Origin of the sequence: Bradyrhizobium sp. WYCCWR 12699 (genome assembly GCF_032144035.1) — a bacterium.
GTDB lineage: Bacteria > Pseudomonadota > Alphaproteobacteria > Rhizobiales > Xanthobacteraceae > Bradyrhizobium.
Genome location: NZ_JAVTJN010000035.1, coordinates 34445 through 84859, shown reverse-complemented (window position 1 = coordinate 84859; position 50415 = coordinate 34445). Strand labels below are relative to the sequence as shown.

The 50415-nt window shown below is 59.6% G+C and carries 43 protein-coding genes and 6 pseudogenes; 12 read left to right on the top strand and 37 right to left on the bottom strand.

The window, feature by feature from the left end; all coding sequences use genetic code 11:
- The first annotated feature begins 169 nt into the window (after positions 1 to 169).
- Positions 170 to 358, top strand: a complete 189-nt coding sequence (locus RPS27_RS24735; protein ID WP_128929956.1) for a type II toxin-antitoxin system HicA family toxin — start codon at positions 170 to 172, stop codon at positions 356 to 358.
- Positions 359 to 363: 5 nt separating this feature from the next.
- The gene (locus RPS27_RS24730; RefSeq protein ID WP_128929955.1) at positions 364 to 762 is read left to right on the top strand and encodes a type II toxin-antitoxin system HicB family antitoxin; all 399 of its coding nucleotides are present in this window, start codon (positions 364 to 366) and stop codon (positions 760 to 762) included.
- Positions 763 to 1258: 496 nt separating this feature from the next.
- On the opposite strand, the gene RPS27_RS24725 is transcribed toward RPS27_RS24730, so the two are convergent.
- Both RPS27_RS24725 and RPS27_RS24720 read right to left on the bottom strand, forming a co-directional pair.
- The gene (locus tag RPS27_RS24725) at positions 1259 to 2215 is read right to left on the bottom strand and encodes a Fic family protein (RefSeq protein WP_232995664.1); all 957 of its coding nucleotides are present in this window, start codon (positions 2213 to 2215) and stop codon (positions 1259 to 1261) included.
- Positions 2216 to 2303: 88 nt separating this feature from the next.
- Positions 2304 to 2612, bottom strand: a pseudogene (locus tag RPS27_RS24720) (Fic/DOC family N-terminal domain-containing protein); the annotation flags it as partial.
- Positions 2613 to 3149: 537 nt separating this feature from the next.
- On the opposite strand from RPS27_RS24720, the gene RPS27_RS24715 reads away from it, so the two are divergent.
- Both RPS27_RS24715 and RPS27_RS24710 read left to right on the top strand, forming a co-directional pair.
- On the top strand, positions 3150 to 3668 hold the full coding sequence (locus RPS27_RS24715) for a helix-turn-helix transcriptional regulator (RefSeq protein ID WP_249798546.1): 519 nt from the start codon (positions 3150 to 3152) through the stop codon (positions 3666 to 3668).
- Positions 3661 to 4884: a type II toxin-antitoxin system HipA family toxin gene (locus RPS27_RS24710; protein WP_128929953.1), complete on the top strand. Its 1224-nt coding sequence runs from the start codon at positions 3661 to 3663 to the stop codon at positions 4882 to 4884. The genes RPS27_RS24715 and RPS27_RS24710 overlap by 8 nt, the downstream gene beginning before the upstream one ends.
- A gap of 278 nt (positions 4885 to 5162) precedes the next feature.
- On the opposite strand, the gene RPS27_RS24705 is transcribed toward RPS27_RS24710, so the two are convergent.
- From RPS27_RS24705 to RPS27_RS24670, 7 genes and pseudogenes are all read right to left on the bottom strand, one after another.
- Entirely contained in the window at positions 5163 to 5483 is a 321-nt protein-coding gene (locus tag RPS27_RS24705; RefSeq protein WP_128929952.1) for a ferredoxin family protein, read from the bottom strand.
- Positions 5480 to 7095: pseudogene (locus RPS27_RS24695) on the bottom strand (FAD-dependent oxidoreductase). The gene RPS27_RS24705 and the pseudogene RPS27_RS24695 overlap by 4 nt, the downstream one beginning before the upstream one ends.
- Before the next feature lie 40 nt (positions 7096 to 7135).
- A complete protein-coding gene (locus RPS27_RS24690) occupies positions 7136 to 8011 on the bottom strand; it encodes an ABC transporter permease (RefSeq protein WP_128929951.1) in 876 nt (291 codons plus the stop codon).
- The gene (locus RPS27_RS24685; RefSeq protein WP_206733218.1) at positions 8004 to 8879 is read right to left on the bottom strand and encodes an ABC transporter ATP-binding protein; all 876 of its coding nucleotides are present in this window, start codon (positions 8877 to 8879) and stop codon (positions 8004 to 8006) included. The genes RPS27_RS24690 and RPS27_RS24685 overlap by 8 nt, the downstream gene beginning before the upstream one ends.
- Positions 8876 to 9931 carry an ABC transporter substrate-binding protein gene (locus tag RPS27_RS24680; protein WP_128929950.1) on the bottom strand — a complete coding sequence of 352 codons (1056 nt, stop codon included), beginning with the start codon at positions 9929 to 9931 and terminating at the stop codon, positions 8876 to 8878. Before RPS27_RS24680 ends, RPS27_RS24685 begins: the two co-directional genes overlap by 4 nt.
- A gap of 27 nt (positions 9932 to 9958) precedes the next feature.
- Complete coding sequence (locus tag RPS27_RS24675; RefSeq protein WP_128929949.1) at positions 9959 to 10888, bottom strand: TauD/TfdA dioxygenase family protein; 930 nt, start codon at positions 10886 to 10888, stop codon at positions 9959 to 9961.
- A gap of 114 nt (positions 10889 to 11002) precedes the next feature.
- Positions 11003 to 11275 (bottom strand): hypothetical protein, encoded by a 273-nt coding sequence (locus RPS27_RS24670; RefSeq protein WP_128929948.1) that lies wholly within the window; start codon positions 11273 to 11275, stop codon positions 11003 to 11005.
- Positions 11276 to 11528: 253 nt separating this feature from the next.
- On the opposite strand from RPS27_RS24670, the gene RPS27_RS24665 reads away from it, so the two are divergent.
- From RPS27_RS24665 to RPS27_RS24640, 6 genes are all read left to right on the top strand, one after another.
- Complete coding sequence (locus RPS27_RS24665) at positions 11529 to 12872, top strand: LLM class flavin-dependent oxidoreductase (RefSeq protein WP_128929947.1); 1344 nt, start codon at positions 11529 to 11531, stop codon at positions 12870 to 12872.
- A 1200-nt stretch (positions 12873 to 14072) separates the two neighbouring features.
- Positions 14073 to 14945 (top strand): S1/P1 nuclease, encoded by an 873-nt coding sequence (locus tag RPS27_RS24660; RefSeq protein ID WP_164934264.1) that lies wholly within the window; start codon positions 14073 to 14075, stop codon positions 14943 to 14945.
- A 641-nt stretch (positions 14946 to 15586) separates the two neighbouring features.
- The gene (locus tag RPS27_RS24655) at positions 15587 to 15787 is read left to right on the top strand and encodes a hypothetical protein (protein WP_128929944.1); all 201 of its coding nucleotides are present in this window, start codon (positions 15587 to 15589) and stop codon (positions 15785 to 15787) included.
- 178 nt (positions 15788 to 15965) lie between these two features.
- The gene (locus RPS27_RS24650; RefSeq protein WP_128929943.1) at positions 15966 to 17078 is read left to right on the top strand and encodes a Fic family protein; all 1113 of its coding nucleotides are present in this window, start codon (positions 15966 to 15968) and stop codon (positions 17076 to 17078) included.
- Positions 17079 to 17466: 388 nt separating this feature from the next.
- Positions 17467 to 18519, top strand: a complete 1053-nt coding sequence (locus tag RPS27_RS24645; protein WP_128929942.1) for a DNA-processing protein DprA — start codon at positions 17467 to 17469, stop codon at positions 18517 to 18519.
- An 8-nt stretch (positions 18520 to 18527) separates the two neighbouring features.
- On the top strand, positions 18528 to 19628 hold the full coding sequence (locus tag RPS27_RS24640; protein WP_128929941.1) for an HAD-IA family hydrolase: 1101 nt from the start codon (positions 18528 to 18530) through the stop codon (positions 19626 to 19628).
- A 392-nt stretch (positions 19629 to 20020) separates the two neighbouring features.
- Here RPS27_RS24640 and RPS27_RS24635 read toward each other — a convergent pair whose 3' ends face one another.
- Complete coding sequence (locus tag RPS27_RS24635) at positions 20021 to 20188, bottom strand: DUF2934 domain-containing protein (protein WP_128929940.1); 168 nt, start codon at positions 20186 to 20188, stop codon at positions 20021 to 20023.
- 1492 nt (positions 20189 to 21680) lie between these two features.
- Here RPS27_RS24635 and RPS27_RS24630 point away from each other — a divergent pair.
- Entirely contained in the window at positions 21681 to 21839 is a 159-nt protein-coding gene (locus RPS27_RS24630; RefSeq protein ID WP_164939081.1) for a hypothetical protein, read from the top strand.
- Between the two features lie 72 nt (positions 21840 to 21911).
- Here the strand turns inward: RPS27_RS24630 and panC are convergent, their stop codons facing one another.
- The 13 genes and pseudogenes from panC to nifB all read right to left on the bottom strand — a co-directional run bounded on the left by panC (position 21912) and on the right by nifB (position 35318).
- Complete coding sequence (gene panC / locus RPS27_RS24625) at positions 21912 to 22775, bottom strand: pantoate--beta-alanine ligase (protein WP_164934262.1); 864 nt, start codon at positions 22773 to 22775, stop codon at positions 21912 to 21914.
- Between the two features lie 4 nt (positions 22776 to 22779).
- Positions 22780 to 23658 (bottom strand): 3-methyl-2-oxobutanoate hydroxymethyltransferase, encoded by an 879-nt coding sequence (gene panB / locus RPS27_RS24620; RefSeq protein ID WP_128929937.1) that lies wholly within the window; start codon positions 23656 to 23658, stop codon positions 22780 to 22782.
- A gap of 529 nt (positions 23659 to 24187) precedes the next feature.
- Positions 24188 to 24421, bottom strand: a complete 234-nt coding sequence (locus RPS27_RS24615) for a hypothetical protein (RefSeq protein ID WP_128929936.1) — start codon at positions 24419 to 24421, stop codon at positions 24188 to 24190.
- Between the two features lie 200 nt (positions 24422 to 24621).
- Positions 24622 to 24918, bottom strand: coding sequence for a ferredoxin family protein (locus tag RPS27_RS24610; protein ID WP_128929935.1), 297 nt, complete (start codon positions 24916 to 24918; stop codon positions 24622 to 24624).
- 31 nt (positions 24919 to 24949) lie between these two features.
- Positions 24950 to 26299 (bottom strand): FAD-dependent oxidoreductase, encoded by a 1350-nt coding sequence (locus tag RPS27_RS24605; protein WP_283810024.1) that lies wholly within the window; start codon positions 26297 to 26299, stop codon positions 24950 to 24952.
- A complete protein-coding gene (locus tag RPS27_RS24600) occupies positions 26274 to 27380 on the bottom strand; it encodes an electron transfer flavoprotein subunit alpha/FixB family protein (protein ID WP_128929933.1) in 1107 nt (368 codons plus the stop codon). Before RPS27_RS24600 ends, RPS27_RS24605 begins: the two co-directional genes overlap by 26 nt.
- A gap of 18 nt (positions 27381 to 27398) precedes the next feature.
- Positions 27399 to 28241, bottom strand: coding sequence for an electron transfer flavoprotein subunit beta/FixA family protein (locus RPS27_RS24595; RefSeq protein WP_128955188.1), 843 nt, complete (start codon positions 28239 to 28241; stop codon positions 27399 to 27401).
- Between the two features lie 180 nt (positions 28242 to 28421).
- Positions 28422 to 28733, bottom strand: a pseudogene (nifW, locus tag RPS27_RS24590) (nitrogenase stabilizing/protective protein NifW); the annotation flags it as partial.
- A gap of 485 nt (positions 28734 to 29218) precedes the next feature.
- Positions 29219 to 29869: a nitrogen fixation protein NifQ gene (locus RPS27_RS24585; protein ID WP_128929931.1), complete on the bottom strand. Its 651-nt coding sequence runs from the start codon at positions 29867 to 29869 to the stop codon at positions 29219 to 29221.
- Between the two features lie 95 nt (positions 29870 to 29964).
- A complete protein-coding gene (nifH, locus tag RPS27_RS24580; RefSeq protein WP_128929930.1) occupies positions 29965 to 30849 on the bottom strand; it encodes a nitrogenase iron protein in 885 nt (294 codons plus the stop codon).
- Positions 30850 to 32253: 1404 nt separating this feature from the next.
- Positions 32254 to 32568: a nitrogen fixation protein NifZ gene (locus tag RPS27_RS24575; RefSeq protein ID WP_128929929.1), complete on the bottom strand. Its 315-nt coding sequence runs from the start codon at positions 32566 to 32568 to the stop codon at positions 32254 to 32256.
- 943 nt (positions 32569 to 33511) lie between these two features.
- On the bottom strand, positions 33512 to 33751 hold the full coding sequence (locus RPS27_RS24570) for a 4Fe-4S binding protein (RefSeq protein ID WP_128929928.1): 240 nt from the start codon (positions 33749 to 33751) through the stop codon (positions 33512 to 33514).
- Positions 33752 to 33761: 10 nt separating this feature from the next.
- Complete coding sequence (gene nifB, locus RPS27_RS24565) at positions 33762 to 35318, bottom strand: nitrogenase cofactor biosynthesis protein NifB (RefSeq protein ID WP_128929927.1); 1557 nt, start codon at positions 35316 to 35318, stop codon at positions 33762 to 33764.
- Positions 35319 to 35872: 554 nt separating this feature from the next.
- Here nifB and RPS27_RS24560 point away from each other — a divergent pair.
- Positions 35873 to 36568: pseudogene (locus RPS27_RS24560) on the top strand (transposase); the annotation flags it as partial.
- A gap of 122 nt (positions 36569 to 36690) precedes the next feature.
- On the opposite strand, the gene RPS27_RS24555 reads toward RPS27_RS24560, so the two are convergent.
- From RPS27_RS24555 to RPS27_RS24490, 14 genes and pseudogenes are all read right to left on the bottom strand, one after another.
- Entirely contained in the window at positions 36691 to 36888 is a 198-nt protein-coding gene (locus tag RPS27_RS24555; RefSeq protein WP_164934261.1) for a hypothetical protein, read from the bottom strand.
- A gap of 515 nt (positions 36889 to 37403) precedes the next feature.
- Positions 37404 to 37619, bottom strand: a complete 216-nt coding sequence (gene nifT / locus RPS27_RS24550; protein ID WP_128929926.1) for a putative nitrogen fixation protein NifT — start codon at positions 37617 to 37619, stop codon at positions 37404 to 37406.
- A 113-nt stretch (positions 37620 to 37732) separates the two neighbouring features.
- A complete protein-coding gene (locus RPS27_RS24545; protein ID WP_128929925.1) occupies positions 37733 to 38035 on the bottom strand; it encodes a HesB/IscA family protein in 303 nt (100 codons plus the stop codon).
- Positions 38036 to 38881: 846 nt separating this feature from the next.
- Positions 38882 to 39214, bottom strand: a complete 333-nt coding sequence (gene fdxB, locus RPS27_RS24540; protein WP_128929924.1) for a ferredoxin III, nif-specific — start codon at positions 39212 to 39214, stop codon at positions 38882 to 38884.
- Positions 39120 to 39353, bottom strand: a complete 234-nt coding sequence (locus tag RPS27_RS24535) for a CCE_0567 family metalloprotein (RefSeq protein ID WP_128930194.1) — start codon at positions 39351 to 39353, stop codon at positions 39120 to 39122. The genes fdxB and RPS27_RS24535 overlap by 95 nt, the downstream gene beginning before the upstream one ends.
- An 11-nt stretch (positions 39354 to 39364) precedes the next feature.
- On the bottom strand, positions 39365 to 39514 hold the full coding sequence (locus RPS27_RS24530) for a DUF269 domain-containing protein (protein ID WP_232995640.1): 150 nt from the start codon (positions 39512 to 39514) through the stop codon (positions 39365 to 39367).
- 100 nt (positions 39515 to 39614) lie between these two features.
- Positions 39615 to 40025, bottom strand: coding sequence for a nitrogen fixation protein NifX (nifX, locus tag RPS27_RS24525; RefSeq protein WP_128929923.1), 411 nt, complete (start codon positions 40023 to 40025; stop codon positions 39615 to 39617).
- A 20-nt stretch (positions 40026 to 40045) separates the two neighbouring features.
- On the bottom strand, positions 40046 to 41428 hold the full coding sequence (gene nifN, locus RPS27_RS24520) for a nitrogenase iron-molybdenum cofactor biosynthesis protein NifN (protein ID WP_128929922.1): 1383 nt from the start codon (positions 41426 to 41428) through the stop codon (positions 40046 to 40048).
- 11 nt (positions 41429 to 41439) lie between these two features.
- Complete coding sequence (gene nifE, locus RPS27_RS24515; protein WP_128929921.1) at positions 41440 to 43002, bottom strand: nitrogenase iron-molybdenum cofactor biosynthesis protein NifE; 1563 nt, start codon at positions 43000 to 43002, stop codon at positions 41440 to 41442.
- 117 nt (positions 43003 to 43119) lie between these two features.
- Positions 43120 to 44664 (bottom strand): nitrogenase molybdenum-iron protein subunit beta, encoded by a 1545-nt coding sequence (gene nifK / locus RPS27_RS24510; protein WP_128929920.1) that lies wholly within the window; start codon positions 44662 to 44664, stop codon positions 43120 to 43122.
- 85 nt (positions 44665 to 44749) lie between these two features.
- A complete protein-coding gene (gene nifD / locus RPS27_RS24505; protein WP_128929919.1) occupies positions 44750 to 46252 on the bottom strand; it encodes a nitrogenase molybdenum-iron protein alpha chain in 1503 nt (500 codons plus the stop codon).
- Between the two features lie 587 nt (positions 46253 to 46839).
- Positions 46840 to 47670 (bottom strand): SDR family NAD(P)-dependent oxidoreductase, encoded by an 831-nt coding sequence (locus RPS27_RS24500; protein ID WP_232995639.1) that lies wholly within the window; start codon positions 47668 to 47670, stop codon positions 46840 to 46842.
- A gap of 1596 nt (positions 47671 to 49266) precedes the next feature.
- A pseudogene (locus RPS27_RS24495) lies at positions 49267 to 50151 on the bottom strand (IS3 family transposase); the annotation flags it as partial.
- Between the two features lie 9 nt (positions 50152 to 50160).
- A pseudogene (locus RPS27_RS24490) lies at positions 50161 to 50415 on the bottom strand (hypothetical protein); the annotation flags it as partial.

Sequence of the window (50415 nt, the reverse complement as noted above, 5' to 3'; positions counted from 1 at the left end):
GGAATTCCTGCGCAACGCCCATGCCGACATTCCGGACGTCGTCGAGGCCATGCGTCAGTACTGGATGCCGACCCGCTACGCTCGCACAGGCTGATCACTGCAGACGTGGGAGCTCATACCGGTTACCATTGGGTTGACAGTCTACACATAGTGTGTATAAATACACACTATGAAAAGCCGGGAAATTATCTCGATCCTTCAAGGGGATGGATGGTTTGAGGTGGGCCGGAAAGGCAGCCATGTGCAGTTCAAACATCCATTCAAGAAGGGTCGCGTAATTGTTCCGCACCCCGAACGGGATGTCCCACTCGGGACACTGAAGAGTATTGAAAAGCAGTCAGGTCTCAAACTGAGGTAAGCGCCATGCGTAACTATATTGGTCTTATCCATAAGGATGCCGACAGCGATTTCGGCGTCTCATTTCCAGACTTCCCCGGAGTGATCACGGCAGGCAAAAGCCTTGATGACGCTCGTGCTATGGCAGAGGAAGCCCTCACCCTTCATATCGAGGGTCTTGCTGAAGATGGAGAAGCCATTCCGGAGCCCTCTACTCTAGAGGATGTTATGGCAGATCCTGATCATCGAACTGGGGTAGCTATTTTGGTGTCGGTCAAACCCGAACAACCAAAGGCTATACGTGTGAATGTCACCCTTCCTGAGGACGTTCTGAATCAGATCGACAAATATGCTGAAGCGCACGGCTTTACGAGATCGGGCCTCCTAACTCAGGCCGCGAAGAGACTCATAGGAGAAGCAGCCTAAATCAAGGCTCTGAGTTCATTCGAAAAAGACCGCAATACGATCAGACGGACGCATTGCGGAATGGGCACCGCTATGTGGGCCGATGCGATGTTGACGCTGTTCAAAGCGACATGCCGAGACGCAGGTTGAATTCTGCCGATCGGCACGAGCGTGGTCCCCGGCACTGTTACGTTGCACCCCCGGACTCCTCGGCACTCCGAGCCTGCGCGCCTTGATCTGCGTCGACAGCACCGTGAGCCACGTTCGATGGAACGAGGCGTGGGATTGCAGTTTGATGGCGAAAGCATTTGGACGAGGTGAATTCCGGCTCCGGCAGCAATTCGGTTGCGGGGGCCGATTTCGTTGTCAGACGGCCAGCCGTAGGCTCAACGGATAGCCAATACCGAATAAAGGCCGGCGGCGTGGACAGTGGTCGGCCAGTTGCGACGGATGCGAAGAAGGCCGCGGTTGAACATGACGCGAGCATCCATGGCCGTGGACCACCTGGACGATCCGCTTAGCTCTCGCGGCATAGTTTGCCTGCCCATAGTTCCAAATTTGCCAGTTCTAAATTTTTCATCCGCCAATACCGGCATAAGAGAACGGATTTATTTCGATGAAGCAGCCGGAGCGCCTCTTCGATTCTGAGCCGCAGCCATCTTCCGGAATTCGCTCTATGGCCCCTTGGGGCCGACCGAGATCTTGTCAGGACCGACCTCGGGACTGACGTTTGCGAGAACCGGCTCTTCGCCGAACGGGCGGTTGATGATGGCAAGCGCCTCCGAGGCGGCGTACGCGGTTGCGCGCGTAGCCGGTCCGCTCCCGTAGGATGCCCACCTCTTCCAGCTGCGCGATGCCCTGGTTGATCTGGGCGGTAGAGATGTCGAGAAGTTCGCGGAGCCGTTTCGCCGTCACGACCGGATAGTTGTGAAGCTCGTCCAGCGCCCGAAGAGCCGCAGAAACCCTTACGGAATTTCCGGCGACCCCTCCAGCGTTCGGACAACTCCGACAGCGCCTGCCGGGTGCGGATGAGCTCTTCAACGGTGGCGGTCACGGCGTCGGCCATGAACGTGATGATCGGCTCCCAGTCGAGCCGCTGCTGGGCGTTCTTGAGGGATGCGTAGTACGTGCCCTTCTTGCTTTCGATGTAGGGAGAAAGGTACAGCGGTACACGCTTCTCCGCCGCCATCATGAGCGGGAGGAGGAGACGACCCACGCGACCGTTGCCGGCGCGAAAGGGGTGTACCGCTTCGAAATGGGCGTGCGCAATGGCCATGCGCGTGATGAACCCTTGAGTCATCTGCTGCATGCCCTCGTTCCGGAGGTAGTCGACCGCCTGAGCGAGGCAATCTGGCACGTCGGGTGGGGGTGGAGGATTTATACTTGAATATGCGATGTCTTTGTTCCCGCCGATCCAGACTACGCGCGTTCGGAAGTCGCCGGGATCGTCCTGATAATCCGGGTCGTCCTTCATCACGCGCGATGGAGATCCTTGATCGATCAATAGTGAAGACGCCGTAGCCAAGCTCGGTGGCCCGCGGGACAAACCTATCGAGGGCGACGGCGTAGCTGCAGACCTGGCGTGCCTCGTTGCGGGCGCCGTCATCGCCCGTCTCTTCGACGGAAAGCAGTTCGTCGAGAGTGCTCTGGGTGCCTTCGATCGACGAGGAACTGACCGCCTCGCGCCTGGTAAGGATGGCGTTGACCGTCCCGAATGCCGCTTGTGCCGCTTCCAGGGCTTTCGCTGCACCGGGGGCGAATACGCCGTCCTCTGGAGGTGCCGGTGGAACGATCCCGTAGTGGGAATCGTAGGGTGGCGGAAGCCGTTTTAGGGTTTCCCGGATGGTGCGGCTGAGATCGCTACGCTTCATGGAACCCAAACTAAGAGGCTAATTTTGCTAGTTATATTTTGGGTTGTTGCAAAAAACCATAACACACCGCGATCGCTGAGGCTTTATTTTGGTTCGCAAGGAAGCAATTCCCTCGTGTTTATGAGTTCCGGCCTTTGCAAAGCGGGTTGATGGATCTGAGGCTCTCAAAGTCTCTTTCGTTATCGGTCCACGATGGATCCGTTCGCCTCTCGGCTATGGCAGCGATGATCGTCTAGGCAGCTAGGTTTTTCGCAGTTTCTTGCGCGGGCGGGAACGCCGCAGGGCCTGGGCCGGGCGGCCTAGTCAAGAGCCGGCCCGGCGAAGGCCGCGCGCAAGCGAAATTCGTCCGCGCTTCATCGATAATTTTACTTATCATGATGGCTGCTTGATAACAATACTGATCGGTCAGCTTGAGACATGTCGGCGTTTCGATATATAATACAGATCGAATGACTTATTTGATCAGGATAATATATTGTGACTTACCAAAGTGAAGAGCTCATCAAAGCCGCCTCCGCTCAGCGCGCAAAGGCGGGCATGAGCCAACGCGCGCTGGCGGCCCGCGCGGGTATGACCCAGGCGCACATCTCGCAAATCGAGACCAGTCGCCTCGAACCGGGCCTGTCGAGCTTCATGCAGATGGCGCGGGCGCTCGACCTGGAGCTCGTCCTTGTGCCGAAGAAACTTCTTCCCGCGATAGAGGGCTTACTGCGATCAAACGCTGCCGAATTCTCGTCCGAACAAGGATCGTCGGATGTCTTCAGCAAGGCCGAACGCATCGTCTCTGGTCAAAGGAAACGCTATGGCAGTTCAGCCACCCTCGACCGCATCGCCGAATATTTTCGCTTTCTGAAACAGGTCCATCTTTCAAAAACCGACCTGGCACTTGTCTCAGATATCGTCGAGAGCCTGCGTCCCTATAGCGTCGAACCTATACCCAGGGCTCTGCTGGAAGATTCTGCAGGCGCGTTACAGGGTGTACGCAACAGGGTCGCTCATCCCGAAGAAGCCCCTCGCCCCGCCTACGCTCTCGACGATGAGGACGACGATGCCTGACGTATCCGTTCTAAATGTCCACCTGCACGATACCCCGATCGCGACTCTCACACTCGTGCAGGGCGATCGTTCGCTGCTCGCCTTCAATCAGACCTACATCGATGACGCCCACCGTTCCACCTTGAGCCTGTCTTTCAAGGACTCGTTCGGGAATCTGCTCACCTCGTTCAAACCGTATCAACAAGTTCTCGCGCCATTCTTCTCCAATCTTCTGCCGGAAGGGCCGCTTCGTCGCTATCTTGCGGAACGGGCGGGCGTGAAGGAACGGCGCGAGTTCTTCCTCCTGTGGATGCTGGGCCGAGACCTTCCGGGTGCCCTGTCGGTCCACCCGGCCGATGGAGACGCGCTGCCCCCCCAGGTCGAGGAGAATCTTACGCCCGATAAACGGCAGAACATGATGCGCTTCTCGCTTGCGGGCGTGCAGCTGAAGTTCTCCGCGCTCAAGAATGATCCCAAGAAGGGCGGACTCACTATTCCGGTCGAAGGTGTCGGCGGTTCATGGATCGTCAAGCTACCGTCACATCAGTATATCGGCGTGCCTGAGAACGAATACTCCATGATGACCCTGGCGAAGGACATCGGCATGGATGTGCCCGAGCTTCAACTGATCGACGTCGAGGCAATCAAAGGTCTTCCGGACGGAATCGGCGAACTCGAGGGGCGGGCGTTTGCCGTGAAGCGGTTCGACCGCACGGCTGATGCTCCGGTCCACATGGAGGATTTCGCTCAGGTATTCGGCGTCTTTCCGGATGAAAAATACGACAAGGCGAATTACCGAAGCATCGCGCGTGTCCTCGGCATTGAGACTGGTGAGGCCGACCTCGCCGAGTTCGTCCGACGACTCGTATTCAGCACACTGATCGGCAACGCCGACATGCACCTGAAGAACTGGTCATTGATCTACCCTGATGGGCGGACACCCGTCCTGTCGCCCGCCTACGATCTGCTCTCGACTATTGCGTACATCCCGGACGACAAGATGGCGTTGAACTATTCGCGCACGAAGAAGATGGCCGAATTCTCAAAGGACGAGCTGGCGCATCTGGCTGCCAAGGCGAAGATGTCGGAGACGCTTGCGCTCGAAACGGCTGCGGAAACGGTGCAGCGCTTCAAGAAACTTTGGAAGGAGCGCAAGACAGAACTCCCGCTGCAACGACAAGTCATCGAAGTCATCGATGCACATACCGAGACGATCCCGATCTACAAGGAGCTCTAAGGCTTGAATAGCCGGGGTTTCTGACAGAATAGAGTGAGAGACGCTTCCTTCCCACTGGTTATTTGAATTCGATGAAGTCCCTGCGCGCGGACTGTGGGGTCAGGCGAGCCTCGCCCGGCGCTGGATATGAAATTCTTGAGTTGCGAGTAGACCGTCATTGACGGTTTCTATCAGATCTATGCGTCGATCCCAGCGAAGTTGCCTCCATCGCGTTACGCACCTACGCCGCAACGTTAGTCGCATTGATGGCGGAGCGGGAGCGAATGCATGCACTGTCCTCAATGCACAAAGAGGAGGTAGCTGCGATCAGCGTTGCGCCGATTGCTCGTCTCGTCGGTCCAGCCGACGGCACGGCGATAGCTGCCCATCACCCCGGCCTCCTTGACGGTGACAAGATCGACCCGCTCTGTCTCATCGGCAAAAGGGGAGACGTAGAGCGCGTCCTCAGGACAATAGAGCTCGCAGAGGAAGCAGGTCTGGCAATCGCTCTGCCGCGCGATCACCGGAAGCCCGTCCGTTTTGTCGAATACGTTGGTCGGACATACCGCGACACAAATGTCGCAAGAGGTGCAGCGCTCGCTATCGATGACCTCGATCATTCCGCAGCCTCCGCGTAAGCCGCCTCGGCATGGGGCCGGACGGCGGTCCAGACTTCGTCAAGGCCGCCCGATGTCAGGTAGTGGCGCTGCCGATGGTCCTGCTCGGGGAAATCGTCACGACGATGCATGCCGCGGCTTTCCTGACGCGCCAGTGCGCTGCGGTACATCCATCGCGCTGTGGCCAGCATCGCCGCGCTTTCACGCGTGCGGAGCAATTCGGCCGCGCCGGCAGCGCCTGCTTCCGAGACATCGCGCCAGGCGGCATCGAGGCGCGCCAGCGCACCACCGAGCCGTGAGGCCTCGCGGAAATAATTCAGCTCATAGGGGAAGACCTCGTCCTGGACGGCTCGCGCCAGCGCGGCCGGCTCGAATGCGCGCCGCGACCGGCTCCGGAGGCCGACCGTTCCAGCCGAGGACAGCTCTCGACCGTCAGCGGCTTGCCGCGCGTAGTCCGCGGCGCCCTGCCCGGCCAGCGTCCCCGACGTCATCGCCCAGGCGGCGTTGTGGCTGCCGCCGCCGGTGAAGCCACCGCAGATCAATTCGCGCGTCGCCGCATCTCCGGCGGCATAGAGCCCGGGGACGGTGGTTGCGCAGGTCTCGTCGACGATGCGAAGGCCGCCGGTGCCACGCACGGTGCCTTCCAGTCGCAGCGTAACCGGAAAACGATCCTTGAACGGATCGATTCCGGTGCGGTCGAAGGGCAGGAAGAAATTCGGTTGCGAGGCCCGCATGTGCAGCTGGACGTCCGCGTCGGCCTTGTCGAGCCGCGCATAGACCGGCCCCCCGAAGCAGGGCTCGGGCAATCGCGGAACGACCGCCTTTGGATGCAGCACCAGCTGCCGTCTTCATAGGTGAAGTTGGCCCAGCCATAGAACAGCGTCTTGGTGACCGAGCCGAACGCCGGCGAGATCGCGTAGGGATTGGAAAACTCCATGCTGCTGAATTCGGCGCCGGCTTCGGCGGCCATGAGATAGCCGTCACCGGTGAGCACGTTCGAACCTAGCGTCTTGCTCAGAAACGCACAGCCGCCGGTCGCAATCACCACCGCTTTGGCGCGCACGGTCCAGCGATCCTGCTTCTGGCGACGCAGGCCGCTCGCGCCCGCAACCGCCCCGGCCTCGTCGAGCAATAATTCCAGCGCCGGGCTGTGATCGAGGACGGTGACGCCGGCCTGCTTGGTCCGCTTGCGCATCAAGCGCATATATTCGGGGCCTTGCAGCGAGTTGCGCTGCGACTTGCCGTGGTCATCCACGGGATAGGGATAGCCCCATTCGGCGAGGCGATTGCTCTGCTGAAAAGTGAGATCGAGCGTGCGGACCATCCAGCGGCGGTCCTGAAGATATCCGCCGAGCTTCTCGCGGCTCGCCATCGACGCCTCGCGGTCAGTCGGCGTGGGATCGACGTACCAGACGCCGGTTCCCGCCGCCGCGGTCGAGCCCGAGGTGCCGCAAAAGCCCTTATCGGCGAGAACAACACGCGCGCCGCGTTCGGCCGCGCTTACCGCTGCCCAGGTGCCCGCGGGCCCGCCACCCAGCACCAGCACGTCTGCATCATATTCGACCGATCCTGAAGGTGCGGACCTACGCTCGGCGCGATGGATTTGGTTGGTCATTGAACACGTCCCCAAGTTCGAACCATTACAATTGGCGCGCTCACGCCGAAACCGGCGCCTTCCAGCGCATGAAGCGCCGCTCGATCACCTCGAGCACAGCGTTGAACGCCAGCCCGATCACAGTGATGCCCAGGATGCCGAAATACATCTGCGGGATCAGGAAGCTGTACTGGCTGTTGATGATGAGATAGCCGAGCCCCGCCTTCGCCCCGACCATCTCGGAGGCGACCAGCACCAGCATGGCAGAGGCGCTGGCGAGGCGAATGCCGACGAAGATGGTCGGAAGCGCTGCCGGAAGAATGACCTTGCGGAACAATTGCTGCGGGCTCGCGCCCATGGTGCGCGCCGACTTGATCAGGAGCGGATCGACCTGCTTGACGGCGGCGATCGTGTTGAGCAGCAGCGGCCAGGCGCAACTGTAGATTACCATCGTGATCTTCGACATCTCGCCGATGCCGAGCAGCAGGATGAAGACCGGCAGCAGCGCCAGCGGCGCGGTGTTACGGCAGATTTCGATGAACTGGTTCAGGAGATTGCCGAGCCGCGCGTACCAGCCGACGAGAAGGCCAAGCGGAACGATCAAGGCAACCGAGATCAGAAACCCGCTCAAGGCACGCAGCAGGCTTGCTGACACGTCGTCATAGAGCTCGCCGCTCTGTGCGAGCTGCCAGCCGGCGGCAATCACCTCGGAGAACGGCGGCAGGAATACCGGATCGACCACCCCAAGTCGCGGGGCAACCTCCCACACCGACAGCAGCACGATGAGCAGCAGCGAGCGATGCCCCAATGCGCCGAGCGCGCGCAGGGCAGCATGAAGCCGGCCGGCGATCCGTGGGGATGCGCGATCTCCGCCTGACAACGCGTTCGGACGCCCATGCGCGAGCTCCAGCAGCGTCAGCGTTTCAAGGCTAGACATGCGCGATCTCCTTCACGTCACTGTTGCCGCGACGGACATCGGCGGGGCGGCTCGATTGTCCCTGCTGCGCCTTCTGCACCTCTTCCCGGAGCAGGCTCCATATCTCGTGCCTGACCTGACCGAACTCCGGCAGCGAACGCACGTCCTCATCTTCGCTGCGCAGCGAGGCCGGAATGTCGAAGATTTGCTTGATCCGGCCCGGGCGCGAGGTCATCACGGCCACGCGTTGGCCAAGCGCTACGGCCTCGTCTATGCCATGGGTGATAAAGACGATGGTCTTGCCGGTGGCGCGCCAGATCCGCAGCAGCTCGGTCTGGAGCGTCTCGCGCGTCTGGGCATCCAACGCGGCAAACGGCTCGTCCATCAGCAGCACCTCGGGATCGTAAGCAAGACTGCGGGCAATCGCGACGCGCTGCTTCATGCCGCCGGAGAGCTCGTGCGGATAGCGGCTGGCAAATCCGGACAGGCCAACGAGGTCGAGGAAATGCCGCGCGATCTCGCGTCGCTGCGCGGCCTTCAGCCCGGCGATGTCGAGCCCGAACTCGACATTCTCCAGGGCGGTGCGCCAGGGAAACAGCGCGTATTGCTGGAACACGATGCCGCGGTCGCGGCCGGGCCCTTTGATCTGCCGCCCGTCGAGCAGGATGCGGCCGCTGGTCGGCGTCGTCAGCCCACCCAACAGATCGAGCAGGGTCGATTTCCCGCAGCCGCTGGGACCGACCAGGGCCAGGAACTCACCAGTGCGAACATCGAGCGTGATGTCCTCGAGGGCGGTGAAACGGCCCAACGGGCCGCCTCCCTCGCCGCGCGTCACGAATTCCTTGCGGACGTGTTCGAAGCTGATTTTGATCGGGCTCGCTTGGGTCACTGGGCCTCCGCCGTCTTGCCGGGACGGAAATAGTTGAAGGCGTTGGTGTAGGTCTCGGAGGCCTTGACCTGGCCCGGCTTGAACAGACCGTCCTTCTCCAGCCAGTCGATCCACACCTGGATCTCGGCATCCGAGATCACCCCGCCTTTGCTCGCGACGCCCGTGCTCTTCCAGTATTTGATCGGCGTCGCGTCCTCATTACGTTTGCGCTCCGCGATGATGCGCCCGAAGCGCGCGCGCACCTCCTCGGGCGGCGTCGACTGCGCCCAAGCGATGGCGCGCGAAATGCCCTCGATCAGCTTGCGTGAGGCCTCCGGATTGTCCTTGATGAACTTGTCGCGCAGGACGTAGGAGCCGCCGGTGAAATTGCCGAACAGACCGGTGTCGTTGAACAGCGAGTGGATGCCGCCACGCTCCAGTGCCTTGTCGCGCAGCACGCCGCTAAGGGTGCTCACTTCGACCTGGCCCTGGCGTAAGGCCTGTTCACCGCTGACCGGCGGGATCGCGACCAGCGTCACCTGCTTGGCTTCCGCTGATGTCAAGCCGTTGCGGGCGAGATATTCGCGGAGCACAAATTCCAGATGGGCACCGAGCGTATTGACGGCGACCTTCTTGCCGATCAGGTCGCGCGCGGTCTTGATTGGGCTGTCGTCCCTGACGAAGTAGCCGTTATAGGTGTTGGCGTCCGAGCCGTAATAGCCGACCACGGCCTTGATGGGCGCCTTTGCCGCGATCAGCTTGAGGATCGCGCCGTAGAAAGCCCCGCCGATGTCGATATCCCCGGTCACCACGGTCTGGATGTCCTGTGGGCCGCTGATGGTGTTGCCGACCCATTTCAGCTTCAGGGGCGCCAGATAGCCGAGGTCGTCGGCGAGCTCGATGAAGGTCACCTGCCCCGCCCAGCCCTGATACCGGATCTCGCTCTTGTCGAGCGGCGGCTCGGCGAAGGCGGGAGCGGCAAGGCCCAATGCCAGCGCGCTGACAAGCAGCCGCCGTGCGGCGCTCCGTGCAGCACGATGCCGCGCTTGAAAAAATTGAAACAGAGAGTTCATGTGTCAAACCCGGTCAAGTGTTGGAGATCAAGCGGCCTTGGGCGCCTGCGCCTTCGGCGCCTTGACGCGCGTCACGCTGTGACGACCGTCGACGCTGACAGGCACTTCCCCATCGATGGTGGCGCGGCGGACGACGCGGTGCTGATCGCCATAATCGTTGACGGCGTAGTGCTGGGTTGCCCGGTTGTCCCAGATCGCGAGGTCACCGGCCTGCCAGGTCCAGCGTACGGTGTTCTCGGGCGCGGTGATGTGGGACTGGAAAAGCTCGAACAGCTTCTGGCCATCATATTTCGGCAAGCCGACGAAGCGCTGCACGAAGTTGCCGAGCACCAGGGTGCGTTCGCCGGTTTCGGGATGAACCCGCACGACCGGATGCTCCGTCTCATAGATCGTGCCGGTAAAAACCTCGTCGAAATGCTTGCGATCCGCTTCGCTCGCGGGCGTCTTCACCGCGTAGTCGTAAGCGTTGCTGTGGACCGCCCAGAGCTCGTCGGCAAGCTTGCGCAGCGGCGCCGGCAGGTCGAGATAGGCCGCCGCCGTGTTCGACCACACGGTATCGCCGCCGTATGGCGGGATCACAACGCCACGCAGCACCGAGATTTTCGGATAGGCATCGACGAAGGTGACGTCCGTGTGCCACTGGTCTGCACGACCGCCGCCACGACCTGAATCGAGCTCCAGGATCGATGAAGTGCCCTTGGTCGCACCGACCGTCGGATGCGGCACGAGCTTACCGAGCCTGATAGCAAAGCGCTCCTGCTCGGCATCGTCGAGATGCCCCTGGTTGCGGAAGAAGGTGACCTTGTGCTCCAGCAGCACATGATTGATGGCGCGAATGACGTCGTCGGACAAATCGCCTGATAATTTGACGTTCCGGATTTCGGCACCGAGCCGGGCCGCACGTTTGACGATATCGGCGCGCGGAATGACGTTGTCGATGGTGATCGGGTTGCTCATGATCGTATCTCTCATTGAATTCGTGGACAAAGCTCCGCCATACGCCGGTCATGCCGGCGGCGGCGGACAGTGACGGGTGGTTTCCTGGTTGGCCCTAGGGGATCACGTCGGCGGCTAGACAGTCGGCAGCAGGCGGATCCCGGCGGTACAGCTCTCCGCCATCGCCGCAGTGCGAAGCGATGCGCACAGCACCATTAGCCGGGCCACATTGCGAACGATGTTTGGATCGGATTGCCGCATGGTGAACGACCTCGCTTGGACGTTGCCGATGGTAAAAGCGATGGCGCTCCAGTCAATGAAACGAAACCAGCGTTGTTTTCGGCGCCGCGCAATGATCGCTTCGTTGGGACGGCGAGCACGGAAAGATTTGCGATCATGACGGCCCATGCGAGCGCCTCACATGCGCGAAGACGAGCAAAATCGAGCCAACGGACGCACGAAACGACGCGGTTCATTTGCCTTGATCACCAGCACGAACGCACTCATCTCCCGCTAGCGACGCGCTCGTATCGTTCATGCTCGCTTCGCCGACAACAACGCAAATTCATTACATCGACAGCTTTGCGAGCATCGACATAGAGTCAACTGCAACGCGCGCGGTGACGCCGCGATCCGGAGATAACCAACCATTGCGAGCCAGATGATGAGCAAACGCCAGCTTTCCCTCAACTTCTTCATCTATCCGGACGGTCATCACGAGGCCGCGTGGCGGCACAAGGCCTCGACGACGGACCGCATTCTCGACGTCACCTACTATCAGGAACTGGCGCAACGCGCCGAAGCGCACAAGTTCGACGCGGTCTTCTTCGCCGACGGGCCGGTGCTCTCGGATAACGTCCGCTACGCGCAGCGCTTCCGGCTCGAGCCGATCACGCTTCTCGCCGCGATCGCGTCGGCTACCACGCACATCGGCCTGATCGCGACCGCTTCAACCACCTACACCGAACCCTACAATCTCGCTCGGCTGTTCGCGTCGCTCGATCACCTCAGCCGCGGGCGTGCAGGATGGAACATCGTGACGACAAGCTCGCCACAGGCAGCGCAGAACTTCGGCCTGCCTGAGCATCCTCCGCATCACGAGCGGTACGAGCGGGCGCGCGAATATCTCGATGTCGTCACCGCGCTATGGGACAGCTGGGAGGACGATGCGCTCGTCAATGACCCCGTCTCCGGCATTTTCGCTGATACCAGCAAGATCCACGCGATCGACCATATAGGGAAATACTTCCGCGTGCGCGGCCCGCTCAACGTCTCACGGACGCCGCAGGGCCGGCCCGTCTATGTCCAGGCCGGCTCTTCCGAGGACGGACGCGCCTTCGCAGCGCGCTTTGCCGAGGCCATCTTCACGGCGCACCAGACGTTGGCGAGCGCGCAGGAGTTCTATGCCGACATCAAACGGCAGGCGCGTGCGTTCGATCGCAGCCCTGACCAGATCAAGATCCTGCCCGGCATCTCGCCGTTCATCGCCAGCACACAAGCGGAGGCCGACCGGCTTCAGGACGAGTTCAACGCGCTGATCCAGCCGGAGTTCTCGCTCGCCCAGCTCCGCCAGATGACCGGGCTCGACCTCGCCGGCTTTGATCTCGATGGCCCCTTCCCACGTCACCTGATCGATACCGACGGTGCGCATGGCGTTGCCAGCCGCTTCAAGCTGATCGTCGACATCATCGATCGCGAAAAGCCCACGATCCGCCAGCTGGTGCAGCGCCTCGCCGGTGCGCGCGGGCATTGGGTCATCGCCGGCCCCCCGGAAAAGATCGCCGACAACATCCAGACCTGGTTCGAGAACGGCGCAGCCGACGGTTTCAACGTCATGCCTCCGTGGCTGCCGGGCGGGTTCGACCTGTTCGCCGAACAGGTCGTGCCGATCTTGCGCAAGCGCGGCCTCTTCCGCCGTGATTATGCGGGCAGCAGTCTGCGCGATCACTACGGTTTGAGCCGCCCGGCCAGCCTGTTCTCGGGCGCCGTGCGGGCCATTGCGTGAGGGTGGAAAACCAGTCGGGCCGTGCGCACGTCGTCTCTTCAGCAAGGTGCGTTGCCGGTTTTGAACAGAATGTCCGCCTCAGAACCGTCCAGCCTGACCAATTCGCAGCGCCGAAACGCCAAGCCAGTCGTTGAAAGCAGCAAGAAAAAATGCCGTGATCGCAGCACGTCTGGCGATCCGTCGATAAGAACGCGGGCGCCAGTTTCGGACGCCTCGATTAGTATACAGTTGCGCCACCATCGCCCGTCCGCTGCCAGGAGGGTCATCCGATGTTCATGTTCAAAACGGACGAATCGGGTTCCTCTCTTGGTCGGGAGCATCAAGACTCCGCCTGACGGCGCCTTCAAACAAAATCATTGCAATTAGAAGTCGAAGAGCAGAAGGCCAGCGCACGTCTCTGCCCAGACCGAAACATCAAAGTAACTGTGGCTTGATCCGCGCCGGCTCCGATCTAGCGGTTCTCTATAAAAAGGTGAATGCAAACAGGCTTGCGCACAGGAGGACAAATCCCGCTCCAGTCAGGCCCAGGAAGCTTCCTGAGATGAGATCATGTTCGCGCATGAGTGCCTCAGCTGTCTCTGCCAGCTTCGAATCAGAGCAGGTTTGGAGCGGCTGTTGTTAGCCCGCTTGCTCGCACTTTTTCGGCTATTGCGCGTTGAAAATGCATTTTTTGGACACTGCTCGAGACGACTGAGGCGTGTTGCAGCAGCAGGCCTCGTTTAAGGCTTGGCATACGACTTAAGCTGCTTGGACGTTGGCCGTACAAGATGGTCCAGAACCTCCGTCCAGGTAGATGTGAGCGGCTTCATAATTGCGATAAGAGTTCGGGAGTATCCTTTCGACATGCGTGGGTCTCTGATTGTCCTTGCCATCTTTGCAATTATCTTGGCCGTGCGCGGACACCAGCGTGAGAGTGTCGCGTTGCGTCCGACGGAAGCCATGCCGCCTGTCAACGTACCTTAAGGCTTGGCGGGAGCAAGGAATGCGTTGGCAAGATGCTGATCATTTGGGGCGTTTATCTCGTCAGTCAGATTCGAAGAACTATCCGCCGGCGCCGGTCGAGGGCAGAGCGCGGTGAGCAGCGCTATCGGAAGCGTTGAGACAGCCCAATCCGCGGAAACGTTCCGCCGTGCCCGCGAGATGCGGCGAGAGCCGACACAACCATCTGTTTGACATGCGATGCGTTTTTTGGAGGTTGCCGTGACAAAGCTTAGAGTTCTACTTCCCGCCTGCATTACCATCCTGGCGGGCAGCACGTCGACTGCGCTCGCGTGGGGACAGCTCGGGCATTCCGTGATTGCTGAGCTCGCGCAGCGACATCTCACCCCGGCTGCCACGACCAAGCTCAAGGACCTGATCGGAGAGACCTCGTTGGCGTCGATCTCGAACTGGGCTGACGACTACAAGTTCACGGCAGAAGGGAAGAACACGTATCGCTGGCACTTCGTCGACATCGATGTCGCCCGCGCCACTTATGATTCCGCGCTGGACTGCAATGAGGCAAACAATCAGGGCACTTGCATCGTGCGGGGCCTGCCTGAGGCGATTGCGGTGTTAAAGGACACTTCGCGCAGTAAGGACGACAGGCTGCGTGCGCTCAAGCTGGTGGTTCATCTTGCGGGTGATCTTGAGCAACCGCTTCACGCAAGTGAACGGGATGGCGACCAGGGTGGTAACAAGTTGCACGTCATATTGCGTGCCAAACGCTCGGATGGAACGTCATACACGCGCGCATCGACGTTTCACAGCATGTGGGATGATTCTCTGATCGACCTTCAGGCCTATTCGTGGGGAAGCTATGCGGACGCAATCGACGGTGCATCGTTGCCGGCGGTTGAGCCCGCTCCCTATGATGAGGCACGCATCGCTGCTTGGGCCAATGACACCCATGCGCTCGGGATAAGGGCCTATCAGCTTCTGCCTCAAGGTGCGCCGGAGCAGAACGACGCTGGTCATCCCATTGAGCTCGGAGCGGAGTATGCCGCTGCCGTCAAATCAGATCTTGATGGCGAGCTGGCAAAGGGAGCTGCGCGATTGAAAGCCATCCTTGAGGATGCACTTGGAGATTCGTGATGTGAGGCGAGCGTTGACCAACAGACGCGTCCGATCACAACTTTGTTCATCTCTCGAAGGCAACGCGAAACGCCGCCGTTGATTTGATATTTCTGCGCCCTTATTTGCGTCCTAGAGGTGGCGTCGGCTGCTACAGCACCGCCAGCTCGTTTGATGAAACCAAGGCTGGAAATGCAGTCGACGACGAAGCATTTGGACGAGATGAGAGGACCGTCGGCTCCAGCTCTCGGGGACGGTTTCGTTGTTGCGCTATTTGGACGGCGGCCACAGCGGGCTATCCGCCCACTTCCGCGCAGCTGGATCGTGCAGGGGATCGCCTCCGCAGGCGAGGCAGACGTAGCCCGGCCGGCCGGGCGCCTCGTCGTCAGGCACGGCCGTCATCGGCTTGCCGCAGGTCGGGCACAGGGTTTCGGCTTGCGTAGAGCCTTGTGATCGGATTTCCCCCCGTGTCGCGCGGCGATCAGGATGGAAGGCGCTTCCTACCCAGATTGCCGCGCTACACCTCCGCTGTGAGCTTAGTTTCTCTGGCGCCGTGAGCTCAAGCAGATCCTTTAAATCCGTCCGACGCATCAGCAGGCCCTTGACGGAACGCGCATCCGGCAATGATATTCGGGTTATCAGTGATGTTGCGGGGGGGCGTCGTGGAAGAGTTCTATAGTGGCTTTGCGCAGCGGGCGCGCGATCTAGCAGAGAAAGCCGACCCATTCACCAAGCGGCGGCTTCTCGACCTCGCCCAGCGTTACGATCTGAAGAGCAGACCGGGATCGCCAGGCGTTCGGTCCCTCCCGCCGCCCCGCGCAACGCCGCCGACGGTGCTCTTCTCCGGCGCTGGCGAAGTGTGATCCAACCCTTCGAAGCGATTACCGCCCGCCCGAGACGGTTATCTTCTCCGGACTCTCATTACGCAGGTCCCCGAATTCTCTTGCTGAGATTATGGCAATTTTCTCATCATTTGTTGCAGAGAATAGCTTGTCAGCGCAATGATTAGCTTGCATAATCTCTGCAAGAGATGATGAGATTATGGCCTACATTCATGAACTGCCTGCTTGGCCCACATTCACTTGGGATATGCAGCGGATTGCAGACCGATTGGCGGCGGTCCGTCATAAGCAGGGCCGCCTGCTCGGCCGGATGGAGCGGCTCGGATTCCCCCTCAAAACTGAGGCTACTCTTCAGACCCTCACTGAAGAAGTGGTGAAGTCGAGTGAGATCGAGGGTGAGATCCTCGATCATGCGCAGGTTCGGTCCTCCATCGCTCGTCATCTTGGTATGGACATTGGGGGCCTTATCCCTGCCGACCGGTACGTCGAAGGCGTGGTCGAGATGATCCTCGACGCCACCGAACACTATGCCGAGGAGCTAACTGCCGAACGCCTCTTCGGCTGGCATGCCGCGCTCTTCCCCACTGGGCGCAGCGGTATGACCAAGATAGTCGTCGGCGCGTGGCGGACGGTCGAGACTGGACCCATGCAAGTTGTCTCGGGCCCGATGGGTCGCGAGCGCGTACACTATGAAGCTCCATCGGCCGAGCGTCTCGATGCGCAGATGCAGACCTTCTTGGAGTGGTTTAACCGTAATATCGTTAGCATCGATCCCGTGTTGAAGGCCGCTCTCGCTCATCTTTGGTTCGTGACCATCCATCCATTTGAAGACGGCAACGGTCGTATTGCGCGTGCGATCGCTGACCTTGCGCTGGCAAGATCAGAGCGGAGCCCGCAAAGGTTTTACAGTATGTCCGCGCAGATTCGGCGCGAGCGGAACGACTACTACTCAATTCTCGAGCGGATCCAGAAAGGAAACCTCGACATCACCGATTGGATGGCGTGGTTCCTGGATTGCTTAGATCGCGCCTTTGACAACGCGGATGCCATTCTCGGGAGAATTCTCCAGAAAGCGGACTTCTGGGATCGTCATGCGGCTCGCCAGCTCAATGAACGTCAACGAACTGTGCTTAATTGCCTGTTCGATGGATTTGAGGGCAAGCTAACGTCCTCAAAGTGGGCAAAGCTAACGAAGGTCTCCCAGGCGACGGCGGCAAGGGACATTGAGGAATTGATCGAACATGGCATCCTTAAGAAAGATGCCGCCGGGGGCAGAAGCACCAGCTACTCGCTCGTTGACACACACAGCTGATGGCGGAACGGGAAGGATGAGGAGGAAGAAGCATTTGAGAAGATCCTCTCAACGCAACTTAACCGCAACATCGACGTCGTTAATTCGTCGAGACAAGAACTCTCGTTGCTGAGGCTTCCTCAACACGGGTGATCGGCTCTATCAACCTGCTGATCGAGTAGGCCGGCTTGCCTGCTTACGCTGTGATGACCTATTGTGCAGATGTCCATCGATGTGCGGATGCCAAGCGCAAGTTCGTGTTCACGGCAATCTTGATCCTTCGCCGCCGCCGATCTCCTAGGGTGCTCGCCATTTACTGCGTTAACCTCGGACTCGTTCATCCTCGTCCTTAAGAGAGACTGTCGTTCTAGAACGCCGAAGTAGGGCAATTTGAAAGGCGTTGAATGCGATGATTGGCACCGAGACACGAACTGCAGCCGGCATTCTCACACTCACCGCTTTGCGCGGTATCGGCCCTGCTACGGCCGAGCGTCTCGCTGAACGATTCTCGCTTCTTGAAGCGATTTTGGGCGCCGAGCCTGCGAAGCTTCGATCGGTCGTTTCGGCCGCGGTGGCTGAATGCCTTCAGGAGCCCGCCGCCATTGTTAAAGCCAGCGAGAAGGCACAGCGAGTGCTCGACGAGGCGGATCGGCGTGGGGTGCGTGTTCTGTCGATCTTCGATACGGATTATCCAGTGGCTCTGCGCTCTCTTGCCGATCGCCCGCCCATCCTGTTTGTGAAGGGCCAGCTTCCGCCGCGCCGCAGCGTCGCTTGCATCGGCACGCGCGAGCCGTCCGAATTCGGCGAAATCGTCAGCGATAGGATCGTGGAGACACTGGTCGGCGCCAATTGGGCGATCGTGAGTGGCCTTGCGATCGGCGTCGATACGTTGAGCCACCAAAGCGCATTGCATCACGGCGGGCGGACCGTCGCTGTGATGGCGGGTGGTCTTGAGGGCATTTACCCGAAGCAGAATAGCAAGCTCGCCGAAGAGATTCTGGAAAAGGATGGCGCGCTGATCAGCGAGCAGCCTTTCGGCGTGCCGCCATCCCCGCGCAATCTTGTGCAGCGCGATCGCCTGCAAAGCGGGCTTTCGATAGCAACCTTTGTCATGCAGACAGACATCAAGGGCGGCTCGATGCACACGGTGCGCTTCACGATCCAACAGGACCGCGTGCTGTTTGCGCCAGTGCCGCAGGGCCGTCATGCCACAGAGCCTAAGAGCCAGGGCATCTTGGCCATGACGCAGTTGCCCGCGAGCCGCTTCGCCGAAGCTGTGCGGGCTGAAGGTGACTACCGACGCATACTCGCCGAGAGGTATGGCAACCGCCCGGTGGCTGTGCCGCTAGCCAGCAAGGAAGACTACGCCTCCATGCTTGGCTTATTGGAAAGCCGCTTGGCTGGTGGCGAAACCCAAACAGTCGCTCCGCCGTCGTCACCCACGCAGATGTCGATGCTCTAACGGCTGGGATGTTCCTGTTTGACCTCGACATGACGCTTTTCGATAGCTCGGCCATTGCGCAGCAACGTCGCTTTCAGATGTGGGACAATGTCCGGCAGAATATGCATCTGATCCGGCCGTTCCCCGCGCAAGGCCGCGCGGCGCCTCATGAGCTTCCCGCCCTTCTCAGGGCGGACGGACAGAGGATCGGCATCGTCACCTCTTCGCCTGAATGGTACGCGACTTCAGTCCTCCAGCAATTCCGCATCCCTTACGACGTGCTGGTCAGCTACGGCAATACCCAGAACCACAAACCCGACCCCGAGCCGATCCTGGAAGCGCTACGTCGTGTCGGCGTGGCTGCGACGACGGAAACGCTCTACATCGGTGATGATGTCGGTGACATCGAAGCCAGTTACCATGCCGGGGTGACTTCTGTTGCGGTCCGATGGGGGCCTACGTCAATCTTCGAGCTTTCCTCCAGTGCACCGGACGTCTTCATGTCGAAGGCATCCACCTTGCTGAGACGCGAACATTCCTGGCCGCGGCTATATTGGCGAAGCGTGAGCGCAGCCGTGTTGTCGCTGAAGAGTGATGATACCCACGCCAAGATTCTCGGTGAGGCCGTAGGTCGAGCCATCGCAACCCTCGACTGGGCACCGGACTATGTTGTGCCGGTTCCGATGAAGCCTTCTCAACAGCGCAATCGCTTTGAATTGCTGCTCAATGAGGCAGCAGATCATTTCGATGAGGACATCGAACTGGAGCTGAAGGGCCTGCGTGTCGTCAAGGAAATCGAGGGCTACAAGCAGATGAATTCGCTGGAGCGCGCCGAAGCAATCAAAGGCGCTTTCCATTCTAATTTCAGATGGAACAATAACAAGATCTTGCTGATCGACGATGTCTACACGACCGGGGAGACCACCGGGGAATGTGTCCGGACACTCGCCGCCAGCGGCGCCGGCGAAGTCAGGATCATGACGCTGGCGAAGGACCAGCGGGTATTTGCTCGCAAGACCTGCCCCGCCTGCGGTCGCTCTATGAAAATCCGGGAGAATCACACAACCCATTTCAAATTCTGGGGCTGCTCGGGTTATCCTCACCACTGCCAAAACACTGAAAACTTCTAGAGCATGATCCCGAGAAGTGTGCAGCGGTTTTCGGAGGCTCAAACAATAACCTAAAGCGCGACGAGGATTCATCTCATTCTCATCGCGCTTTAATGTGCGCGTGAGCGATTGATCCGCGCTCCAAGCCAGAAAACATGCCGAGCGAGCGCGGAACGAACGACGCCATCGACAACGACCGGCATTGAAGAAGAGGAAGACGGACGTGGATCTGAATGGCCAGCGGTTTGAGGCCCGTCCAATCAGACGTGCAGAGCTCACGCGAGATGAGAGTTGACGTTGACGAATAACCCGGCCGAACCGTTTCCACCCGTCTGCTCGTCGCTCACTCCGCTCGGGCGGTCTTGCGGGCACGCACAACATGATCCCGTGTAGAGAGTGCCAAACGGCGGCGGCTAAATCGCGTCAGGCGAGCCATTTTCCGGAGCGCCGCGCTCTGCCTGCTCCTGCAGCTCGCGTTCGGCTTGATGCCAGAATTCGAGTTCGCGCCCTTCCGGCCTGCCTGCTTTCTCCCAGAGCTCGTGGGCCTTGTTTTTGATCTGCTCTTCGGTCGGGAATGCCATGGCGGACTCCGCGGGGGCACGGTCCCGCCTTTGGGGGGCTTTGGGGGTATGCGGCAGGACCGTGGGGGCACAAGGGCCCTTTCATTGAACCGCCCAGAAGCCAGCATGTTCCAATAACCAGGGCGAGGCATGAGATGCGCCCGAGCAAAATTAGCGCGCTCCAACCTCAGAAGGCCGGAAGGCCTAGCTAAATTTCCCCTCAGCACGATCTTACCTTCACGAGCGTATGATGCGTTTAGATGCAGACGTGCGGGCCGCTGCCGGCCGCCTTGGCGACCGGCTCCATCCGCGTGCAGCCAAAGGCGTCGCTAGAACACCGGCTTGCTTGTTGTCATGCGCTGCGGCTCGCCAGCTACAATCGCATCGAGAAAAGCGCTGTTGATATTGGTGCCCTCGCTGACAGCAGGCGACTTTACTTCCATCGCCTCCAGGGCACGGGGCTCTGTTCGGTGACGCGCTATCTCGATCGATGCGCTCGATCAACTTCTGAGAAAAGGCTAGCTCAAGTATGCGATCATTCTTCTCGAGCGCTTGGCCTAATCGGATCCACCGTAGCTAAACCTGGTATATTTGCTTGAGATCCGGCATCTGTGCGAGGCCGTCTTTGCCGGTGGCCAGGATGTTCAACACGAACCTTGAAAGTCACAGCCACGCCCTTCCCTAGCGCCACATCGTCGGCGTCGAGCGAAGTGCCTCAAGCGCGACCTGCCTTAGGCGCTCCGCTGTTGTCTCACCCTTGGTTGCGGCTTCGATCAACTTGGAGGCGACATGGGCACGAAGGCCAGTTTCACTGCGGGAGATCTCCTGGCAGACCTCATCAAGCACGGCGCGGAGAAGGACACTCGTCGCTGGGTCCAACACGGGCGACTCCGAAAACGTGAAGGAAAATAAGGGCACGAGCAGGCACGTTGCAAATTTGATCTTTCGTCTGAAAGTAGGACAATATAAACTGTTAGCCCGGATGACGCACCCAGGCCGGGTGTCAACGAACACGGACGACATTGCGCAACTAGGGGCAAGAACGGACCCGGCTGTCCTGGCGGAATTCGGCGTTGAACTGGGATTTGTTGATGATTTTCACCGCAGCGGGATTGCAACAGGCCGATCCAGCTGTTCAGCACGCCCCCCAACGGTTGGATGTGAACCCATCCGCTAGGCAGGCGCGGCCGAGCGGGTGGTCCGGAACTCGCCGCGCGCAGACGAACAATGGATTCGATGTCCGACCGTTTTCCCTATTATGAGATTTTGCTCACTCGCCGTGGCCGCGGCTGGTTCTGGTCGCTCTCGACGGATGAAGGGATGCTGGTCATGGCAGGTTCAAAACGTAGCCGGCTGGCCGCCCGGTATGAGGCTAACAGGGCTTTGTTTTTGCTGCTCAGCGCGCCAGGCGGCGCGCGACATCCAGCTTCACCGCCGCGAGCTGGCGAGCGGCCAGGTGTGCGGCGTTAGCTGCTGCGGCGCCGTCCCGAAATCAACCAGATATGTTCGGAGAATGATGATGACGAAGCGCGGACCGAAGGAGCTATCTCAAGCCGGCATCGTTTTTCCAAAGAAACCTCGCCCGGCAAAAGCAAAAAAGCTGACGGCGACAATGAAGCGTCGTGCACTCAAGGTGCAAAAGGTCGAACGAGCTGCAACATCATCGCAGTGAGCGCGGCTGGGATCAGCACGCGCGCTGGAGCACCGCCCTGCCTCCTGGCGCGACGGAGATCGTGCTCGCTTATCACCGCGCGGTCAGCCTGCGAGCCTCCGTGGTATCGAGCAGGATGTTGTCGATCAGCCGGGTTGAGCCAACATAACCTGCGACACAAATCGCAGCAGGACGCGTCAGCTCGCTTGTAGCTGGCGTGAGCGTTTCGGCATCGACGATTTCCAGGTATTGCAGCTCGTCGATCTCTATAGTCTGCCTGGCGAGTGACAACAGCCGGATGGAATCGCGCTCGCCTGCCTGAAAGACAGCCTTTGCTGCGAAAAGGCCGCGGCTGATGGAAAGGGCGCTGCTGCGTTCAGGAGCGCTGAGATAGCGGTTCCGGCTGCTCATGGCGAGCCCGTCCGGATCGCGAACCGTCGGGACGGTGACGATTTCGATCGGGAGATTGAGATCGGTGACCATCCGCCGCACTACGGCACATTGCTGAAAGTCCTTTTGTCCGAAGAACGCCAGATCAGGCTGCACCATGTTGAACAGCTTGCAGACGACGGTCGTAACACCCCGAAAGTGGCCGGGCCTGAACGGGCCACAGAGGGGCTGTGCCGGTGCACCCGGTTCGACAAAGGTGTCGAACCCCGACCGATACACTTCCTCCGCCCCGGGAGCAAAGATAATATCGACGTCAGCCTCGCGGCACAGTCGTTCGTCTCGGGGGAAGTCCCGTGGATACACGCTGAGATCTTCCTTCGGGCCAAACTGGGCCGGGTTGACGAAGATGCTGACGACCGTGGTGTTGCAGCGTGCCCGGCTCGCTTTAACAAGCGCGAGATGACCATCGTGCAGGTATCCCATTGTGGGCACAAATCCGACGCGACCATTCGGTTTGTGACCAGCGAGGGCGCGGCGCAGCTCGCGGACGGTTTTTATGGTGCGCACGACGCTAAATTCCGTCCCGCTCGCCTGGCGTCCAGTTTGCGACGACCTCCGCCAGGGATTCCGGCAAACGGTAGGACTCCTGAGCGTCCGGAAATGTGCCCTCCCGGACATCGGTCGCCCAGCTTGCGAGGGCATCCTGCAAGACCTGAAATCCGTTCGAATAGGGGCGCACGAATTTCGGCCGGTGCCCCTCCGTCAATCCGACCACGTCGTGGAACACGAGTACCTGGCCCGAACATTTCGCTCCCGCGCCGATCCCAATGGTCGGAATCTTCAGGATCTCGGTCACACGCGCTGCAAGCTCGGCCGGAATGCCCTCGAGCACGAGCGCAAAGCATCCCGCTTGCTCTAACCGGTGCGCGTCCTCGAGCAGTTGCAATGCAGCCTCGCTCGTGCGACCCTGCACCCTGAAGCCGCCCATGACGTTGACGCTTTGCGGGGTGAGGCCGAGGTGTCCCATCACCGGGATTTCGCATTGGACCAGCGCGCGTATCATGTCGATGCGCTTGGCGCCCCCTTCCAGCTTGACGGCATCTGCTCCCCGTTGCAGGAAGCCACCTGCGTTGCGGATAGTTTCCTGCGGGCTGACATGGAAGCTGAGAAACGGCATATCAGCCACGAGCAGCGCACGAGGTCTTGTGCGCGCGACAGCCTCCAGATGATAGTTCATCATCGGCATGCTGACCGGAAGGGTATTGTCGTAGCCGAGACAGACATTGCCGACGCTGTCGCCCACGAGGAGGATATCGACGATGGAATCGGCAATCCGCGCTGTCACGGCGTCATAGGCGGTGGTCATCGTTATGCGCCGCCGTTCCTCCTTCCATTGTTGAAGGAGCGGAATCGTCACTCGCGCACTGGGCGCTTGAGATATGTGGCTCATCTGCGATCCCCGGTTGTGTTCAATCCGCATTCGTTGCAGCTGCGCTTCTTAGGGGAGACGACAGAAATGGGTCAATGGTCAATTTAAGAAAGAGAAAATGTCTCTCTGAATGGCAACATCAGCAGGCCGGAGGTTTTGATGATTGCGCGATCATGGTGTGAGTACTTCTTCGCGTAACCAAATCCCGCGGCGTTGAGCACGTGGAGGGGCGCAACTGTTCCGGTGATGGACGGCTTGCGGCGCGCGGCCGGGGACATTGCAGACGAGGTTAGGCAACAGAAACACGTCTATTGCACGCCGAACCAAAAATGCCGCGCGGGTCTTAGGGACGTCCGAAAGGCAGCAGCGTCCCTTGGGCGCCAATGGCTTGATCTCGGAAAAGGCGACACGGGAGTGGTCGTCAATGTAGACGGGCTGGGAGCGCCGGGTAATGCCGTCTCCGATCCCTCCAAAAACGCCACAGCGTTATGATGTCGATGTGAATGATCTCGCCTGGGCTTTCACGCTCATATCGGCCTTCCCCGCTCAGTCAGCTCCTCGCGATCCGGTTCAATTCTAAGCGACGAGGATGGCTGACGGCGGCCGTCGACACTTCGACCTGGTCGGCGATCTGCGTGCCGGTGTAGATGTCGGCGCAATGCGTCGAAGCCTGCACATGTGGCTGGCGGGACTTGGCGACGAAAGGGTCTGGAGGAGCGATTGCGCAACCAAGCAACACCTTCCGCGCGGAACCGCTTGACCTATTTTCAATCGTCTTCGGCAAGATGTTTCACAGGTCAGCCATCGGCTTGCGGCAGCCTACTCCTCCGCAGCATCGCCTATCGACCTTTGGGCATCAACGGCGCATTCTTGTGGGTGTTCATCCGGTCTCTCCCAGAACACTGCAGCTTCGGAAACTCAGCTTTCTCGGTTCAGAACGGATGGGCACTTCCTGAAAGATCACAGCTACGTTGAGCCGAATTATTAGCCAAACTTGAACAGTACGCCGTAACCACCTCGCGGATAGCTCCACTCGATGTCACCTCTCTCCTCGCAGATCACGCGGCAAGTGCCGCACTCGATGCAGCCGTCCACGGCGACTTCTATCTGGTGCTTGTCGTTAGCTACATAGCAGTGAGCCGGGCAGGTTGTCAGCATGCTCACGAGCTCCGAGGATGGCATCGTGTGTGGCCGCACCTTGATGTGAGGGTGCCCAGGATCAAGCAGGTAGCGGTTGTAGAATAGCCTGTCCTCGACGCGCGCGGATCGGTCGGTCGACATGGTTAGCCCTCATGGGGGTGTGAGAGAAGCGTTACCGCCAAGCGCGCGCGAGGCGAACGGCATCACCGAGCAGGCCGCTCCACGAACGGCTCTTGACGAAGGAGTTTAGTGATTGCTTTTCCTTTTCGGCCTTTGGTGTCCCGTCGACCCGCAAGAAATTCTGCATCGATTCCGAGACGAGCTCCGGATATGTCAGAAAAAAGTTCCGGGAGTAGGTGTGCATCAGCGCGGGCATGTCTTTGTACTTCCTTAGGTCCCTAATGACAAACGAATGGTCCAACATCGTCTTGTAAATTGACAGATTCGTCGCTGTCATTGGGGCGCCGCGCGACTTGACTTGGATGATCGCTTCGGCCGCGAGTCGCCCCGATGTCATTGCGAGGTTTGAGCCCTCGCGATGCATAGCGTTGTTGAGTTGAGCGGCGTCGCCTACGACGACCCAGCCCTCGCCATATAGCTGCGGAATGGCCTTGAAGCCACCCTCGGGAATGAGGTGAGCGGCATATTCCTTGACTTCCGATCCCTCGATCAGCGGAGCGACCGAAGGATGCCGCTTGAAGCGATCGAGCAGACCATACGGTGTTTCCCCGGTGCTTGTGAAGTGCGCGACCAGGCATCCGATGCCAAGGGAGATGCATTCCTTATTGGTGTAGATGAAGCCCATGCCTGTCATGCCGCGGGAGATGGTGCCCGCAGCCTCAATGACGAGCCCTTCATCGCCCTTAAGATTGAAGCGGGCCTCGATAACTTCGCGCGGTAGGAAGTGCATCTCCTTCACGGCGAGTGCGACCGTGTCCGGCGTAGGCCGCTTGCGTACGCCGGCCCGCGTGCCAAGAAGGCCGTTGACGCCTTCCGCGAGGACCACCGCGCCAGCATGGATCTCGCCATCGGCGCGGTCAGTCCGCACACCCACCACCTTGCCGTTAGCATCTTGCATTAGTTCGGTTGCCGTTGTCTCGCATAGCACCGTGGCGCCAGCTTCGCGAACTTTCTGCGAGAACCACCTATCGAACTGAGCGCGGATGATAGTATAGCGGTTCGGCCTTTCTTCGTTGAAGTCGTCGGAGCGGTAGTGCAGGCCGGTGTGAGAGCGGTCATCCATCATCCAGAAGCGCTGTTCGACCAGATGCCGCTCAAGCGGCGCGTCTTGTCGAAAGTTAGCGACAAGCGCCTCCAGCATATCGGCATAGAGGATCGCACCCTGCACGTTCTTCGACCCGGGATATTCGCCACGCTCGAGCTGAAGAACCTTCAGGCCGTGCTTGGCAAGCGTGAGCGCCGCTGCATTGCCGGCCATACCTGCCCCGACGACGATGATGTCAAATGTTTCCGCGGTCACGAGGTCTCTCCTTGTCCTATCCTGCGATCCGGTCGCGCGAATGCGGCGACAGCCGGGCGCGAAACGCCTCGGTCAGGATTGGCAGCAACCGGATCGCGTCCTCGACAATGCCTAAATGCGAGAACTCGAAGATAGGCGCGTTCCTTTCGGTGTTGATGGCGACGATAAGGTCGGCGCCGTCGACACCGACGCGGTGCTGAATGGCTCCGGAGATTCCGGCGGCGATGTAGAGCTTTGGCCTGATGGTTTTGCCGGTTTGGCCAATTTGCCGGTCGGATGTGACCCAACCCTTTTGCACCAGGGGGCGCGAGCAGCCAAACTCGGCACCTAGCACGTCGGCGAGCCGGCGCACGAGCCGGAAGTTTTCAGACGAACCAAGGCCGAGGCCTCCGGCAACGACAACATCGGCATAAGCGAGATTGGATCGTGCGGAATCGCGATCCGGTAGGAACGACAGCACCTTCGTTACGATATCGTCCTCGACAAGTCCAAGCGGGAGGGTGATGATGCGGCCGATCGGGCGCGCGCAGCGTTCTGGCACAGGCATCACGCGCGGCCGGACTGTAGCCATCTGCGGACGGTAGTTCAGCGTATAGATCGTGCATAGCAGCGAGCCGCCAAAGGTCGGACGCGTCGCGGCGAGGGAACCGTCGGCATCGACGTCGAGCTCTGTGCAATCGGCAGTCAGACCAGTGCGCAATGTCGTTGCGACTGAACCTGCTAGGTCGCGGCCTAGAGTGGTCGCGCCTAGGAGCAAGATCTCGGGCTTGTAGCTATTGACGAGCTTGGTGAGCGCCTTGATATAGGATTCGTTGCGATAGTCCTTGAGCAGATCATCGGCGACCATATAGACAAGGTCGGCTCCGTAGCAGAACGACTCGGTAGCGGCGGCCTGCGATGCCTCGCCCTCTTGCCCGATCACCACTGCGGCGAGATCAACTTTGAGCTTGTCAGCAAGCTTGCGGCCAACGCCCATTAGCTCCCAGGATACAGAGTGGACCTGGCCGCGTTCTTGCTCGATGAAGACCCACACATGTTTGTAGGTCTTGAAGCGGTCAGACAGCTGCTTCTTAGCCGCGGCGCGACTCGAAGGGGAAGCGCCGATTTCAGATGCGGTATTCATGTTGCGCCTTTCTTTAGCTCAATAGCCGCGCGCCAGTGCCGCGAGCTCGATCTCGAGGGCCGGCCGGCACCTGAAAATAGCGTTGATCAATGCCTCCGCGGGCTGCTCGTCAGGCTCTATCATCGTGGCCTTCTCGTTGCGGGCGGCTGGTGCGAAAACGCGCTTGACGACGGTGGGCGAGCCCCGCAAGCCGCATTGTGAAATGTCATCAACCCCCGCCTGTTGCGCGCTCCATTTCAGGATCGTCGCGCGGGCAGCGCGCAGCGCATCAGCCATCGCACCGCGGCGGATCTGGTTCGTCGCTTCGAGCATCGTGACCAGGCAGGGGAGCCGTGTCCGAAGCAACTGGACGCCACCCTCAGAGCGTCGCTCGACGTCGATGGTGCGGGCATGCAAGTCCAGTGCGCTGATCTTGCCAACATAGGTGAGCTGAAACAGGCCAAGCCGTTTTGCGATGCCAGGGCCGACCTGTGCGGTGTCTCCATCGATGGTCTGCTTTCCTGTGAAGACAATGTCAGGGGCGCCGAACTCGCTCGAGATCCTACGGATCGCTGTCGCCAAAGCGTAGGTTGTGGCTAGGGTGTCCGCGCCCGCGAAAAAGCGATCGGTCAGGAGCACCGCACGATCCGCGCCGAAGGTGAGCGCCTTGCGAAGACTGTCCTCGGCAGAAGGGGGGCCCATAGTCAACACCGTGACTTCGCCGCCGAACTGATCGCGTAGCTCAAGGGCAGCTTCCAATGCAAAGAGATCGTACGGGTTGATGATGGTCGGCACGCCCTGACGCATGATGGTATTTGTCACGGGATGCACGCGGATCTGTCCGGAGTCTGGAACCTGCTTGATGCAAACGAGCAAGTGCATGATCTTCTCCAAGACTAATCTCCCCAAAACAGTTCAGAGTGGAATGGCAATCACACCAACGAGAACGAGAACGTTTCAGTCGGCGGAGGTTTCGGGTGTAACCGCTAGGCGCCCGGAGGGCAGTACGCCGCTGCGACTAGGCGTAGCCAGTCCGACAGAGGGCAGTTCAATTTCGTTACCAATCTGCACTAGTACGGGTACAGGCTTGGTGTCGGGCGCGGCGTCCTTTAAGACCTTGAACACGCGCTGTTCAATCGGCGGTGACGTGACGAAATCTGAATATGCGCGCTCAAGCACGAGTTTGCACCGTTTAGCAACGCTGTCGTCCGCCAGATCGCTAAGGCTCTCCTTAGCAAGATATTCGCCCATGCGCCTGAGAATGTGCAGCCGCGCAACGTTGACCACTTTAGGATCGTAGTCGACGCCTAACAGAGCGAAGAACTCTTCGGCAGAAGCGGCTTTGCTGAGGCGCGCGATAATTCCATCAGACATTCAAGTTCCTTCATACTCTGCGGTCTCTACCGGCCGGGTCTGCTTCGCGGGTGCGCTGATATGCCGAGCGAGCGTTGCGCCTCAACGTCCGGCCCGGTGCGATCTAATTGGTGGCGATCTGCACGCCGCGAGTCCGCATCGGCGCGCTCACTCCGGGCGTCGGCAACAGTGGCCGATGCTGGTAGTCCGGAGCCGACCGTCGTCGGACGAGTTGGCTGGCACGACGGACCGGTGTTCGCGCAAGGCCGTCACTTCCCCATGAAGCTGTGGCGTTGTTGATGCTTGCGGAAATTAGCGCTGATGCGATCGGCACCGTCTTGCTTTCTGGAGGTTGGCGCTTGGTGTGCCATCGGTCGAGATGATGTTGTTGGTCGACGAGAGATCGGGACTGATCAAGGTCTGATGGTGTCGGGCGGGGTGCCGTCATCTGGGTCTTTCCATATTCATTCCAATCATCGAAGTGAGCAATGCACGTGCCACCTCAGCTACAGCTTGCGTTCGACCAGGCGGCTCTCACCGCTCTCTTCGCCAAAGCAACGACCAAAATCGGCGCATTGGGTGCAGACTGGCGCCCTGCACATACCTAAACTATCGCGTTCGCAGAGCACGCGATAGAAGAAGCGCTTCCAACGCATATTCCCGGTGTTCCGGCGGGCCAGTGGCGCGAAATGGCGCGTCAGGAGACGGGACAGCTCCGTACGCCCGCGCAGCCCGAGATCCTGCCAGAGGTGGTGAGGCTCCATTGCACGTCGCGCTACCATTGCCGCGAGCCAATGGCCGACGTCGCCGGCAGTCGAACGCTGCGCGAGCAGGAGCTCGCGCAGGACAGCGGTTTCGTCATGGACGTCGGAGGATGAGTTTGGTATCCATGTGAAGGCGCGGGCCGCGGCCGCCGGGAAAAAGCCGGCGAGCAGTTTTCTCAGGGCATGCTCTGGAATTCCAACGCGTTCTACGATCGAGCCGCCATCCAACGCGGCAGCGACCAGGATTGAGGCCAGTGCATGACGATCGAAATCATCGTCGGCGCTGATTTCGGCTTCCGCTGGGTTGCTGCCCGTGAGCAGTCGATAGAGCGCGATTCCGACCTGTTGCACAACGGCGCTCGGCTCAGCCGATCGAGAGTTCGACACTTCCATGTTACTCGCTTGCACCTCAGCCAAGAAATGCCCCGCCGCTATTGGAAAGACCGCTGGATAGCCGGCCCCATGAGACGAGGAGACCGGCAGGATCCTTATGGCGTCGCGGGCTGGGCCGCGGTTTTGCCGATCTGGCTCTCGTCTACCGCCTTCATGATCCCGTGTTCCATCAGCATATCCTCCAGCTCGTCCATGCTGATCGGGGTCGGAACAACGCCCTTCCCGCCGTTGTTGTGTATCTTGGATGCAAGGTTGCGATAATGATCCGCCTGCTTGGAGTCCGGCGCATACTCCAGCACCGTCATGCGGCGCAGCTCAGCATGCTGCACGATGTTGTCTCGCGGCACGAAGTAGATGAGCTGAGTTCCCAGCTTCTTCGCCAGCGCGTCCGCTAGCTCCAGCTCCTTGTCGGTCTGACGCTCGTTGCAGACAAGCCCCCCAAGACGGACGCCGCCTGAATGGGCGTATTTCAGAATGCCTTTGGAGATGTTATTGGCGGCGTACATGGCCATCATCTCGCCGGACATCACAATGTAGATTTCCTGCGCCTTGTTCTCGCGGATCGGCATTGCGAAGCCGCCGCAGACGACGTCGCCGAGCACGTCGTAGGATACGTAGTCGATGTCCTCATAGGCACCGTTGTGTTCTAGAAAATTGATGGAGGTGATGACCCCCCGCCCAGCACAACCGACGCCAGGCTCTGGACCACCGGACTCCACGCAGCGGATGTCCTTATATCCGATTTTCATGACGTCCTCGATCTCAAGGTCTTCGACGCTGCCGACACTGGCGGCGAGGCTGAGAATGGTGTCTTGCGCCTTAGCGTGCAGGATCAAGCGCGTAGAGTCCGCCTTAGGATCGCATCCCACGATAAGGATTCTGTGGCCCATCTCAGCAAGCGCTGCGAGCGTGTTCTGGGACGTAGTCGACTTTCCGATACCACCTTTGCCGTAAAATGCGATTTGCCTCAGTGACGACATGTTCATCTCCATTAAGCGGGTGCCAAAAGCACCGCGCAGTCTCGCGTCGCATTGAGCCACCGTCAGAAGCGGCGACCCGAGGATTCGGTAGGGAGAGTTTGGAGCCGCCAGCCGAGCTCTCAGCTCCCACCGTGTTGCTGTATGCGAAGTGCAACTGGTGTGCCGTTGGCTCCGCGCGGACTAAGGCGCTGAGTACGCTCGCAAAGTGGTTCGCCCGGAGCCGAAGTTGGAAGGGATGTCGCCTCTACGAAAGTCAGGCCAGTGTGAGGATCCAGACAAAGGAGCGCCGCCATGGTAAGATCACAGCGTATCTGCGCCGCCATAGGCGGGGGAAAGGTTGCTTCAGGTTGGGCGCTAGCGTTTAGACGCGTCGGTGCAGATCGGTATTGCGACAGTTAAGGAGCCATTGTCCAATGTCTGTGACGGACGAAAGTGGATCAGCTATGCCGCCCAGAGCCTGTCGCATGCGGGAATCGAGAGCGACAGCCTCGCCTCGGGCGGAGGCCGACTCTCCCGAAAGGGGCGTGGGCTGGCTGAACCCTGCTCGGCTGCTGTTCGGCGCCTTCTTGATGGAGCGCAGCGTTAAACCGATCGCCTAAGGCAGGAAGCGCGCTCCCGGCGCGAACATCTCGCTGTCGTCGACAAGTGCGACGAAGCCACGGATAAGCGATGAATACTGGCGCTAACGGCTGTTGCAATCATGCAGGTGCTTGAAGACGTTCGGGCAACCTGAACTGCAGGCGCCTCGCCAAAGCGCGATAAGAAGGAGCTTCTGGCGCGAGCAATGGACCGCACAGCGATGGTGCGGCTTCCTTAGGAAGACGCCTGTCACGTTATGGCTGGACTGGCCGCGGCAGGGAAACCCGAGAGCCGAGATAGAGCGAGCCGGGTCGGATGCGGCGGCGCCTAGTTACGCCAATGCTCTGGGATATTCTGGTCTTACCCCTGGCTGACGAGCGCTGAAGCGAGCGTCGATCGCGAGGCCTCAGGCCGGCCATTGGCCAGCGAAGAGCCGGAAGTGTGCACCGGCCGCCGTTGTCCTGCCGTGCAGAAGCACCGCCGTGTGTGCGATCTTCCATAAAAGCACGTTCTCACTGGAATAATCGTACGTAGATGCGTCGCTCGTGTGCCCTCTCATGTTTCGATGTGCATCCGGTGATGCCTTCGTGCCGCAAGCGCATGCGTACCGCCCGCTTTCTCGCCTGGGAGGCGACCGACCGCCACCCGCGGAATCAACGATTTGGATCGACAGGTCTGCATAGTGTCGGTCAGCAACATAATGCGCCTAGTTGGTCGGCGCGCGCCTAGACATCGTCGGTCGATTCTTGGAAAAGACGCGGTCGTGGTGCCGATCGACTGCCCCTTACGTGCCGGCGACTAACAATTGTCAATCCAGCGCGACTATCAGCACTCGTCCGGTAACTGGACGTGCCTGATGCCGTCGCGCGGCGCAACGCGATCAAGCTCCTTGCGCTTCATCCCGACGCGGCGACCGCTTTCGATGAAATCGACGCCATAAATGTAGAATCGCTGGAGGAAGGTGCCAATCGAGACGACATAGCCGATCTCGCCCTTCACAGCGAGAACCTCGCCGATCTCCTTGCCAGCATACGTCCCATCATTTCGAATGGTGCGCGTTGCCCGCACTTTCTCTCCATAGCTGAAAAACGGCTGGGCCGTTAGCTCGATAAAGTCGTCGTCGTTCACGTGGTCGCTCATACTCGCATTTCCTCGCTCCAGCGGAGGGGTGGCCGGCGGCCGCGCGCGTTTTGCACGAGGCTATCATGGCTTTCGCCCCGCACCATGAGCTCGCCAGCCACGGCACGAGCCGTAACGCTGAAATGGATGTCGGATGGCGGGCCGTCAAGTGCACTGCAGCGTGGCGTTAGGTAAGCATGCCGGGTAGCCATGCGTAAAATGCCTTGGGCCACGACCGGGTGGACATTGGCCTCGTCTTGATTATCCCTCCAGGGAGCTCCGGTGTTAGCCGGTACATGCTAGCATCTGAGTTTTCGCCGGCCTCGCCGGCAACGATCGGCTGCAGGCTGCCATTCTCGATCGGCTTTCGAACTCGCATCTTCGTCGCGCGATGCGGAGCGTTTCGCGACGGCACACCAAATTGCTCGGCCAGGCGTTGAGGGGATGCCCGCGGATCTGTTGACGAGATCGCCCAGCAGAGGTGACGCAAGACCAGAATGAGAGCCCTACTGCGATTGCGCAGCGACGATACGCGAATATGGCGGGTGGGCCTCGTCGAGGCGCTGGGCGAGGAAAAGGCGGTGCGGTGCTAGCAATGGTACACCTAAGCGCGACTGATCTGGTAGGCGCCCGCGCCATGGACCGCCAATTCAGACAACGATTGCGTCGACCTGGCGTTCCGGTCGAGAGCCTCGACGCCGCCATAACTCATCATAGTGTCTGTCCTCTCGAACACGTTCAGCAAAACCTTGGCGTCGATTGTATCGCTGGGGTCGAGCTCCAGTAGCTCCTGGATCTCGAGCCGCCGCTCGGCGACCCGGCCCGCCGGTCGGGGCTCAGCGGTTACGCTCGGGCGGCTGCCAGGCTGGGAGCAGTCGCCCGAGCAGAAAGCTGCCTCCAATGCCGCGGTCGCTGCGGGGCATTCTTGACGTCGATTGGCGCGTTGTCGGTATGACCATGAAGGTCATGCTGTTTCCCCTCTAGCAGGCGCTTGGTAGCGCGGTAGCGAGGTATCGATGACGCAGGTTCTGTCCACAGGACAAACGGCCACACATTGCGGCTCGTCGAAGTGCCCGATGCACTCAGTGCACTTCTTTGAATCGATTACGAAAGAGCCATCCCTCTCAAAGATTGCTGCATTCGGACATTCCAGCTCGCAGGCGGAGCAGCCCGTACATTGCGAAGAAACGATCTTGAATGGCATTGATGTCTCCTCAAGCTGCAGAAATAACCGTGGCGTTGCGACTGCCGGCCTGAATGCGCTGCACGTGTGCAATCTCGCCGCTGTTGACTTTCTTCAGATAGGCTGTGAACCACACGATCGCCGACTTGACGATGAAGTCATGGGCGAATTGATCGACTGGCGTGATGCCTGCCTTGATCAGGGCCTCCCTCGGGCAGGCGCCGATCTTAGCCACGAACACTGCGTGGCAATCATTGATTGCGCTGATAATCGAAGCCAAGCTGCCCTCCTCGCCGTAGCCGCCCTGGCAATAGACATCGACGCGGCGGTGGCCTACGAATTTCGCCCCTGCCTTCGAGAGCTCGTAAACCTGGAACTCCGCAGCGTGGCCAAAGTGCTCATTGATCAGACCAGAGCCCTTAGTCGCGACCGCAGCCAGCACCTTGATGTCGCTTGACACATCCGCCAGTCCGACAAGCGCGTCATGCCCTGCCACAATCATAGCGGCGCGCTCCTTCTCGACCTTGGCTCGGTAAGCCTTACGGGTGTCCATATCGTAGTTCAGCTCCATTGACATGATCCTCTCGATGGTGAACTCGGCGGTGCGGCTCTCGCCAAGCAGACCGACAGCGTCAGCGCGGCACTGACGGCAGTGCCGCATCATAATCATCTCGCCTTCGCAGGAGTCTTGAACGGCTTTCAACTCCTGAGGGCTCGGGCCACGCTGACCGCTGGCGCCGAAAGCAGTGCCGTGCTCCGGTGAGGAGATAAGCGGCATGATGTTGTGCAAAAAACCGCCGCGCGATTTCACTACCTTGTTGACCTCCGCAAGGTGATGGTCGTTAATCCCCGGTATCATTACAGAGTTGACTTTGGTGAGGACACCGCGCTCGGTGAGCATCTGAAGCCCCTGAAGCTGGCGTTCAGTCAAAATCTTAGCCGCTTCATGGCCGGTGTAACGCTTGTGCTTATAGAAGATCCAAGGATAGATCCGAGTGCCGATCTCAGGATCGACCGTGTTGATGGTGATCGTGACATGGTCGACGTTGAAATTGGAAATGGCGTCGATGTAATCCGGCAGCATAAGCCCATTTGTGGACAGGCACAGCTTTATGTCGGGGGCCGCGGTCTTGACTAGCTCGAAGGTTTTGAACGTCCTTTTGGGGTTCGCCAGCGGATCGCCCGGGCCAGCAATGCCGAGCACCGTCATCTGCGGGACGGCCGAGGCGACCGCCAGTACTTTCTTGACAGCTTGTTCGGGCGACAGCCTCTCGCTGACCACGCCAGGGCGCGACTCGTTTGCGCAGTCGTATTTGCGATTACAGTAGTTACACTGAATATTGCAAGCGGGTGCCACCGCGACATGCATGCGCGCGTAGTGATGATGCGCCTCCTCGCTATAGCATGGATGGGTCTTCACTTTGTCCCAGAGTCCGGACGGCAGATCTCCCTGCCCTTTTTGCGATCCGCACTTTCCTTGACCGCAACAACCTGAGGTGCTGCAGCTCTTGCGCCCGACCTGCTTGGTATCGCCGAGAGCGGTGAGGATATCGCTCCTGCTAGCGCCGTGTTGAGCTGAAGCGTACATTTGGTCATTCTCCCTGGAGACCGAATAGATTGGAAGCTCGGATCTTGCCAAGCGTCTGATGCGTCGTTCTAGAACGGCCTTCAGCAACCTCTATGCCAGCGTTGGGTCCATGCGCTGGTTTGCGCCTGCAAGATTGGTCGTTACAGAAGTCGAGTATGTCGGGTAGCCGACGCACGTTGGAAAATGGACGAATTTGGCGTTACCAGAGAGCGCTTTTACGAAAATGGTCTGCGCATCCCCGGTTCGACCGATCGTATCTGGCTATCATGAGCCAGAGCGTCAGCCCGAACCTGGCCGCGCGCGCAAATTAAAATGAATCGAATTGAAGCCCAGGGCGCAAAGAGGAGTTCGCTCTAAAGACAGCGTTTGGTCGCGCGCCGAAGGGGGACGCCCGCCAAGCGTAGGGGCGTCCGTCGCGTTCTAGCAGGCCGTTGAAAAAAAGTCGCTCGCCGCTGATGGTGGTACCGTGATCCATTGGCGGCTCCGACAAACTTCGGAGATGGTGCCTGGGTCGCGGCGATAATCGAATGGGCGAGCTGTATAGCTAGCTTGATCTGGAGACGCGGGTGCGGCGTGATCATCCGCCGCGATTCTAACGATTGTGAACGAGGCGCTGTCGGCGTTGGAGCGGGACTGCGCTGCGCTCTATTCGACGATTGGACGGGCTGCGATCTCGCAGAGTGAAGCTGCTGCGGGCGACGCTGTTGCAGGCGTTTTATTTGATCCGCGCGGAACGGCTTGTGAAGAGCGGCTGGAATACCCGCCCGCTGTCCGCTGGTTTGTCGCAATCGGGGGTGACGACGTGGTCCGGGATGTTCGATGTTCTCGAAAAACGGCGGCCGGGTGCTCAATCGGCAGTCCGAAGGACGACTCTGGCGAGCCGCCGGCCCGACTTCCATAGCCAAAACACGCTGGAAGGACCTCCATGCGTCGACCACCAGTCCCGATGCTAGGCGCTACCGCGCTGCAGGAAGGGCAAAGGCAAGAGGACGCCACTGTGGACACGGGCTGATGCAGAACCGCCACGACCGGCTGGCCGACGCCTGCCTCATGCTGGCGGGCATGCCGAATGCATCGCAGCGCTGCACATGATGGAGCCGCGTGCTGAATGGCCGGCCCACGATGCGGAAGAGTTCGTCAATGAGCCGCGCTCGATGAACGTGACGCGCATGTTTCACAGAATACCAGCGGCCGTAGCTCTGAGTTTGGGTCGGTCACTAGCCGTAAGCCAGCGCATCTGCAAGCGGGTCGGGAGGCATTCGGCGGGATCAATACGGTTGCCGGGCAAGAGACAGGTTTCATGGTGGTGAGCGCGCCAAATGGGCCTCTATCTTCGTTGCCACCGCCTACAAGCTGGTGCGATTGCCGAATCTTATCGCGGGACCGGGCTGAAGGCTAAGGTGCACGGCTTCGGCTGGGGCTTGGCCGGTCGCTGACGAACATTGTCAAGATGGACAACCGGGACAGAGAGTTTCTCGATCTTGTCGAAGAGGCGCATCTCACCTTCGAGGACAAGCCCGACAACAAATGTGCCTTCGCTGCCCTGAAGGGCTTCCTTGATGGCTGCCAAGTCACCCGCCACGGATCGCCCCGCACCGAGTTGTCATGTGTCGGCGATGAGCCACTTCTAGATCCACATTGGCGACGACTTTGCGTTCGCTGTAGACGCGGCTGAGTTCTTCAACAGCCCGGTAGGTGCGCAGGAGTTGCCCGTTTTCTGCTGCAGGCGAAAAACGTGAAGACCGTAGCCGATGCAGCACGCCTTATGACTGTGGTCCATCCTTCTTTCGCGGCTTGCCATAAAAAAAACCGTACCAGCGATCATCGCCGAGATCGGTGCGGGCTACGCCAGGTGGGCGGGGTCAAATGGCAGCGCCCGGCGAAGAGGGCTTCCCGTTGCGCAATTTTACTAGCCTCTTCTGATTGGCGGCAACTTAAGCGGCGAAAACGAATGTGGCTTGGCGAAGGCGCTTGCAGGGGTGCCTTCTCACGGGGCATGGGCGGACTTGGTGAGGTCTTCTGATGTGCTTCAGCGCCGGGGTGGGGCCGGCGAATTCGTGTATGGGGCGAGCGCATTCATCACTCCTATCCCTCTCCGCCCCGCTTCCTGGCGCTGATCGTGATGGGCAACTGGGTGTCGGAGGCCATGTGCGGCAGGTCGAGCACCCAGCCATTGGCGATCTTGATCCACCCGCCCCACAGCGTCTCGTGCTCGGCTTCGACGATTGGCTCCTCGAGATCCTTCTTCGGCACGTAAATCGACAGACCGGTCTCCGTTGAGCGGCGGATCGTGACTTTCATGATCTGAACTTCTGGTTGCGGGAGCCGCTGCTCGTGCGCTCTTCGCACGGCGGATGCGATGCTCTCTGATTCCATAGGGACTCGGGCAGTGCGTGCATCACATCGCTACTTCGTTAGTCGTTGTGTGAGTTCACATTGGGGTTATCAAACGTGAAACCGGAGCCATCTAGACCCACGACGAAGTCCATGGTGGTGCCGTTGAGGTGCGTCAGGCTCTTGCGATCGACGAACAGCTTGACGCCGTGACGCTCGATAACAGTATCGTCCGGATTGGCTTCCACGGCGAGGGCCATCACGTACTTGAACCCGGCGCAGCCGCCGGTTTCGACTATGATGCGCAAACCGCTCGTTTGTTGCGGCGCCATCGAGATCGCTGCCTTCACCGCATTCACCGCGCTCTCCGTCAAATCAATCATCGCACGTCCCGCTGTTATGGATCGTTCAACAGATCGCAACTCTCGTGCCAGAGCACACAGAAGACGGAAATCACTGGCATTTCGCCGCCACCGCCCGTTGCTCCGCCTCGCGTGTCGGATCTGCGACAACCGGCCTCGGTGGCGCACGAGAAGCGGAATGGCACAGCTGTACCGGGCGTACCGCACACAGCAGTCCGGAATCCCATGTATGGAAACGTTCGTCGACGCCGGCGGACTAAGGCGGCCGAAAACCATCGCGCCTGTGACAGGTCGGCGGCGCTAACTCTGGCGCTGTCGGCGGACTCGTCCATAGATGTGTACTATCATCCCATCCCGCGTCGCCTTCTTGGAGGTCGATCGGACCAGACACGAACGGCTCTTTTTCGTTGTCTCAACGCTGCCGTGGCGTACCCCAAAGCTAGGGCGTCACGGTCAGGGCGTCGTAAGCGATGATCGGCGTGGTGACGAATAGTTCGCTGTCGGCGATGCGTTTGCCGAGCCTTAGGCATTAAGCACATCCGCGCTAACCTAAGCTCCATAGCACTAAGAACAACGTGCTCAGGAGCTGCCCACTGGTTGCGGCAAAACAACTTGCACCGGAGCATGGTGGTACAGGCGCACAACGCCGGCTAGCGGGTTCGGTCTGTTCAAGGACAAGCCCTCGAGGCTCAGAGCACGGTCGCACGAGAGAGCAGACCGTCGTCAGGTTCACCGGGCTCGGTGTGTTCACAGTTCCAAGTAGAAAAGTTACGCGGGGGAACGGGTGCGATCGGGTTCGTCGCAGTGATGTCCGGCGCCGAGCCGCCCACGGGCCGACAGATGGCTTGCGGAGGCCAAGAACGCTGCCTAAAACGGCGGCGGATCGACTTGCGGGTTCGTCCACTCCGGCCCGAGTTCAAGCGGCCGGGTGTGAGTCTGGCAGTTCGCAGGACAGATCCGCGAACAGGCGCCGCAGCCGATGCATGCACCGGCGTCTTGCATCACCATGGCCTTCCTCTCTAAGTCACCATCATCATCATCGAGGCCGATGACCTCGCCATCCTCGTTGATGCCCTTCAGCGTCATGACTTGCCGGCCGCAAACCTTATAGCAGCGGCCGCAGCCGATGCACTTCTGGGTATCGATTGATACCAGATAGTCCGGTATCCAGGCGCGTCCGTCGCGGGTTACGTAGGACATGATTGCGATCATTTTGCGCTGTTTTCTGTCTCTTCTGTTTGCGCTTGCGATCAAGCTTGGTGAAGGCATCATGAGCCTTCTGCGCGACGCTCAGGATCGAGGCCAAGTTCGGCGTAAGCGCCGTCGATAGATCGTGCAGGTCCGATTGGCCTACGCCGCTCGGCCGACAGACATATTAACCGTGGCTGCGAGCGTGCCGAAATCGTCGAAGTCTAAGCGGTTCACGTCGCGCGGTTGTTTGTTGATGACGATGAACCGGCCGCCGAGCAGGTCCATGCGCTCAAATTCTTCGAGGTGCATCTCTAAGTATCGTCAAGATCATGACGCCAGTCGCTTTCTCGATTGCGAGCGCGGCCGACTCGAGTCGCAGTGCGGGAGAAAGCGGGTTAAGCAGCGTCTGTCATGGAAGCGTCCTGCAGTCGTCAAAATGGAGGGGGGCTTTGCTCGTACCTCCGAGCGCCTTGCGCAACCAGGGTGGTGGGGAGCCCTTCAGCGCATCTTCGAGCTTGATGCAGAGGGTCTCGATCGCCTCGCGCTTGATCACCGTTAACGGATGGATTTTGTTGGCAACGACGCGTGCCGCGGCCGAGCCGCCGATCGCAGCGACATAAAGGATCGTGCAGTCCTTGATGGCGTCGATTTTCCGCGTCAGCTTATCCTTGCGGCCATCTTCCGTGAGATCGTCACCGAACTCGATGACCTGAAGGATGCGGTGAGCGTCCGGAGTGACGTCGTAGATAGCGATGTTCTTGGCCCAACCGAAATGCGCATCCACGCACTTCAGATCCTGGGTGGCAAAAGCGACTTTCAAGATCTATTCTCCTTATTGGGTTATTGCGGGTAGGACGGGACGGTCTTGAAGTCGCGGTCAACGCTTCGCCAAGTATCGGGCGTCGGCTGGTGCTTCGCCTCGCGATCGGCAATGACAAGATTGGCGAGGCCGAAGATGAGATCGCGCGTGCCGCGGTAGCCGACTGAGAGCTGGTGGCCGGCGCCAAGACGATCGAACATCGGGAAGCCAGCGCGAAAAAACGGGATGTTAAGGCGCGAGGCCGCCTGGCGGCCGTGCGAATGGGTGATGAGGAGATTGCAGCCGTGGGTCTTGGCAAGTTCCTCGAGATCTTCGAGATCTCCGATCAGGACCTCCTCCGTCCTGATACGCTGCAACACGGGGGAGGCTGTTGTGGTCACGGCGACTGCGATATTGGCACCCATGTCGTACAGCATGCTGGAGAGATCGAAGAGCAAGTCCGGCTCGGCGCCGATCGCCAGCTTACGGCCCCCGATGTAGAAATGCGCATCCAACATAGCATCCGCGAGTTGGCCGCGCTGCCGGCGGTACTTTAGCGGAACTGGCCGGTCACTGATCTTGCTCAGAAACGCGATGAACTCGTCGTTGGGAACGAGGCCGCAGAGGCGTTCGAACAAGCGAAATCGTACGCCTGTTTTCGCATACATGGCCTCCGCCGCACGTTGCATCTGCGCGCCGATCGCGATCGTCCATGCCGCCTGCCCCATTGTCGCAATCTCGTCGACCCCGATGCCGCCGATCGTGGTGGGCGTGAACTCATCGGGAATTTGACCGTCGAGCGAACCGGCCAGGTCCGGCAGGAAGGATGGTTTCAGTCCGAAATCCTCCAGGATCGTCCGCAGCTCATTGAGATCGCCTGGCGTGAGGTGGCAGCCCGGCAGAACATTGATGCGAGCGGGATCCCGCGCCCGACCCGTCTCGACGGGATGGACCAGGACTTCCACCATTCGTGCGACCGTCTTGTCCCAGCCGTCCTGGAACGCGCCCTTGAAATCCGGGGTCGAGACGTAAACCAGCGGAAGCCTTTCGAGCTGTGGGTGCTTTTGCTGAATCAGGTAAATGAATCGTTCGACGTCCTCTCCCTTTATCTCGGTCAGGCCGGTCGAATTGATCCCGATGATTTCCGGTTTCGCACCATTGTAGATGTTAAGTATCGCCTGTTCGACATTTTCCTGACCGCCGAACACGGCCTCGACTTCACTCATTGCGGTGGTCTGCATCGGCACTGCCTCCCTGAAGTGCCGCACGAACAGGGTCAGGCCGAACGAGGTGCAGCCCTGGGAGCCGTGTAGCAGCGGCATCGCGCCGCGAAGGCCCATAAAGGCGAAAGAGCCGCCGATCGGCTGGCTCATCTTGAGCGGATTGACCGTGCAGGATTTCTCGGAGGTGGAGACGATGGCCATTGGCAGACGCCCTATTCCGACGCCTGGACGGCGCATGTTGCCTGCGCAGCGGAAATGTGCCCAACGACCCACCTGCCCGAGGCATTGGCGCGTTCCTTGAATCCGGCGGCGCTGGAATGACCTCGCACGGCGGTGGAATTCTCTGCGGCGTGCGAATCCGTGTGCGGGATGTTGGTCTGCCGATTGACCTCCGCTTCGTCCCAAGGCGCGGGACGGCGTAGTTGGGTCCATATTGGATTGTAGAGCGCCTTATCAATCTCCTCCATCAGCTTGACCATGCCAATATACCCCATGTACGCCTGAGAACGCTCCTGGTTGATGTCAAGCCAAGGTATCATCGCCTTCAGCGCGACGAACTGCGACTTGCCGCCGGAGAGCATCATATCAGCCCGGGAGTTCATCAACATTTTGTAGATGTCGCGCGGCGCCGCTTCCTCGATCATAAGGGCGTGCCGGCCCATCAGCTCCTTGATGCGGTCTTTGTCCTCTTTGGTGGACTTCTTCACGGAGGTGCCGGCGATCTCTAGACCGGCCTCCTGCAGCGCCGCGACCACCGACCACGACTTAACACCGCCGGTGATCAACAGAACCTTCTTACCCTTGAATCGTGGTTTGAAGCGCTCGATCGCCGCGCGTACCCTTGCTTCCTCACGCATGATGACAGCCTCGGTACGCCCTCCAAGCTCCAGCGGCGCGCCGCGCTCGATCAGCATGCGCGCGATCGTCCGCAAGGAGTTGCTGGAATCCTGCACGCCGTAGAACGAGCCCTCGAAGTAGGGAATGCCGTAGCGTTCCTCCATCTTACGGGCGACGTTTATCATCGCCTTGGAACACACTAGCATCGCAGCCTTTGCGCGATGCGAACAGGCCAGCTCGTGATATTTCCCATCGCCGGAGATACAAGAAAGGATGCGGATGCCAAGTTCATCGAGCAGCGGTTTGATCTGCCAGAACTCGCCGGACAAGTTGTATTCGCCGATGATATTGATGTCGTAGGGAGTGGTATAGTCCGGTTCCTCAGTGCCGATCACATGCTCAAGCAGCGCCTCGCCGGCAAGCTTGTTTCCGAGGTTCTTGGACCCGACGAACCCCGGCGAATTTACAGGAATGATAGGCTTACCGAACTTGGCCACGGCAGCCTTGCACACGGCCTTGATGTCGTCGCCAATCGCGGCTGGCACGCAGGTTTGGTAAACAAAGACAGCCGGCGGATCGAACTTGCCGATCACCTCCCCGATCGCTTGATAAAGGCGCTTTTCGCCGCCAAAGATTACATCGGTTTCGTTCATGTCGGTCGTGAAGCTTCGGCGCCAGAGATCGGAGCCTGAGGAGGCGCTGCCTCGGTTGTCCCAGGAATTGCCCTCGCAGGCGATTGGGCCGTGGACCAGATGCGCAACGTCGGTGAACGGCTGTAGCGCGATTTTGGCGCCGTCGAATGCGCATCCGCCGCCCGCCTCTCCTGGCTTCAACTGCCTAGTGCACCCCATAGTACGTTCGGCCGCCGTCTTGTTGTCGTTTCTGCCACAACCCGGCTCGTTGAAGACGTCCTCGATGGCGGACGTGTCGACGCTCATACGTATCTCCTATTTTCTTCGACCCGCCGCGCGAGCCTTGTGCCGCGACGTGGATCTTTCTGGCTAGACACCGGCCGTCGACCCTGCTCTGGCCGGCGCTAGACCAAATCATTTACGTCAGCGGATGATATCAAAGCTATAGTCCGCTCCAGTCCTGTCCATCTGGTCCAGGACCTTGTCCAGTATCTTGACAAGAACGTTTATGCCGCCCTGATAACCCCAGACGGGATACCGATGTTGATGGTGCCGATCGAACACAGGGAAACCGATGCGGATCAGTGGCGTCCCGGTATCGCGCTCGAGGTACTTCCCGTAGGTGTTGCCAATCAGGTAATCGACCGGCTCAGTGCATAATAGGGAGCGCATGTGCCAGAGATCTTTGCCGGGATATGCAGAGCAGTTCTTGCCAAACAGTGAACTAACAAACAGTTCCTCCATTTTCTCTGCCCAAGCCTTGCCACCATTCGTAGACAGCACATGAGCCGGCTCTGCACCGAGCTCCAGGAGGAATGAAGAGAGCCCGTAGCAGAGATCCGGATCGCCGTAGATCGCGAACTTCTTGCCGTGCAGATACGCACTGGAGTCTGCCATGGCGTCCACGAGACGGCCGCGCTCCCGCTCCAATGCCTTCGCGATCGGCTTGCCGGTCATGCGGGACACAGTCATTAGGAATTCGTCCGTCGCGCTGACACCGATGGGGTAGTTGAAGGCGGCAACCTCATGACCGTGCCCCTCGACGAAGGACAGTGTCTTCTCGGTGCAGTGTTGCTGCATGGAGATCGTGGCTTTGGCATGGATCGCGTTAGCCGCGTCCTCCAGCGTGGTGCCGCCATCATACATGCGGAACTCGCCGTCGGTCGGAGTATCGAAGACATCGCTGTTGTCGGCGAGTATAGTATATTCGATTCCCATCAACTCGAAGACGCGCTTAATTTCCCGGATGTTCCCGACCGTGTACCCGTCGAACCCACCGATGAAATTAATCTTGCCGTTCACCTTGCGCTCTAGTTTGGAGGCGGTGCCTGCCTTGCCATCCCAGAAGTGCTCAAGGATGCTCTTCAGCGCATTGTCATACCCGGTCACGTGGCTGCCGACAAAGGCAGGTGTATGAGCGAAGGGAACATCATATTGTGCCGGGACTGACCCCTTCTCCTTCGCTGTCTTGATGAAGGCGTTCAGGTCATCCCCGATCACTTCGGCCATGCACGTGGTGGAAACCGCGATCATCTTGGGCTTGTATATGTTGTAAGCGTTAGCGAGCCCGTCAATCATGTTGTTTAGACCACCGAACACCCCGGCGTCCTCAGTCATCGAGGAAGAGACGCAGGAGCTTGGCTCCTTAAAGTGTCTCGAAAGATGACTTCGGTAGTATGCGACGCAACCCTGTGAGCCGTGAACGAAGGGCAGCGTGCCCTCAAAACCGGAGGCAGCGAACACCGCACCGAGTGGCTGGCAGGCCTTGGCGGGGTTCACAGTCAATGCTTCACGCGCGAAGTTCTTCTCGCGGTATTCTCGCGTCTTTGACCATTCGCTGATCCGCTCGACTTCCCTTTGGTCATGCGGGTTCTCGAACAGCGCCTTCTTTTTGGCGAGCATTTGCTGATATTCCGGACCTCGGAATAGATCCAAGTGATCGAGGACGTGTTCGGCATTCTGTGTCAACGCGGCACTCTCCTTTTCGGCGATTGGTTTATCGACTAGGTTGGCCCGCCTTCTCGCATAGGCGGAGCCAGATCTGTGCATTCCTTTATTCCGCGGCCATTAGGCCTGGCGCTGGAGTATCCTTCCAAGGTGCCTTGAGTTTCTTCCAGACGGGCGAGTTTATTGCCATGTCCATGTCACGAGCGAAGATCGCGAAGCCGTCATAGCCGTGATAAGGACCGGAATAGTCCCAGGAGTGCATTTGACGGAATGGAATGCCCATTTTCTGGAAGACGTACTTCTCCTTTATGCCGGAGCCGACGAGATCTGGCTGAATGGTCTCGACGAAACGCTCAAACTCGTAGCCCGTGACGTCGTCATAGATCAGTGTGCCGTCCTTTAAGTAGTGCTGAGCAGTGCGCTGGTAGTCGTCATGATGGCCGAATTCGTAGCCCGTTCCTACGACCTCCATACCAAGGTCCTCATAGGCGCCGATTACGTGGCGGGGACGCAAGCCGCCGACGAACAGCATCACTGTCTTGCCCTGGAGGCGGGGGCGGTACTTCTCAATTACCGAGGCCATCAGCGGCTGGTACTTGGCGATCACACGCTCGGCACCTTCCTTGATGCGTTCGTCGAAGAAGCTGGCAATTTTGCGCAGCGAATCGGCGATCTTGGAAGGGCCAAAGAAGTTGTACTCGCACCATGGAATGCCGAACTTTTCCTCCATGTGTCGGGAGATGTAGTTCATCGAACGGTAGCAGTGCAATAGGTTGAGCTTCGCCCTGGGCGTTGCTTCCAGTTCGGCGAGGCTGCCGTCGCCGGACCATTGCGCAATCACACGCAGGCCCATCTCTTCGAGCAGGATACGCGATGACCAAGCGTCCCCACCGATATTGTAGTCGCCGATGATCGTGACATCGTAGGGCGTTGACTCGAACGCGGGTGTCGCTTCCGGCGACACTCTGTCCAGGATCCAGTCCCGCAGCGCATCGTTGGCGATGTGGTGGCCAAGCGACTGCGAGACGCCGCGAAACCCTTCGCAGCGAACCGGTACAATGGTCTTGCCATTGTGTTCCTTTGACTTCGCCTTCGACACAGCCTCGATGTCGTCGCCGATAAGGCCGATCGGGCACTCGGACTGAATCGTAATGCCGTGGTTGAGCGGAAAGAGCTCCTGAAGTTCGTCAATGACCTTACCGAGCTTCTTGTCGCCGCCAAACACGATGTCTTTCTCCTGGAAGTCGGAGGTGAACTGCATGGTGACGAAGCTGTCGATTCCGGTCTTGCCTATGTAGTAATTGCGGCGTGCAGCCCAGGAATATTGGCCGCAGCCGACCGGACCGTGGCTGATGTTAATCATGTCCTTGATCGGGCCCCACACGACCCCCTTGGAGCCAGCGTATGCACAGCCGCGAGTCGTCATTACTCCGGGGATCGACTTCAGGTTCGACTTAACCCCGCAATCGTGCTTACCCGCCTCGTGTACGTTCAGGTGTTTGGCGCGGCGCTTGGCGGTCTTTTCCGGGTAGATTTTTAAGGCCTCATCGATCAGTTGCTTGTTGCGGGCCTTCATCTCCGCGGCGCTCTGGGTAGTGACTATGCTCATACGAATTCCTCGGATGCGGTGCTTGAACGATCGGGCGCCTTGCGCGGCGCGCGCTTCTGGCGATCTATTAACGCGAGGCTGCATTAGAAGGCGTTTGCAACAAGTGTGCCGACGGATAGGAAGGAAAAAGGTCGGAGGCAGACAGCGTCGATGCACCCGATTGTCGCAAAGTGGACGTAGCCGCGTGCTGATATGTTCTTACTCGTAGCATTGTTCGAAATGTGACATGCCCCGTCGAGCCATATTAGCGGGACTTGTTTTATAAAGGCCGCGCTTAATAAATTTCACCTTCTGGCCGCCGCCCCTTGGGCATCGGGGCTAGCGTCTATGTGGCAGCTCATAAAAAATGTTCCTGCGGCCGGAATGGAACGTGGGCCAAAACGTGGTATCTCTCAGGCGAGAGGCGTGCCATCGCGGTCGCGCCGCGGCGTGCGAGCAACGGCGCTATCCTGGCTCGTACGGCGTGGCCGTTGGATCGAAACTGCGGAATCAGGAATTGCTAGTCGGGAGTAACGCGAGCGCTCAACGCTCCATGCGGGAGCTGCCAATTAATCGATCGCGCGTGAGTAACTCTTCTTGGTGTCTGATCACACATGCTGCCCTCCATTTGCAGGCACTTCGGCACCTGTGACATAGCTGGCAGCCTCCGAGCAAAGGAAGAAGATAACCTTCGCGACCTCGTCCGGTGTTCCGACCCGGTGCATCGGGATAGTTGGGATCAAATTGGTTTCTGTCTCCGGCGACAGAATGTCTGTCTTGATCTCGCCTGGTGCAATAGCATTGACGCGAATCCCGTAAGGCGCATAGTCATGCGCCATCTCGCGGGTCAAGCACGAAAGTGCCGCCTTTGATGTCGCATAGGCAGTACCGGCATACGGATGCACTCTCGATCCGGCGATCGAGGTGACGTTCACGATTGCACCAGAAGCGAGCGTTAGCTGATGGAAGAGCCCCTGCGAGAACATGATGGGTGCGAGCAAATTGACATGGAACACGCTCTTCCAGGTGTCGACCGGAGTGTTCAGCGAATTTAATCGGGTGCCGTCAGCGGCCTTCGGGGAAATGCCCGCATTGTTGATAAGCGCATGCAGAGGGCCGCCATTGAGCCGCTCCTTGATCTCCGCGATCGCGTGCTGCAACGCTCGAGAGTCGCTAAGTTCGGCTTGAATATGGTTGTCCAATCCTGCTTCCCAAGGACAACGGCTACCCTCGAATGGCTGCCGAGAACACGTGATGATCCGCCATCCAGCTGCCGAAAACAATTTGCCGGTCGCGTGGCCTATACCGCGGGAAGCACCAGTCAATACGAGCGTCTTCCCCTCGGCATTTTGAGTGCGCCGCTTATTGCTAGATGGGCACGCGGCGGGCGCTGGCGCGCCATCTGTTACATTTTGGCGGTCCAGCAGATTGAGGGTCACGCGAAGCTCCTGATAGCGCCTCGGCGGGCGCACTCTAATGATGCTAGCAGGTGGCCCTGCAGGACCCGGGCCACGCGTCTCCTGGCCGGTAGTCGCGATGTGCGCGGCTCGATGTCGCTTACGCGACATGTAGAGTGTAGGACGAGGCGGGCCGCTTTGATTCGGAGCGTGGCGTGCCGCGTCATCACACTCCAACAAGCGAGGCTCGTCGACAGATCCCGCTTGAACAGAACGGCGTCTAGACGGCACGGCACGGCCGCTACATGAAACTGAAAACCGGCGCTCATTGGGTATGATCCTGTCAGCTTACTGGTAAGCGCCGATTCGGGTCACGCTGGCGTACCCGGCGCCGCAGCGGTCGCTACAGGACGCCCGAGGACACGAGCGAGAGAGTTTCTCCGCAGCGTCCCGACGCACCGTCATCGATGCCATCGGGTGTCCGCCTTCGTTCCTGGTAGTTGTGTATGTCTTGGCATCACGGCCGTCTCCTGCTGCACAAAGATGTTGTTGCCGCTGACTTGCGGACAAGCCGGCCGACCGCTATGGCCTTGTGCTTTTGAAGCGCAATCATTGAGAGCTCGGCTGGAGGCGAAGTTCATGTGCAAGTGACGGCTAGATAGGCTCGACGCGTGGGCGTGGAATGGCCAATCGGCGTTTTGATCATAAGTGAGAAGGTCTCACAGTTGTCTATTAAAAAAGCTGCTTTGGGCCGGAGGCCAGCGAGCGGAAAGAGTGGCGCTAGTAGTACAGATGTCAAGCCGTGGGTTCGTCGAGCCAGGAGCTGCCATTTTGCTATTGCGCCGATCAAGCCACCGATTGTGTCTTGCAATCGGCAATCTGAAGGTCCCCGGCGCGCGAACATCGTGATCGTCGCGCCGGCAAAATCCGCCGAACGTCTCTGAGCAGTCTTCAAAGGCGCATCGATCCTGCAGTGATGATCGCTGCTTCCCAGGGAGTTCGGCGGGCTTGAGCTCTCATGCGGCATACAACATAGGTGCCTCGCTAAGGCCGGCCCGGCGCCCGGCAGTTCTCGGGAACTGAATGAATGCCGAGGATCTTCAGACATTGTGGTGGCCGCAGAAAATGGCTCGAGTTCTTTTGGTTCCGACATTCTTCCGTAAGGTAGCTGTTGGGCGTAGGCCACAGCGAACGGCTCAGCGCCGATCGCCAAACCTTCGCACGCTCGGCTGCCAGCGCCGCTTTCGGGGTGGGAACGGGATCCCGAACAGCGTCGCGATCTACATTTGTGCGACGCAGTGAATAAGCAATTGGACGCGGTGGGATTCACCAAAATGCAAGAAGCGACAGAGTCCGCGCTCAGCCTGCGCTCTGCGGCTGCTAACTCAATGTGGAACTCCGCCAGCCGATGCCTGCTAGCATGTAAGTCATTTGCGCCGTCCTGATCGATAGGGCGTTATCCGACACCATGTGAACAGAACCTATGAGCCATCCCAGCCGCATGATGCCGCAGACCCTCTCCCCGGCCTGCAAGATTTCCTCGACCGGGCAGACCTACTCGAAGTAACTCTATCCCGCCGACGTTCGGCGCCCAACACATTGACCTGGATCTGATCTTCCCCCGATAAAGTGGACGGGTTAAGCGGCTTTTAGCTCCATCTCGATCGGGGGGATATATCCGAGTGCGGAATGGAGCCTTGTCCGGTTATAGAATCCCTCGATGAAGGCGAAGATATCGCGTTGAGCTTCGGCGCGGGTCTTGTAGTTGCGATGATGGACGAGCTCGGTCTTCAGGGTATGGAAGAAGCTTTCCATCGGGGCGTTGTCGTAGCAATCGGCCCTGCGGCTCATTGATGCCGTCATGCCGGCCTCCATAAGGGTGCTGCGATAAGCGTGCGAAGCGTACTGCACACCCCGGTCGGTGTGGCAGATCAATCCGGCCTGCGGCCGCCGCTCCCGGATTGCCATCGTCAGGGCTGCGGAGGCGAGCTCGACGTGCATGTGATCGCGCATGGCCCAGCGGACGATCTTTCGGCTGAACAGATCCATGACGGCGGCCAGATAAAGCCATCCCTCGGCGGTCGGGATGTAGGTGATGTCGCCGAGCCAGACCCGGTTCGGGGCTTCCGCCGTGAAGTCGCGCGCGATCAGGTTCGGTGCGACCGGCAGGTCGTGATGGCTGTCGGTGGTGCGCACACGGCGTGGCTTTGCGGTGATGGCGCGGATGCCATGCCGGCGCATCGTCCGCTCGATCCGGCCGCGGCTGGCGCTGCGTCCCTGCCTGCGCAGGGCGGCATGGACGCGCGGACTGCCGTAGCGGCCGCTGCTGTCCTGATGGACCTGCCGTATCTCGGCCAGCAGCGCGGCATGGGATTTTGTCCGCTCACTCACGGGGCGGTCGCGCCAAGCGTAGTAGCCGGCCGGCGAGACCTCGAGCACGGCGCACATCAGCCGCACCGGATAGGTGTCGCGATGGTCCTCGATGAAGCGAAAGCTCATGTCCGGGTTCCGGCAAAGATCGCGATCGACTTCCTAAGAAACAGCCGGATTGGCGTCGCCCGGGAGGGCCTGCAACACGAAGCCTAGCGATTTCGCCCGGCGCTGTAGGTTGGCGAGGACGCGGCTACGATATTGCTGCTCATATTGGTCGGCGCCAGGATCCTTGTAGCTCATGCCGTGCCGGAGTGTGTTGTAGAATAAAACCGCAATCTTGCGAGCCGTCGCCGTCACCGCCTCAATCGACGCCCAGCACTCCGTACAGTGCGGTCCTGACATCGAAGGTGGGGA

Bases quoted from the DNA above. Each gene is read 5' to 3' on its own strand.
- nifE (WP_128929921.1), bottom strand. From the start codon at position 43,002: ATGAGCGTCGACACGTCCGCCATCGAGGACGTCTTCAACGAGCCGGGT.
- RPS27_RS24735 (WP_128929956.1), top strand. From the start codon at position 170: ATGAAAAGCCGGGAAATTATCTCGATCCTTCAAGGGGATGGATGGTTT.
- RPS27_RS24570 (WP_128929928.1), bottom strand. From the start codon at position 33,751: ATGCCATTCAAGATCGTTTCTTCGCAATGTACGGGCTGCTCCGCCTGC.
- RPS27_RS24635 (WP_128929940.1), bottom strand. From the start codon at position 20,188: ATGGCATTCCCGACCGAAGAGCAGATCAAAAACAAGGCCCACGAGCTC.
- RPS27_RS24710 (WP_128929953.1), top strand. From the start codon at position 3,661: ATGCCTGACGTATCCGTTCTAAATGTCCACCTGCACGATACCCCGATC.
- RPS27_RS24545 (WP_128929925.1), bottom strand. From the start codon at position 38,035: ATGATTGATTTGACGGAGAGCGCGGTGAATGCGGTGAAGGCAGCGATC.
- nifT (WP_128929926.1), bottom strand. From the start codon at position 37,619: ATGAAAGTCACGATCCGCCGCTCAACGGAGACCGGTCTGTCGATTTAC.
- RPS27_RS24610 (WP_128929935.1), bottom strand. From the start codon at position 24,918: ATGTCGACCGACCGATCCGCGCGCGTCGAGGACAGGCTATTCTACAAC.
- nifB (WP_128929927.1), bottom strand. From the start codon at position 35,318: ATGTACGCTTCAGCTCAACACGGCGCTAGCAGGAGCGATATCCTCACC.
- RPS27_RS24600 (WP_128929933.1), bottom strand. From the start codon at position 27,380: ATGAATACCGCATCTGAAATCGGCGCTTCCCCTTCGAGTCGCGCCGCG.
- RPS27_RS24670 (WP_128929948.1), bottom strand. From the start codon at position 11,275: ATGGGCCGTCATGATCGCAAATCTTTCCGTGCTCGCCGTCCCAACGAA.
- RPS27_RS24690 (WP_128929951.1), bottom strand. From the start codon at position 8,011: ATGTCTAGCCTTGAAACGCTGACGCTGCTGGAGCTCGCGCATGGGCGT.
- RPS27_RS24575 (WP_128929929.1), bottom strand. From the start codon at position 32,568: ATGAGCGACCACGTGAACGACGACGACTTTATCGAGCTAACGGCCCAG.
- nifH (WP_128929930.1), bottom strand. From the start codon at position 30,849: ATGTCGTCACTGAGGCAAATCGCATTTTACGGCAAAGGTGGTATCGGA.
- panB (WP_128929937.1), bottom strand. From the start codon at position 23,658: ATGAGCCACATATCTCAAGCGCCCAGTGCGCGAGTGACGATTCCGCTC.
- nifD (WP_128929919.1), bottom strand. From the start codon at position 46,252: ATGAGCATAGTCACTACCCAGAGCGCCGCGGAGATGAAGGCCCGCAAC.
- RPS27_RS24630 (WP_164939081.1), top strand. From the start codon at position 21,681: ATGATGATGACGAAGCGCGGACCGAAGGAGCTATCTCAAGCCGGCATC.
- RPS27_RS24530 (WP_232995640.1), bottom strand. From the start codon at position 39,514: ATGCACCTCGAAGAATTTGAGCGCATGGACCTGCTCGGCGGCCGGTTC.
- RPS27_RS24730 (WP_128929955.1), top strand. From the start codon at position 364: ATGCGTAACTATATTGGTCTTATCCATAAGGATGCCGACAGCGATTTC.
- RPS27_RS24595 (WP_128955188.1), bottom strand. From the start codon at position 28,241: ATGCACTTGCTCGTTTGCATCAAGCAGGTTCCAGACTCCGGACAGATC.
- RPS27_RS24650 (WP_128929943.1), top strand. From the start codon at position 15,966: ATGGCCTACATTCATGAACTGCCTGCTTGGCCCACATTCACTTGGGAT.
- RPS27_RS24725 (WP_232995664.1), bottom strand. From the start codon at position 2,215: ATGAAGGACGACCCGGATTATCAGGACGATCCCGGCGACTTCCGAACG.
- nifN (WP_128929922.1), bottom strand. From the start codon at position 41,428: ATGGCCATCGTCTCCACCTCCGAGAAATCCTGCACGGTCAATCCGCTC.
- RPS27_RS24715 (WP_249798546.1), top strand. From the start codon at position 3,150: ATGAGCCAACGCGCGCTGGCGGCCCGCGCGGGTATGACCCAGGCGCAC.
- fdxB (WP_128929924.1), bottom strand. From the start codon at position 39,214: ATGTCCTACGTAACCCGCGACGGACGCGCCTGGATACCGGACTATCTG.
- RPS27_RS24640 (WP_128929941.1), top strand. From the start codon at position 18,528: ATGTTCCTGTTTGACCTCGACATGACGCTTTTCGATAGCTCGGCCATT.
- RPS27_RS24665 (WP_128929947.1), top strand. From the start codon at position 11,529: ATGATGAGCAAACGCCAGCTTTCCCTCAACTTCTTCATCTATCCGGAC.
- RPS27_RS24705 (WP_128929952.1), bottom strand. From the start codon at position 5,483: ATGATCGAGGTCATCGATAGCGAGCGCTGCACCTCTTGCGACATTTGT.
- RPS27_RS24675 (WP_128929949.1), bottom strand. From the start codon at position 10,888: ATGAGCAACCCGATCACCATCGACAACGTCATTCCGCGCGCCGATATC.
- RPS27_RS24680 (WP_128929950.1), bottom strand. From the start codon at position 9,931: ATGAACTCTCTGTTTCAATTTTTTCAAGCGCGGCATCGTGCTGCACGG.
- RPS27_RS24645 (WP_128929942.1), top strand. From the start codon at position 17,467: ATGATTGGCACCGAGACACGAACTGCAGCCGGCATTCTCACACTCACC.
- RPS27_RS24585 (WP_128929931.1), bottom strand. From the start codon at position 29,869: ATGGAAGTGTCGAACTCTCGATCGGCTGAGCCGAGCGCCGTTGTGCAA.